Below are 57,671 nucleotides of genomic sequence, written 5' to 3'. Positions count from 1 at the left end.
CTCTGGTTAAAGGCAATGCTAATTTCTGCATCCTGAGCACGAACAAAACGTTGTTCGGCACCATTTGGAATATGGATATAACCCCAAATTTTATTTTCATTCAGTAGGTGTTCAACTTCAGCGACTTGCTGGGATACCGTTTCAATTTTAAGGGTATGATTGAGCGAGACATGTCGATAGATGCTTCGGCTGAGCGCACTTCGGTCTTGATCAATAATGGCAATGGGTAAATGAGTAGGCTTGCCCTGCGCAAACATGCTGCTGAATAAAATAATTACCAGAGCAGGTGCCAGTGTAACCAGGCACAGATCCCATTTTTCTCGGAGCAAATAGCGTAGTTCGCGCCATATACCCAGCCACATTAGGGTGTCTCTTTAAGTTTAAATAATACGCTCATACCGACTTTCAGTTCAGGCATGGTTTGTGTCGGTAGCAAATGCAGTTTAAAACTTCTCACATCATAGCCGCCGGTTTGGCGGGTGGTTTTAATGGTGGCAAACTCACCTTCAGCGCTAATACTTTTGATCTGAAAACTGGCTGTTTGATCCAAGGCTGGAATATAACCTTGAATGCTTTCTAATTTTTGAAATGGAGCATACTGGTCTTCGCGAATATTCAGGCTTACCCACATCTTCTCTTCAATCAGGCTGACCACGGGCACTGCAGTTGCGACCAGCTCAGATATTTTGCCATAAGTTTTAGACACCGTTCCATTGACGGGGGCCAGCAATTCGGTTTCTGCTTCTAGCGCATTGGCTTCGTTTAGAGCAGCCTGGGCAATGTCTACTTGTGCATCGGCTGAACTCTTTTGCTGCGGGGTGCTGCCACGCTTGGCACGTGCATATTGCTGATAGGCGGCCTCAGTCATTTCTAGCGCAGATTGACTGGCTGCATACAGTTCATCACGGCGCTGACGTGAAATCACACCTTCCTTAAATAGATTTTCCCCACGCTGATAAGATACTGTGGCGAGATTTTGCTGTGCTTTTAGCGATTGCCAGTTGGCATACAGACTCGCGACATTTTCTTCCTGCGAGCCACGTTCAGCTGTGGACTGTAAGGCCAAAGCCGATTGTAAGGCTGCTGTAGCTTGCTGTTTTTTGGCTGCAATTTCCGGGCTATTTAAGCGAACCAGAACATCGCCTTTTTTAACTCGCTGACCTTCTTCCACATAGATTTCTTCAATCCGGCTTGGCACTTTGGTGGCCACCTGAATCGTTTCAGCCTCGACACGACCTTGCAATTCAATCGGCGTCGGTTGATAGCTTTTCCATAATCCAAAAATAATCACGGCCAGCAGAATAGGAAGCAACGCCAGCAGTAGATATTTTTTCTTTTTGGAGATTTCAGGAGGCTGCTCATCGGTCGAGGTCGTCGCGTGATTTTCCTCTAACGTTGCTGATTGGGTCTGTGGAGCGGGAGAGCTTTCTGTTTCGGTAGATGAAACCGCTTCATTCACAGGATCATTGGGTTTTTGATCATCGTTCATGTTCGGCTCCATTAGCGAATATAGTGGGTATTGGTGTGTTGAATATAATTGGGAAATTCTGCAATCGAGCCATGGCTTTGTAACAGGGTGGCCAGTGACATCACATATTTATAGGCATTCAATGCAGTTTCGGCTCGTAGCCCGCTAAGCATGTTTTGGGCATCAATGACCTGTGTTGCTGTTCCGATATCCTCTTTAAAGGACAACTCTTGAATGCGTAAATTTTCCTGCGCAGCTTTTAGATTTTGTTCCAACAAAGCATGACTTTGCTGTGCACTCAAGGCTTCGCTATAAGATTTATAAATCAGGTTTTCAATCTCTTGCTGGGTGCGTGAGGTGAGCAGTTCTGTGGCATAGCGTTTGAGCTCGGCCGCCTGAATATTTTTGTTTTTATCAATCCCTGAAAACAGGTTATAGCGTGCGGCAACACCGACAATCCAGTTTTGATTCTGATCCAGACTATATTCACCAAAAGCAAAGACATTGGGTTTTTTTGCTGCTTGCTGAGCTTTGACATTGGCTTGTGCTAATTGGGTATCTAGCTGCATTTTTTGAATCAGCGCAGAGTTTTGACTAAAGGTTTTCAGTAGTTGATTTAAAGCCTGTGGCTCGGTCTGATTGACAAATAAAGGTGTCGACAGTTCAGTGATACTGCTTTGTTGCAGCAGATTATTCAGTTGAAATAGACTGGCATTTAAATTGGTTTGCATATTTTGCTGACTGCGCTCGGCATTATTACGCGCCACTTCAAACTGCATGCGCTGGCCTTTGCTAATAAAACCTTGCTGTTCCATTTTTAAGGCATTGCGATAATGCTGTTGCATGGCATTCAGATTAAATACTGCTGCTGCATGGAGTTGCTTTTGCAGTTGCACATTAAAATAACTTTGAATCAGTTCGAAACGCTGCGTGTCTTGTTGCTGTTGATTACTGAGCTGACTGCGACCGACCTGAAGATTGGCAATCTCCTTGGCGCTATGAGTCAAACCACCGGTATAAAGCGGCATCATCATGGACACGGTAGGACGAATCACTTGATCTTCGAGTACGACCTTGGAGGTATCGGGAATTAAGCCTACACCGTCATGAATCGGTTGTTGTAAACCTTCTTTTAAAGGATTGGCAATATTCTCAGCTAAATTAAACTCATCAATTTTATTATTTAAGCCATTGGTGAGAGATTGCTCCAAGTTGTTTTTAAGAGCACCCAAAGGAATATCTAATTCATTATGAAAGGCATAAGCACGCACATTCAGATCGACACGTGGTAATCCCAAACCTTTTACCGCTTCAGCTTCAAGTTTCGAGGCTTGTTCCAAGCTTTGATAGGCCTGACTGCTGTAAGAAGACTGCAATAACTGTTTTTCGGCGTCTTGAAAACTCAAAGTCTGGGCGTATAGACCCTGGCTATTCAACCATAGACCTGACAATAATCCACACCCCAAAAATAATTTACTTTTATAGTTCGTCATATTCATGCAAGCAGATGGCCAAAGTGAAGAATAAGTTGATTTGTGTACATTATAAATCAGTGGTTTGCAGCTCAGTAAGGGGCATGGTTGTAGTATTGTTTATTTTACATCTGTCTAGCATTAAGGACGCTTGCGCGTCCTGACTAACTTAGGGCGGTTCTTTTGAAATTTTCATCATTCATGCAAAAATCTAAACAATCTTTTAAAACCCCTACGGCTCTATAAATATGCTCCGGTTTATCCAGATAAATTTGTCCATTATTTAACACTTCTAGACCCGCTCTATTTAATTCAAGTTTATGTCTCTCATCAATGGGAACAATAAATTGAACAGTAGGACGTTTTCGGTTCACATCATAGCGGAATAACCATCTATTATTTTTACTTTGATACAGAATGGAATAATAGCTCTCCGTATCTTTTCCGGTGAGTTCATGGTCTGGAAAAAGTTCATGGATAATATTTTGTAAGCTTTGTTCATCTACCGTTGTAACAATTCTTTGATTCTGAGGATTTATAATGTCTTGTTGAAGATTTGAGGGAGTCGGTTCTTCTGAAACTTCATCAGTCCTTAATTCAGTTTGTTGCTCAATGGGTTGTGCTGTAATGATGGTGGGTGCAGATAAGCCTTTTAAAACCGTATCGCTAATTGCACGTTCGACTGCTTGTTTAACGAAGGGTTGAATTGATTCAAGGAATTTTGTATTGAGCTGTCTTGGAATATTGGCTTGCTGAGCAACATAACGTACAAAATCAATATCGACTTCATTAATTGATTTTTTGATTACCGCTTTAAACTGTTGGATATACTGATTCTCTTCGGCAAAAAATCGTAATTTTTCTACATGGAAATTATCATGTTTGAATTCTGCTAATTGAGTCAGTTCTTCGGCTTGATGTTTAGTGAAATCAACAACCAGAAAAGGTTTTTCATCCATAATATTTGGATTAATGAGGTCAGTGAAAAAACGCCATTCACGTCCATTGGTAATGACGCCAATGGTCACTCCCAGAGTAGAGTTAAAATATCGGGAGAGTTGTGGTGCGTGATTTGTTAAATTACTTGCATAAGATTTGGCTTCAATAAACATAACTGGTTGACCATTACAATATAGGGCGTAGTCAACGCGCTCTGTTGATTTGACACCAGGAAAATCAGCGGCAAACTCTGCCAGTACTTTCGTTGGATCATAAGGACTGAAGCCTAAAATATCCAGAAGTGGTAATATAAGTGCTTGTTTGGTGGTTTCTTCAGTTGAGCAATGCGCACCGACACGTTTAACATGCTCAATATGTAATTTGAGGCGATTAATAAAGTTATCCATTTTTTCCCTACTTCTAATTTTTCAGATTATTTTTTAATCATTGTGAGTTCATCATAATAGTTTTATTTTTAAACTCAAACATTTAATAAAAATAGGCATAATAAGTTTAATTAATCCTATAAATGGTCAACTTATCTTGTGAATCTACATTGATTTTTTGACTGTAATTACAGTTCGAGATTGAAATAATTTTGTGCAAGACCTTGCCAGATATGGTTAAATGCCATCATTTTATTGTGTCTCACATAGATAAGGAAAACTCATGCGCGCGTACAACTTCTGTGCTGGTCCTGCTGCATTACCGACTACCGTACTTGAAAAAGCTCAAGCTGAAATGCTTGACTGGCATGGCAAAGGTCTTTCGATCATGGAAATGAGCCACCGTAGTTCCGACTATGTGGCCGTGGCTGAAAAAGCGGAAGCAGACCTACGCAAACTCATGAATATTCCCGAGAACTACAAAGTATTGTTCTTGCAGGGTGGCGCATCCTTACAATTTTCGGCAATTCCATTGAACTTGCTGGGTAAAAATAACAAAGCGGACTATATCCATACCGGAATCTGGTCTGAAAAGGCCTTGAAAGAAGCGCAACGCTATGGCGATATCAATGTCGTAGAAGCAGGTATCAAAATTGATGCTAAACATGCCATCAGCGCGCAAAACGAATGGAAGCTGTCTGCCGATGCCGCCTATGTGCACTATGCAGACAACGAAACCATTGGTGGTCTGCAGTTTGCTTCTATTCCTGAAACAGATAAGCCCCTTGTTTGTGACTATTCATCAAGCATTTTATCTGCGCCACTTGATGTATCAAAATTTGGTGTGATCTATGCAGGTGCGCAAAAGAATATCGGCCCAGCGGGTTTAACCCTGGTGATTATTCGTGAAGATTTACTGGATCAAGCCAAAGCTGAAATTCCAAGTATCTTAAAATACTCAGATCAAGCCAAAAATGGTTCTATGGTAAATACGCCGTCGACTTATGCATGGTACTTGTCTGGTCTGGTATTTGAATGGTTGCTGGAAAATGGCGGTGTAGAAGCCATGCATAAAGTGAACCTGGAAAAAGCCAATCTGCTTTATGGTTATATCGATCAAAGCGATTTTTATGCCAATCCAATCTTCAAAGAAAATCGTTCAATCATGAATGTGCCATTTACTTTGGCCAATGCAGATCTTGAAAAACAATTCCTGAAAGAAGCAGAAGCCCAGCATTTATTGAATCTTGCGGGTCACCGTTCTGTCGGTGGTATGCGTGCCAGTATTTATAATGCAGTGCCATTAGAGGGCGTACAAGCCTTGGTGAATTTTATGGATGACTTTGCAAAACGCAATGGTTAATCCCTGAAATGTAAAAACCCAGCATAGGCTGGGTTTTTTTATGCATTCGGTTATGTCAGGGAATTTAAAAAATAAAAGTATGCAGGGTAAAGCCGCAGATCAGCATTCCCAACATGAAAAAAAGGCATGACATCATATCAATATTATAGCGAGAGCTAAGATGATGCTCGACCTGGTCTAATGTTTCTTCTTGCACGATTTTCATAGATATTTATTGTCCGATCTATTTATCGTTAATACTATTTGTTGTGAGTATTTTTATCATAAAAAATTGATTAAATAAAGTACATTCTTGATTAAAGTTCATAAATTTTCATTTTATTTAAATATCAGCTTTGGATTTGTCTGAACTTATTCGTATGCGAAATCAAAGTCTTATTTTTACAAGATTTTTAGGATTCGATTGCATGTATAAAATGAATTCATGTGAATTTAACAATGTGGATAACTCGATTTTTTAAATGATTTAAATAGGTTATTAAGCTAGAAAAAATGGGTAAAAAATAATCAAAAAAATAAAATTAAAAACAGAAAATACGGATTAAAAAAAGAAGATCCCCATCAAAAAGAAGATCTTCTTTGTTTATTTTAACTTAAGCTGATTTTCTATAAATATTGGCCTGAATCCACAGATTTCCACGAATATATTGACCAATCTGGAAATTTTTATGCTGCTCATTCCGCGTTGCAATCCGGATCAAGGTGGCTGGTTGACCTTCATCATGAATCAGTGTGACATCATACAGGGTATAGTCCTGATCCATAAACTGCATGGCAGTTTTACCGACAATATTGCCCTGAAACCAGGCTTCATCTTCCTGGCCCATGGTTTCACCATAAAGATAAGCCACCATTTTAGAGAAATCTACAGTAACAGGTGCTTTATCTTCTTCTGAGTGTGGCTGCCAGGCATCAATCTGTTCCTGCAAATTATCGGGTGCCACGCCCTGGTTGGCTGCCAGAATATCATTCAAGGCACGGTGATGCTTGATCGAAGCCGGATCATCCACCACCAGATGTTCATGGTCAGCCACTGCTTCAAGCTCATAGGCCCAAGCATTCAGATTCACCACATAGGACTGGTCTTTTTCATAATGCGGATGATTGACGCTATACAGACTATCGAAAGCATAAATAATATTGTTGGCACCCAGATTCAGACGTAATACCGCCTGAGTATTGGATTTGCAGGAAATAATTCGGTCGATGGTCGCTTTGACCTGATAAGGACTGTCAAAGCAGGGGAATGCAGTTTTTACTGCTTGCGGCTTATTATTTTCTATGGCGATCACTTGGCTCAATTGCACCGCAGCTTTGCTCGGCCCCTGAATCAGCCAGGTATTTTCATCCATATCACATTCTTGTGTGCAAATGCCCATCGGCATAATAGGCGCATCAAGAGCTTTGCCTAACCACTGTGGCACATCTGTACCTGGATTCTCGGTGAGTAATGTCCAGTGTTCGACGTGACTACCGAAATTCTGATCATCAATGGTGATGATCTCTGGGCTATTCTGATTTTTCATATGCACAATTGATCTTGGATGACTTATTTATAGTTAATCGAGGGTCATTACGATTTTTCAAGTCAATCGAATGAATTTTCAAATTAAATGCAGTCAATTTTTTTTCTAGACTGAATCACAGTTACGGCTCAAATCAAATAGATTCAAAAAAACATGAGCGACAGCAGCGATGAAAATGCAACGATTTAATCATCAACCTGATCCTCTCAATTTGCTAGAATACCCAGGATTTATACCTTAATGGGAAACCCTGTGTTGCCATTCAAACTTTGGGTCGATGCTGATGCATTACCCCGTATTTTAAGAGATGTGATTATCCGTGCGTCGGATCGCTATCAGTTGGAAGTGACTTTTGTGGCCAATCAGTCGGTGGGCATTACGCCTTCAGTCCGGATTAATTCAATTCAGGTGATGAGTGGCGCTGATGCTGCAGATAAAGAGATTATTCTGCGCATGAAAGAGCATGATATTGTCATGACCCAAGATATTCCCCTGGCGGCAGAAGTGATTGAAAAGGGCGGGATTGCCATTCATCCACGCGGTGAAGTGTATACCACGGCCAATGTCAAAGCACGTTTACATCTAAGAGACTTTATGGATAGTTTGCGTGGTGCCGGTGTGCAAACGGGTGGGCCACCTCCGATTTCAGAGCGGGATAAGCGTGAATTTTCAAGCGCACTGGATCAAACCATTCAAAAACAAAAACGTAAAACATCTGCACTTTAAGAGCAATCGCGCATGTCAACACACACCAATATGGTTGTGACCTATCTTTTATTGGTTTTTATCTGGGCCACTACACCGCTAGCCATTGTCTGGAGTGTGAGCGATCTGCATCCGCTCTGGGCACTGGCTCTGCGATTTTTTCTGGCATTGCCTTTTGCATTTATCTTGTTGTGGCTGTTTAAAACCCGTTTTCCTGTCGATTCTCTCTCGATGCACAGTTATCTGGCTGGAGCTTGCAGTTTTATTGGCTCGCAGATTTTTACCTATCTGGCCACGGATTATCTCAGCTCAGGCATTATTGCGCTGATGTTTGGTCTGGCACCTATTATTACCGGATTGATTGGCCGTTTCGTGTTTCAGCTCAAGCTCTATCCTTCACAGTGGTGCGGGATGGCGATTGCCCTGACTGGTTTGGCAGTGATTTGTCTCGGTGGTAAAGACCAGCACATTCAGCCAATCGGCATTGGTCTGATGTTACTGAGTGTGTTTATTTATTGTGTTTCGATGTTCTGGGTCAAAAAAGTCAATGCACCCTTACAACCGATGGCGCAAGCGGCAGGTTCCATTGCAGTTTCAGCAGTCATGGCGTGTGCCATGTTGCCATTTATGTGGCAATTTGTGCCAACCCAAATGCCTCAGGCAAAATCACTGATCGGGCTAGGATATGCCGTGGTGATGGCTTCGCTGATTGCCATGTTCTGTTATTTTAAACTGGTACAGAAAATCAGGGCGACCACCTTGTCTTTGACGACGGTATTGACTCCAATGCTTGCTTTATTCGTAGGTGTGCTTTTGAATGGTGAAAGCTTGTCGGGTGAGGCCTTAATCGGTGTCGGTATTTTGTTGACGGGTTTATTGTTGTATTTTTCCAGAGAAATTAAAGCGAGCTATGCAGCTCGCCTTCCATCCAGTATTCACAATGACTAAATCAGTGATTTAAGCAAAGTTGGCTTTGACACATTCACCCAGTTTGACACGGTCTTGTGGGTGCATGGTAATGAAATAAGCACCGGTCCGGAATTTGCTATTTTCTTCTTCACGACTGTAGGCCACTTGGGCGGTTGCCGCAATATGGAAGAAATTTTCCGGGTGGCTTAAAGTCACGTGCAGATAGGTGCCTTCAGTGATGGGGCGGTCACTAAAGAAACTAAAACCGGTTTCCGAAAAGTTCACCTGCTCTGGTACAGGTAACATGCTTTGTACAATTGCGTCATACAAAGAACCGGTAATAAGGTTTAATTTTTGGTTGAATAAGGATAAGATTCGAGCAATTTGTTGATCTTTTTCAGATAATTGTTCTAATTCGTAGTTAACCGCATGATCAAATTGATCTAGCTCTGCAAGTAGTAGAAAATAGCGGGGCAAGACAAAGTTAGAGTCATAAGGATCATTTAAGGCAACATCATCGGAAATAATCTGATAATTAATTCGTAAGGCAGCATCGATGCGAGACATAACGCGTCTTTCCGTGTATCCGTTTGGATGCTGTACATTTTCCATAATTTATTACCTCGGACTAGATGGTTATGTTTAAACCAATCTCGCTGTATATAGGGTTGAAATATACTCGCGCACGGCGTAGTAACCACTTCATTTCTTTTATTGCATTGGTCTCAATGATCGGTCTCACGCTCGGTGTAGCAGTCCTCATTACAGTTTTGTCTGTGATGAATGGGTTTGACCGAGAGTTGAAAAATCGTGTCTTGGGAATGATACCTCAAGCTACTGTTTCTTCAACGCAAATTCTAACAAATTGGCCCGAACTTGCAAAGCAGATTGAGCAGCATGAGCATGTCCAAGGGGTCGCACCATTTACCCAATTACAGGGCATGCTGACGGCACAGGGACAGGTTGCCGGGATTATGGTCAGCGGGATTGAACCCGAGTATGAGAAAAAAGTATCCATTATACAAAACCATATGGTCGAGGGCAGTATTGATAGCCTGAAAAAAGGTGAATTTGGTATTGTTCTGGGCAAGCAGATGACCGATGCCATGGGGGTCGGTTTAAACGATAATATTACTCTGGTATTGCCAGAGGCGACCCCTTCACCAGCAGGTGTGGTGCCTCGTTTCAAGCGCTTTAAAGTGGTGGGAATTTTCAGTATTGGTGCTGAAGTCGACTCGATGATGGGATATATCGCTTTAAATGATGCTTCAACTTTATTGCGCCTACCAGATGGTGCACAAGGCGTGCGTTTAAAACTGGATGATATTTTTGTCGCACCGCAAGTGTCTCAGGAAATCGTGCGGGATTTACCAGCCAACTTCTACGCATCTGACTGGACTTATACTCATGGTAATCTGTTCAGCGCGATCCAGATGGAAAAAGCCATGGTCAGCTTGTTATTATTCCTGATTGTGCTGGTTGCGGCATTTAATATCGTTTCATCACTGGTGATGGTGGTGACGGATAAAAAATCGGACATTGCGATTTTACGGACTTTGGGTGCTTCGCCTGCCACCATTACCAAAATCTTTATGGTGCAAGGCACGGTGATTGGGGTGATTGGGACATGTGCCGGCGCAATCCTCGGGATTATTGCAGCGACCAGTATCAGTAGCTTTATCGGCTGGTTAAACAATACTTTGGGTCTGAATATGTTTGATGCCTATTTTATCAATTATCTACCTTCTTATTTACGCTGGCAGGATGTCTTGGTGATTGTCGGCTTGTCATTGGCCTTAAGTTTTGTCGCGACGATTTACCCCGCTTTACGTGCAGCAAAAATTCAACCGGCAGAGGCTTTGCGTTATGAGTAATCTGATTTTAGATGCCCAGAATATTCACAAATCCTTTACCGATGGCAAAGCCACCGTCGATGTGATTCGAGGCTTGTCGCTGCAGGTCAAAGCAGGTGAGTTTGTCTCGATTGTCGGTTCGAGTGGTTCTGGTAAAAGTACCTTATTGCATGTTTTGGGTGGACTGGATCGACCAACATCAGGGCAAGTGATGGTCAATGGTCGCCGTTTCGATACCTTGTCCGAAGCAGAGCGTGGCTATGTGCGCAATGAGCATTTGGGTTTTGTGTATCAGTTTCATCATCTGTTGCCAGAATTTACGGCACTGGAAAATGTAGCCATGCCCCTGATGCTCCGCGATAATGTGAAGTTTAAAGAAGCCAAACAGCAGGCTGAATACTTGCTGGAGCGGGTTGGTCTTTCGCATCGTCTGACACATAAGCCAGGTGAATTATCTGGAGGTGAGCGCCAGCGTGTGGCCTTAGCGCGTGCAGTGGTGGGCAAACCTAAACTGATGATGGCGGATGAACCGACCGGAAATCTGGATCGTAAGACTGCAGCAAAGATTTTTGAACTGCTCACCGAATTGCAACGTGAATTCAATATGGCGATGCTGATTGTGACGCATGATGAACAACTGGCACATGCTGCAGACCGAATTTTACATATGCAGGATGGTCTGTGGGTCACACCCTAAATCAAGAGAATATTCGCATTTGATTGAAGCTCACTCCGGTGGGCTTTATTATTGGGTGAAATAATAACCATAAAGAATAAGATCCAATGTTGCAGTGGCTGTGTATCGGCTGGATTTTAGGTCTGGCCTGTATGGGGAAAAGTTTTCTGTCTGTTCAACTGAGCAGCACGGTCGTTCTAATCGCGGTATTACTGTGGTATCTGGGTTGCCGTAAATTAAAGCACATTTTCAACACACCATTCAGTAATTTGGTCATGACTGGTTCAAGCCTGTTGTTAGGATTATTTCTAGGCCATGGCTATGCCAATCTGCAACTGTCTGAACGCTTGTCGACGCGTGAACATGAAGTCTCCGAAAAACAGATCGTGGTGCATATCAAAGACCTGAATAAGCTTGGTGAGCAGAATATCCAGCAAGCTCTGCATGTGCTCAGTCCTGATGGCAGTACAGTTAAATGGATGGGCTTTTTGCCTGTCCAAGAACCCGTGACTCAATCCAGTTTGATAAATGCGCAGATAAAGCAGCACTCCCTTGAACTTGGACGATATTACTTAATTCAAGGCCAAATCCGACCTCATCATAGTTATGCCACCCCCGGATCTTTTGACGCTGAAAAGTGGGCATTACAGCAAAATATCCTGGCCGGTTTCCGAATCAAGAGCATTCAGGAGTTACAACCGCAACAACTTTATGCGCTTGGTCATGGCAAATATTTACGCCAGCAGCAAAATTTAAGTCCGCGAATTTTACTTTGGGTAGAGCGGCAGCGACTGGCATTAAGAGAATTCGTAGCCAGGCAACCCGTACAGCATAAAGGTTTGTTATTGGCCTTATTAAGCGGTGATGAAAGCCTGTTAGATCCAGCGACAGAGCGACAATTCCAGCGTTTTGGTATGAGCCATTTATTAGCCATTTCCGGGCCGCACGTTCTGATCTTTGCCTTGATGGTCTGTGGTACTTTGCAATATCTGATTTCAAGATTTATGCCGCATATTTATCTGAAATGGCCAAGGCAGTATTTTTTGAGCCTGCCTTTTTTACTGTGTGTCTTGCTGTACTGCGCCTTTGTGGGCTTTGAAATTCCAGCGCTACGCACTTTATTGATCTGCGTGATTGTGACCTTTACCTTGTTGCTCAGGCAAAGTGTGCAAGCTTTAAAATTACTGATTCTGAGTGCTGCCTTATTATTGCTCTTTGATCCTTTCAGTATTTTGTCGGCTGCATTCTGGCTGTCTTATGGGGCCTGCTTTGTTTTGCTGCGAATCTATCAGACCATTCAGCAGCAACCGCGTCAGACAGAACAAACCTTATTACAACGGCTATATTTTGCGTTGAAAGTGCTGCTGGAATCACAATGGAAAATCTTTCTGGCGCTATTTCCCTTGATGATGCTGTTTTTTAAGCAAATCGCCTGGATTACCCCATTCAGTAACCTGGTCGCGATTCCATGGATTGGGCTGCTGATTGTGCCTATAGATATTCTGGCGGCTTTGTTGTTTTTTATTTCAGAGCCACTTTCCAGTGTGGTATTTCAATTGAATAATGTTTTCATTCACATGCTGCTGGCATTTCTGGATCTGCTTGATCGGCTGTTTGCTCCACAACTGATTCCGGTGGCGATGAATGTCTGGATGATTGCGCTGTGTATTCTGGCCTTAATTATTGTATTTTTACCGCGTGGCCTATTGCCCAAAAGCTGGACGGTGCTTGCCTGTGTGCCGCTGTGCATTCCTCAGCTCAATCAGCATGCATTTCAGCTCTCTATTCTGGATGTGGGGCAGGGACAAGCAATTTTTCTTCGGGATGGAGCACGCAGTATGATGGTCGATATGGGCGGCTATTATGATGAAGAAAAATTCAGTATCGGTCGACAGGTGATTCTGCCATTTCTGTCTGTGCAAGGTGTGGGTAAGCTGGATCAACTGATTTTAACCCATCTGGATCAAGATCATAGTGGCGCTTATCACAGTATTAAACATCAATTGAAAATTAAAGAGGTATCGTCCAATCAGATTCCTGAAATAGCGCACTCCTCCCGTTTTCAGTTCTGTCATCAAGGTCAGCAGTGGCAATGGTCTGAAGATATTCAGTTTAAAATTTTGGCACCTCGGCAGCAGCAGTTAAATACAGCCCATTTCAATAAAAATGACCGGTCTTGTGTGGTATATCTGCAAGTTAAAAATGCCGGGCCTTATCAAAATTTTTTACTCATGGGCGATGCGGGTTGGGAGACTGAGTATCAGCTGCTCCAAGATTATCCTGAGCTTAAAGTTGATGTGCTGGTGCTTGGACATCATGGCAGTCAGCACAGCTCAGCCTATCAGTTTTTAGAAGCTTTACGGCCCAAACTGGCAATTGCTTCGGCAGGAAAATTTAACCGTTATGGTCATCCGAGCCAACTGACGCAGCAACGGCTCAAAGCACTCAATATTCCATTACTGACTACAGCCGAACAGGGCAGTTTGCACTTTCAGCAACAAGGTTCCAAACTGATACTTTCTGCCGAACGGCATCAATGGCAATGGTTATATCGTCAGTCTTTAAATTACTGATTCTAGAGCAGGCTGATCTTTAGGCAGAGCTTGCATTCTCAAGGCGTTCACTTTGGCCAAAGCCTGTTCATGCTCCAGTGTATAAAGATTACCCAAATCTTGATGCGCATTGAAGCGTTTATAGCTCCAGTGATAATGTTCAGGATGGCGGCGGATTAAATCTTCAATACTGTTGATAATAACTTGCGTACCCTGATTGGCATTGCCACTATAAATTTTCTCATCAACTGCCTCGATGAAGATATCAAAACCATCTTCGGTATTCCGCAGGGCATATAGAAACAGGGCGCGGGCTTTGGTCTTTTGAATCAGCTTGGCACTTAAATTACTGGTGGCCAAAGGCACCCCAAAATACGGTATATATTCACCACCGACATTTGGGGTATGGTCTGGCAAGATCACGGTGGTGCCACCTTGTTTTAAGGCCTTAAAAATCTGACGGACGCCAGATTCATCGGTCGGCACCAGATGTGCCTGTTCGCGGCTACGCGCAGCCCGTACAAACTGATCCGCTGCCTGATTTTTTACAGGTTTATACATAATGGTCATGGAAGTAAACTGGGCGACATAGGCATTCATGATTTCCCAGGTACCAAAATGTGGCACGATTAACACCAGGCCTTTATTTTGTGCCAGTGCATCATGCAGTAGATCTTCGCCAATGACGCGATGCACCCGTTTGATATTTTTCTGATTAGTTGAGCCCCAAATGGTAAAAAACTCGAAATATGACATTAATTCATTGCGAACCGCAGCACGGTTAATACGCTCACGTTCGTCATTGGACAGTTCAGAAAGGCTGATCTCGAGATTGAGGCGAATGATTTCCGAAGTTTTGGTGACTTTGAAACTGTTCACAATAAAGGCCAGAAGACGGGCCATCCATCGAGAAACCGGAAGCGGTTGGCGGCTAATGTATTTGAGTAAACCGTAAGCTGAATTCCGTGAGTCCTGTTTGGTCATTGATTTCGTCTAAGTACAATAAAAAGAGAACAAAATTTATTATAGGCGAAAACGTTTTGTTTAGACAGAATTACCCGATTCAGTGTATATAATGGGTTCAATATAAATCAATTTATTGGATTATTTATGTCCGATTGGCCACCAAAACCTGAAAATCAAATACAAAATACGCAACAGCCAGTTCAACCGACTGGTCCGGAATGGAAATTGCTGGAAAAAGCGGTTTTAGCTTCGGTTGAAGAGCAGCGCCGTGCGCGCCGTTGGGGAATTTTCTTTAAATTCCTGACTTTTGCTTATCTGCTTGTGGTGATTTTGGCACTCGGCAAGAGCTGTAGTTCAGTTTCCTCAGATGCCAGCGCTGGCGCAGGTGCTCATATTGCCGTCGTCGATATTATTGGTACGATTGCTGCCGACAAGCAGAGTGTCAACAGTAGCAATACGATTAAATCGCTGAAAAAAGCTTTTGAAAATAAACAAAGTAAAGCCGTAGTGCTGAATGTCAACTCGCCGGGTGGTTCACCGGTACAGTCCGATGAAATCTGGCAAGAAATTCAGTATTTGAAAAAGCAGTATCCCGAGAAAAAACTCTATGCAGTGATCGGTGATACCGGTGCTTCGGGTGCTTATTATATCGCTTCTGCTGCGGATGAGATTATTGTCAATCCATCGAGTTTAGTCGGTTCGATTGGTGTGATCATGCCAAATTATGGCGTGAGTAATTTGCTGCAAAAGCTTGGTGTTGAAGATCGCACCATGACTTCAGGTGACAATAAAGCCTTGCTGTCGATGACTCAACCAGTCGATCCTGCACAAAAAGCCCATGTACAAGGTGTCTTGGATAATGTGCATAGTCACTTTATTAATGCGGTAAAACAGGGGCGTGGTAATAAACTGAAATCAACCGATCCTACGATTTTCTCTGGTTTGTTCTGGACCGGTGATCAGGCGGTGAAATTAGGAATCGCAGATCGGATCGGAAGTTTAAACACCTTGAAGCGCGAACTTAAAACTGAAAGAGCCTTGAATTATACGATTGAATATAGTCCATTTGAGTCCGTATTGGGTCGCATGGGCTCATCGATTGGTGACGGAATTGCCACTTCAGTTGCGCAGAAACTTCAGTCAGAAAACAGTACGACATTGCAATGAAACCATTGATTCATTTCGCGCACGCCAATGGCGTGCCATCGAAAGTCTATCAAAAGCTGTTTGATGGACTGCAAGATGATTACGATATTATCTATGTGCCGCTCTTAGGGCCTGATAAACGTTATCCAGTGGATAATCATTGGAAAAGCCTGACTCAGCAAGTGATTGACAGTATTGTGCGTCAGTCAAAAGGTCGACCGGTGATTGGTTTGGGACATTCTCTAGGATCAGTATTAACTTTCCAGGCTACCTTACAGCGTCCCGAACTGTTTTTGCAGATGATCATGCTGGACCCGCCGATGATTATGGGTAAAGAGGCCTTTGCCTTGCATCTTGCGAAAACTTTGCGCTTAAAAGCTTTGGACAGAATGTCTCCGGCAGGTCTGTCCAAGCGCCGTCGTGATCATTGGGATTCACGTGAACAGGCAGCTGAATTACTGCGTCCTAAAGGTTTTTATCAAGACTTTGATGCCGATTGCTTCCAGGCCTATATTGAGCATGCCTTGCAAGATGATCCGATTCGGGGCGGAGTAGAACTCACCATCCCTAAAAAGGATGAAGTGGCCGTGTTTAGAACCAATCCCTCACTGTGGTGGTTGCCTCAGGCGAAACCGAAAGTTCCGGTACATTTGGTCGTGGCTGAGCAAGGTCCATTTCTGGCCCGCAAGTTCCCGCAGCAGGTCGAAAAGAAATTTGGTATTCCTTTTACCGTGGTAGAGGGAGGACATATGTTTCCATTGGAACAACCCGATCAGGTAGCGGACTTGGTAAAGCAATTGATTCAGCAACAATCTGTTTGAATCATTAAAAAGAGAATATAAAAAACGCATCCGAGGATGCGTTTTTTATATTTAAATGATGTTAAAACTTGCAGAATTGAACAGGTTCTTGCATTTTCTCGTTTCGATATAGCACACCGTCTTCAGTGTATTGAATCGCACCGCTGCAAATCCATTCTACGACTTGAGGATAGATTACATGTTCAAGGCTATGCACACGCATTGCCAAACTGTCTACCGTGTCGTGGTGAGAAACCTTGAGCACACCTTGAGCAAGCGCTTGGCCTGCGTCAAGTTCAGCCGTGACATAATGCACCGTACAGCCGTGCAGAACATCACCGGTATTGAGTACACGCTGATGGGTATGCATGCCTTTGTAATAAGGCAATAGAGAAGGGTGAATGTTCAACATTTTCCCCTCCCAGGCTTTTACAAATTTTTCACTTAAAATTCGCATAAAGCCGGCAAGTACCACCAGATCCGCATCCCAGTCCAGCAGTTGCTGATGCATCACATCATCAAACGCTTCTCGGTTTGGATATTGCCTGTGTTCAATAACTGCAGTTTGAATTCCTGCTTGTTGCGCACGCGTTAAAGCAAAGGCTTCAGGTTTATTGGAAATCACGCCGACAATTTGCCCTGAAAGATTGGCATCAATCAAGGCTTGTAGATTTGATCCGCTACCTGAAACAAGTACAGCAATTTTAATCATGCGAAATTATGCGAAGATCACACGAATTTTTTCGTCTGCACCTGCAACCGATTCAGCATTGTCTTGAATCTGCCCCATTGTCCATGCTTTCTCACCAAGACCGTTGAGTAATTCAACAGTTTTGTCAGCTTCATTTGCATCAACCACAAGCACCATGCCGACGCCACAGTTAAAGGTACGATACATTTCAAACTGCTCTACACCGCCTTCACGTTGTAGAAGTTTGAATAGCTCAGGCCATTCCCAAGAAGATTCATTCACAAGCGCTTGAGCACCATTTGGAAGGACGCGAGGTAAGTTACCTGGCAAACCGCCACCGGTGATGTGTGCCATTGCGTGTACATCGACATGTTTAAGCAATTCAAGAATCGATTTGACATAAATACGGGTTGGTTCCATTGCAACATCTGCAAGTGGGCGACCATCAATGATTTGAGTTAAATCAACATTTTTCACGTCTAGAATTTTACGAAGCAGTGAGTAACCGTTTGAGTGCGCACCTGAAGAAGCAACACCAACTAAAACGTCACCGGCTTTGACTTTAGAGCCATCAATAATTTTGCTTTGCTCAACGACACCGACACAGAAACCTGCAAGATCGTAATCTTCGCCTTCATACATGCCTGGCATTTCAGCAGTTTCACCGCCGACCAGTGCACAGCCAGCAAGCTCACAACCAGTACCGATACCAGTGACAACATTTGCAGCAACATCCACATTCAAATGACCAGTTGCATAATAGTCGAGGAAGAACAGTGGTTCAGCACCACACACGAGAAGGTCGTTAACACACATTGCCACCAGGTCTTGACCAATTGTGTCATGACGGTTCAAATTCAATGCTAAACGTAATTTTGTACCCACACCATCTGTGCCAGATACGAGAACAGGTTCTTCATAACCTTTAGGAATTTTACAAAGTGCACCAAAGCCACCTAGACCGCCCATAACTTCGGGACGTGAGGTACGCTTAGCGACAGATTTGATACGATCGACTAACGCGTCGCCCGCTTCAATGTCGACACCTGCATCTTTGTAGCTTAAACCAGTATTTGGGGTAGAAGTTGAGTTGCTCATAATGAAGTCTCCGCATTCGCGGTGGCGATTATAACCTGAATATATAAAACTCTTATGGTATTTCTGATCTAAAATGCTATCTTTATTGAAATATTTTAATTTTTAGAATGATTAATAGAGAAAAGGCGAAACTTTATGGTAGATCGCACATTGCGTCGCGTGTTTATCCTAGCTGGGATAGCTTTATTGTTATGGACTTTATACTTATTAAAACCCGTTGTAATTCCATTTGTTGCAGCACTTTTAGTGGCTTATCTATTTAGCCCGCTGGTGGATAAATTGCATGATGTGGGTCTGCCGCGTTGGCTTTCTATTAGTATTGTTTTTATCGGAATCGGAATTGTACTGACCTTGGCCATCTGGTATTTAGTGCCACTGATCTGGCAACAGTTGATGTATGCACGTGACAATATACCCGCGATCATTGGATGGATTAATTCGACCTTTTTACCATGGTTGTCCAATACCTTTAATGTCGTTGAAATGGAAATTGATACCAATCAGATTTCTGATGTGGTCATGAATTATGTACAAACCAATTATAGCGCAGACAGTATTCAGGCATTCTTGTTACGCCTTGCTCAATCCGGAATTAATTTTCTCCAGATTGGCGGTACGATTGTCTTAATTCCCATCATTGCCTTCTATTTCCTGCTGGATTGGGATCGTATGCTGGGGAGTTTGCGCCGCCTGATTCCACGTCCTTATGAAAAAAGTACACTAAAAATTGTGGGCGAATGTCATAGCGTGCTGGGTGCTTTTGTTAAAGGGCAGTTTCTGGTCATGATCTTGCTGGGAATTGTCTATGCGGTGGGCTTGCAACTGATTGGTCTTGAAGTTGGATTGATTATTGGTATGGTGGCAGGTCTGGCCAGTATTATTCCTTATCTGGGCTTTGCAGTCGGTATTATTGCAGCGGTGATTGCGACCTTATTGCAATTTGGGATTGACTGGTGGCAACTGGTATTGGTCGGCATTGTGTTTATGGTCGGACAGGCAGTTGAAGGTTATATTCTGCAACCATTCTTGCTGGGCGATAAAATTGGTCTTTCTCCTGTTGCCGTAGTATTTGCCGTATTGGCAGGTGCACAGCTGGCAGGCTTCCTGGGAATGCTGATTGCATTACCGGTGGCAGCCGTGATTGTGGTACTACTGCGGCATGTACGCGAGTACTATGAACACACAACATTTTATGGCGATCGGGCCATTGTGATGCAAGATGCCTCTACCGGTTCAATCAATATCGAAACAGCAGACTTAGATGTTGATATTGAAATGAAAAAGCCAGAGAAAAAACCGCTGCAAGCAGAGGAGAACTCAAGTAAAATTCATGATCCCCATGGTAAAGACTCATAAGGCCAAAAAATCATATGCGTCAATTGCAGTTAGATATAGAACCTCAGCTCGATGCCCGAATCAGTGATTTTTCAGGGCCGGGTTGGGGGCATGTGATTGATGCAGTGCGTCAACTACATGCAGGCTTAATCAGCCGTTTTTATGTCTATGGTGGGGCGGGTACAGGGAAAAGTCATTTATTGTCTGCTATCTGTGACTCTTATCTTGAAGTAGGGAAATCTGCGATTCAGGTATCTTTACTTGAGCTTCTAGATGCACCGACCGAGGCGATTACCTCGCTGGATCGTTTTGATCTGGTCGCACTCGATGATATTGAAGCGATTAGTGGTGTGCCGCATTGGCAGCGCGCAGTCTTTCATCTGATTAATTATAATAATGAAGGCGGCGGACAGTTGGTATTTTCTTCACGCTTTGCGCCGATTGAACTTAAGCTTGAGCTGCCAGATCTACAGTCACGCTTAACACAAGCGGTGAGTACCCGTGTGCCGAGTGGTAGTCTTTATGCTGATCGTTATGCGCTGGTTTCATCCGTACTGGATCGTCGGGGGATTCATTTAGATCCTCAAATTTTTGACTATTTACTGAGTCATGGGCCACATCAAACTTCGGTACTTCTTCAGAGATTAGAGCAAATTATTCAACTGCTTAAGGGAGAAAAACTGAAGGTCAGCAATGCCAATCTGCGACAGATTTATGCCTTGATTGACGAATATCGGTAAATCATAAAAATTCTTGAGTAATTACTCAGTCTATGCCACAGTAAGGCAAAATAATTCACAGTTGCAAGGATTCTGCAACTTTAGAAGAAAAAGAAAGAAATAAAAATTAAGGAGAAGGTTATGCTCAAGAAGAGCATAGGCATGGCTTTGCTGTGTATGGCAGGGCAGGCGTATAGTGCAGATATTATTGTAACCACGACAGAAGATATTGAAAAAGATGACAAGGAATGTTCACTTCGAGAAGCCGTTGAATATATTAACCGGGGCTTAGCCAAAGAAGGTTTTATGGGATGTGGTGGAGAAAATTCATCCAGTACCATTATTTTAAAAGAAAAAAATACTTATGTGCTCAATAAGCATATAGCAATCAAAAAATCTCTAAGCATTCGGCCTGTAGCTGATAGCGATGAAGAATTCAGTACAACTGAAAAAACACTGGGTCTGCATAATGCCCATATTCAAATGCAAGGAACTGACAATCTATTTCGCCTTAACAGCACAGATACACTAGTTCAGCTTAACTTAAAAGAACTAGACCTCGAAGGCTGTGGCAAAGTCAGTTGTGCTGAACAAGGTGGTCTGATTCATAATAAAGGCCAAGTGGTGGTTGAATATAGCCGTTTATTTAATGGTGCAGCCAATTTGGGTGGGGCAATTTATAATACGGGACAATTTGGTCAGAACTTTCTCAGTCGTGTTGAAATTAAAAATAGCCTGATTGAAAATAACAAAGCACAACGAGGTGGCATTTTATATAGCGAGTTGCCCGCTTTCCTTATCAGGCAAAGTGTCCTTAAAAATAACCAGACCTTAAATAACTCGGCGGCCAATATTTATAGCGCCGGGCAGTTTGCTGACACAGAGAATCTTCAAAATATTAGTGCCGAAGTATTAAGTAGTACCCTATTAAAAAATAAGGGGACACTCATTAATGTCATGGACGGGATGGGATTAAATAACCTAACGATCGTTGATAATGCTGATACTGCTTTGCGTATGAATGCCCCGGCTGGCAGGGCGTATGTGGCAAATAGTATTATTTTAAGAAATGGTGCACAGGACTGCCAAATTGAAACCGGCGATAAAACCCTGATTCAAAACAATCTGCTGACTGTGTCCTGCGGTACAGGGGATGCTGTTGCTCCAAATGAGCTCTGGAATGGTACACAAATCTTAGCCGAAGCTTCAAATAAGAGTGAAGGTGTTTGTCAAACCTTGAGTGAAAATAGCACAGCCATACTTTGTCCATACAGCGTTGCTAAAGGGCAATTTCTTGGTTATATGCGTCCACGTATTTTATTAAGTCATAATCAGGTCAGCGACTCATCTATTGTAAATAGAGGTACAGCGCTTAATCTTGCAGCCCCGACAGTGGCATGTGAAGCTGCTGACCAGCGTGGTATCAACCGTTTAATGGATAATCTGTTCTGTGACCGTGGTGCGATTGAAATCACTGTGCCAACCTCAGGGAGTCTGGTTGGACAAGACCTGTTAAAAGGTGAAATTGCCAAATTTTCAATTGAATCCTTTTTGGGTGATAGTGATTTAATTCCAAAAGAACAATGCAATGTCATAGTTGGTCAACAGCCGACAGGTGAGCCTTGGCAAGATGGATGTTTGAAAGTTGTGCAAACTAAAACAGAGTCCAAAGGTAAAACACGTATCGATATTCATGGCAATGTGGTGTATACCCCAGATTCGACTTGGCATGGGGCAGATATCTTCGAGCTGCAAGTGGTAACCACATCCACGCGATTTAATAAAAGTAAACCTTATCTGACCATTACCACTCAAATCATGCAGGAGCCAAAAAATGAAATGGAAGACAAATCAGTCAAAACTTCAGGTGGTGCATGGGGCTTTGGTGGGCTACTGATTTTAATTGGGTTAATGGGTTTGCGCCGTGAATTAAAAGATTAAGGAAAAATCATGAAAAATTATAAAAAAGGACTGCTTGCGGCCATGATTTTATCTGCCATGAGTTTGATGGCAGCCGAAGATAAAACCATCTATGTCACCACTTTGGTGGATGAAGACGGAGAGAACAGTAATGCCTGCTCTTTGCGAGAAGCGATTAAAACTGCAAAACTAGATAAATCCTATGGCGGATGTAACGTCGGCCGTACGCTTCGGCTGGATGGTTCAGCCCCAGACGTGATTCAGCTTGAAGCGGGTGAATACAAATTAGACAGCGAACTTGTCATTGAGTCCGCGCTCAAAATTTATGGAAAAACGCCCTTTAGTTATACCAGTCGTAGTCCGATTACGAATTTATACCCAACCCGTGATGCTTTAAAAACCACGATTTCAGGTCAGGGAAAAACCCGTCTCTTTAACAGTATGGCCAGTCAATCCAGTCTGGAAGTCTATCATCTCATCTTAAAAGATGGTTATGCGGCAAAAAATACACAGGATAAGGGCAATGGCGGTACCTTTTATGTCGCGGGCCCCTTAAGCATTAATAGCAGTGAAATCGTAAATTCTCGGGCAGATGCAGAAGGGGGGGCTATTTATACGGTGGCGATGAATACCGAAAGGAGTGTGATCATCCAGGATTCGCTGCTTCACCAAAATAAGGCAAGTTCATATGGTAGTGTGCTGGCTATGGATTGCCAGGGGAATTTAGGGACGACTCAAACCAATGTAAAAGTTAGTTCTAGTAGTATTGTTAAAAATGGGTCAGAAAATACGGCCAGCATTCTTGATTTTTGTGGTTATGCAACCGTAGAGTTGAATAATTCTACCATTGCCAAAAATACTGCGAGTCAGACAGGGCATATTTTGCGTATGACCAATCAAGCCAATCGCCCTCTCAGTGCCTTTTCCAGTTTAACTGCCTTAAGTAATACTATTGTTGAGAATGCAGCTCAATCTACTTTATTTTATGACAAAACAGGTTCTAAATATTTCTATTTTAATGTTTTAGCATTTAATCAGGGCTTATCTTGTGAATATGCCTTAAATCAGGGGAATCCGACTAAGGAGCAAAGCGTCGTATTTACTACTGTTAAAAATGCCATACAAACCACTGGACTATCACGTTGTGTATTGCCAGAGTTAGATGCGGATGAAACTTCAAACAATCTTGACGTTTCTAACAGCACGATAAACAACTTATTAACAGCTTATATTGAGCCTGCAATTGATAACCGTTTTCTAGGCATGTATTACCCACGTGATAATGGAACAGCTACAGATTTGGTAGATGTGGGGGTAAGTGGCTGTGCTGAACAGGATCAACGTGGCATTGATCGGGTGGTGGGATCTACTCTTACCTTAAATCCAGATGCAAAAAATAGCTGTGAAATCGGTTCAATCGAAATCCGACGTCTGACCGCAGCAGATATCACAGATCTGAAAAATAGCAGCTTGGTCGATTTGAATAATTTTTATCAGGACAATATAACTGACATCAAAAGTATTATTGCAAATAAGAATACGCCAGCAGAGGAAATACCTGGTTTAAAGGAAGAGTTAAAAGAATACGAAGATTTACTTAAATATACCAAGCAATATCAGCAATACCGTGCAATTTATGTCAATCCCTTTGTGCTGGTCATGCCTCAGGAAACCTTGATGGGCAATACGGTTCAAACCAAAGTCTTGAATGCACAAAATTATGATATTAGTGTTAAGTCTTTAGGAGTAGGTGAGTTAATTGGTACCGGTAGTTCGACCAGTGTGAAGGGTGATCCGAATGACCCCAATCTTAAGTGTGAATGGAAGCCTGATCTCAACCGGATCATGATGTATCGTACCGATGGGAAAATGACCAAGGCAACAGATATGGAATTCTGTAGCTATACTCTCAAAGATAAGGCCACGGGGATCAGCAGTGCTGGAATTTTAAAAGCAGCTTTTAACAATATTGCACCGATTGCCAAGAGTGATGAATATTGGATTAGCCCAGAGAATAATCTGACAGTGGCTGTGAATCCACTTGAAAATGATAGTGATGATGGTGATGGGCCTCTACCTTCAGGAAAGTCGGCTTTTTATCAGGATAAAGAGGGAAAAGAGATTCCAATTCGTATTGTGAAGATTCCTGCCGGAGTTTCTCTTAATGCAGAGCGACAAGGCCCTTGTCCTGATACTTATCAGCGCGAGACCTGCTATGGTGGAAAGCTGACATTTAGTGTGAGAAATAACTTAAGTCAGGCAGATTACAGCATGCAGTATACGATTTTTGATGCAGATGAAAAAATGTCTGAAACAGCAACGATCCTGCTACGAAATACGGTAAAAAATGCCAATACGTCATCAAGTAGTGGTGGTTCATTCGGAATTTGGGGACTATTCGGATTATTTGGGCTGGTCGCTTATCGCCGTCTAAGAAAATAAAACCTAATTGGAAAATTCAAAAGCCTCCATTTGGAAGAATGCTGATCAGTTAAAGAGTTTAGAAATAGACACTTTAACTTTTTAGTGGTTCACGATGGAGTCTTAAGGTTTTAAATCAAATATTTGTCATATCATTTGTGACTTTGGTTTTGCCCAAATGAGAAGCGGAGTTTCACAAGGAAGGCATCTTGCGGAGTAATACACCTCATGCATCCAACAGTTGCGGATGACTTTTCCACCTGGCAAATATGATCATGAATTTAAAAAAGAAAATGCCAGTCAATTGCTTAACTGACTGGCATTATCCATTTGGAGGCTTTTTATATGAGTCGCTTAATGCGAGCTAGAGGGTGGTTGAGTCGTTTGCTGGTATTTGAGAATGTACTCTTCCCGAATGGCGAGTCGTTCTTCAGGTTTGGCATTTTGCATGCGTAAGCCAAGTTCTCGACGTTCCTGACTGCTCATCATTTGCCAAGTCTCACGCATTCTTTGTTTTTCAACCTCAGGAAGCTGGGTAAACCAGTCCATACGCTGCTGTAAGCTGACGCTCTGCTGTTCTGGAATTTCCTTGAGGGACTGATAGCGTTTAATAAGTGCCAACTGTTCGGAATCAGAAAGACTATCCCAGGTATCGGAAACCTGAGTATTCGCATCTTTAGAAAAGATCCAAAAACGTTCAAATCCTGCAAAACTGGTTTGCAGAAAACTGAATGCACAAAAAGCAATTGCCAATCTTTTAGCTGCCATGTGGAACTTTGTCCTCACCTAGAACCATTAGCATTTCTAAATCTTCAAGCATTTGTGGGGACAGTTTCGGTACTGACACCATTTGGGTTTGCGGCTCATTGTGGCTAGAAATATTGGGTAATACCACAACACCTGCAATTGCTGCTGCCAAGGCAAAACCTGACATTTTTAAAAATGCAAAACGTGAATGTTTAGAATCCTGAATTTCTTCAAGAACATGGTGCATGACAACAGGTTTGTGTTTATGTTGTTGTGCCAGTCCATCGAGTTTGGAAGTTACTTGTTTTAAGAAATCATCTTGATTCATTCGGATGACCCTCCCAGATATGGATTTAAATGTGCCAAAGAGGCACGTAAGCCTTGAATAGCACGGTGATAATGAGTTTTTACACTGCCTTCTGAGCAGTCCATAATTTGTGCGGTGGTATGCGTATCAAATCCTTCCCAAGCTCTCAGCATAAATGCCTGCTGCTGACGTACAGGTAGTTTGGCAATGGCTTCCTGGATTTCTTCAGCTGTCACTGCCTGATCCAGAAAGTCCAAAGGCGTCGGTGTAGCTTCGTCCACGATATCCTCAAGTTCAATTTCGTCATCATCCAGACTGACTTTCTTAAAAAATGAAAACATCTGACCACGCCGTGCTTCTTTACGACGCCAATCCTGTAATTTGTTGTTCAGAATTGTATAAAATAGGGGATACCATTCTTCAGTACTTTTTTCCGCATAGGATTTATGTAAGGAAATGAAAGCTTCCTGAACCAGATCCATGGCAATACCATGATGACCTTGAGTTGCACTTTCCATCATCACCAAGGCGCGTCCAGTCACATCTTGCATAAAATTCTTCAGACGTGCTTCAGCCGTACTCTTCAGAATACTTACATCGTGTGATTGCAACTGTTTTGGTGCTAAATCCATAGAGATGGAAAATCCTGTCATTGGACACCCACCATGATTCCCAAGTTCATAATCATATAACGTTGGGAATTATGGTTTGGTTGACAATTAAGTTTATTATTTTTGTAGTGTAATCTATTTTATAAACGGACAGGGCCGAATTAAAACACTGTAACCTAAATCCCTAATTAGATACGTTGACGTACCATTTCAAAGAAACAGATCGATCCTGCAATCGCAACATTTAAGGATTCCTGACCACCCGGCTGCGGAATACTGACAGCTTCTGCGTGTTGCATTGCATAATCAGAAACGCCTTGACCTTCATTGCCCAAGATCCATACGCAAGGTTTACCTAAATCTTTTGAGTACAGACTTTCGGCACGATGTGAGCTGGTGACGTATACAGGAATTTGAAATTGCTCAAGAATTTGTTCAAGTGCAATATTTTCAAAAGTTTGCAGCGTGAAGTGCGCACCCATACCGGCACGTAATACTCGTGGTGACCAAAGTGAGGCAGAACCTTTGGTGCAGACAATCTGTTCAATACCGGCTGCTGCTGCAGAGCGAAGCAGGGTACCAACATTACCCGGATCCTGTACATTTTCCAGAATTAAAGTGTCGGCTTTAAAATCCAGTGCATAATTTGCTGTCGGTAAAGTGACCACAGCTAAACAGGCTAAAGACGTTCCTAAGGTGCTTAAATCTTTGTATAAAGATTCGCTTAGAACAAAGACCATCCCTGTGTATTTTGCGAGAATTTTCTCGAAATCAGGATGCGAAAGTGCATGTTCAGTGGTAAAAATCGAATCAATTTTACGGTTTTCATGCAGCCAGGCGAGAGACAGATGCGTGCCTTCCAGCACAGTTTGCCCCTGTTTTTTACGATAGGTGTTTTGTTCAATCAAACCACGTAAGTGTTTAATTTTTGGATTGTCTTTTGAATCAAGAAAAAAAGTTGGCATGGGAGATATAATCCACGGTAGCCGATTCAATATCGGCTACCGCTATAAAAAATTAGTTATGATAGCTGGTCACAAGATCAACTTCGTTTTTAGAACCGATAATCACTGGCACACGTTGATGTAGATCAGTTGGTTCGATCTCCAGAATACGGACACGGCCTGTGGTGGATGCGCCGCCAGCCTGCTCCATGAGCATACTCATTGGGTTGGCTTCATACATTAAACGCAGACGACCAGCTTTAGCCGGATCTTTAAAGTCGTATGGATACATGAAGATACCGCTACGACAAAGAATACGGTGAATATCGCCCACCATACAGGCAACCCAGCGCATATTGAAATCTTTTTCACGAGGACCGGTTTTGCCTGCTAATAATTCATCGATATAACGTTGTACTGGTGCTTCCCAGTGGCGTTGATTCGAGGCATTGATCGCATATTCTTTGGTATCTGCAGCGACTTGAATCGCTTCAGAAGTTAGCAGGAATTCTTGAGTTTCCGGGTCAAAGGTAAAGAACACTACGCCTGCACCGACAGTCAATGCCATCATGGTCGATGGACCATACAGTACATAACCTGCAGCCACTTGATCGACACCGGCTTGCATAAAGTCTTCGGCCTGAGTCACGGCATTTTTCGCAGGAAGAATCGAGAAAATGGTACCGACACACATATTGATGTCGATATTACTTGAACCATCGAGTGGATCGAACAAGACCAGAAATTGACCATTTTCTTGTGCAGGGGTGAATTCATCTAGTTCTTCTGAGGCCAAACCACCGACATTCGGGTGTTGCTGTAAAGCATCAATCAGATAATCATTGGAAATGACATCCAGTTTCTTTTGCTCTTCGCCTTGAACATTTTCATGCTGTGCACTTCCCAATACATCCGCTAAAGCACCTTTTTGCAGCAACAGATCGATGTCCTTGCAAGTGTTTGCAATCGTTTCAATAACTTGTGCAAGTTCAGGTGTGAGATTCCCGCTTTGTTGCTGTAAAAACTGGGATAGGGTGCGGTATGACATAAGGGAAAACTCCAAGACTTAAATCGGGAAAAAATGATCAAAACGATATGCGGCTATATTTTAGATGAGAACGTACTAAAAGAAAAATTAAACTGGATTATTTGTATCGATTTTGCCCTTGCAACTCCTGTGGAAAGTGCTATGTTGAAGGCAAGGGAAAATTGAGAATCGGAGCACAGATATGACAACATTAAAGTTTGATGCGACTCCAACGCCAAGTGAAGGCATTACTTTAGATGATATCTCTGAAGACAAGATGAAAGAAGCCTGGCGGGATTATGAAGCAAAACCAGAGTACAAACAATTCAATAAACACGACCTGATTGAATCGATGCAAGCAGTTGAACCAGGCCAGACCGTAGAATAAACAGATTTGTTCATTCAACCCAATAAAAAGCACTCAATCATGAGTGCTTTTTATTTGATACGCTAGCATTGAAAATTATTTCAACAATGGTGGTACCGCTTCATAATTAATTTCAACACGGCGGTTTTCTTTCCAGGCATTTTCATCATGACCTGGATTGATTGGCATTTCCTTACCATAGCTGACGGCTTCTAATTGAGCAGTATTTACACCAGTGGTCACCAGGAAGCTTTCAACAGCTTTGGCACGACGCTCACCAAGCGCCATGTTGTATTCACGGGTACCACGTTCATCGGTGTGACCGGTGAGTGCGACACGTGAGTTGGCATTGGCCATCAGGAATTGTGCATGTGCTTGTAGTGTACGAAGATCTTCATTGCTGAGTTCAGTACTGTCATAGTCAAAATGTACGACACGTTTTGCCAAGAAAGCCTTGTTTTCTGCAGTAACACCCTTTGCAGAGGCACCCGCCATGTTTTGTGCATTTAATGCAGCATCTTCACTCAGACCTTGCGTATCCACTGTGGTTGAGCTGGTTGTATCTAAACCACCGGTTTGAACTTCAGCGGCAGGTTTACGGCTCGCACAACCTGTCATGACGACAGCTGCTGCTAAAAGTGGTAAGGCAAATAATTTTACTTTGTTCATCTTCATCTCCATGAAGTTTGATTATGGGGTAAAAGGTTTATACAGATACCAATGTTATTTTGGTGCCCAAGCCGGTTCACGGACTTCGCCCGTTTCACTTGGCAAGTTCATACGGAAACGACCATCTAGTGACATGATCGACAGAAGTCCGCGCGCGCCTTCACGTGTGGCATACACCACCATCTGGCCATTTGGCGAGAAACTTGGTGATTCGTCTAGAGTTGTTGGCGTCAGAATATTATTTACACCAGAGTTCATGTCTTGAACGGCAACCCGATAGTTACTGCCGCTTGGACGATGAACCAATGCAAGTTTTTTGCCATCTGCGCTCAGCGTACCACGTGCATTAAATGCACCACGGAAGGTCAGACGTTTATTGCTACTTGAAGCGAGATCATGGCGATAAATCTGTGGAGATCCACCACGATCAGAAGTAAAGATAAAGGATTTTCCATCTGGAGCATAACGTGCTTCGGTATCGATCGCACTGTCATTGGTCATACGTTGTAATTGACGTGTTTCCAGATTCATCTGATAGATTTCCGGATTGCCATGCATGGATGCAGTAAACAGCATGCTCTTGCCATCTGGAGAGAAACTTGGTGCGCCATTTAAGCCACGGAAACTGGCCAGTTTTTCGCGTTGTCCTGTGGCCAGATCCTGTACATAAATTGCCGGACGTTTGGTTTCAAACGAGACATAAGCAATTTTTTTGGCATCCGGTGTCCAGGCTGGAGAAAGAATCGGATCACGCGAAGTCAAAATTGTTTTTGGCTGTTCGCCATCGGTATCAGCAATTTGCAAGGTATAACGTTGTTCTGGTGTTGCTGGATTACGCAGTACATAAGCAATACGTCCAGTAAAATCACCTGGAATGCCAGTTAATGCCTGATAGATGGCATCACTGATCATATGCGCTGCCTGACGGGTACGTGAGGCTGGAACAGTTAGTAATTCATTTAATAGATATTGTTTTTTTTCGATATCGTATAACTGATACTGGATTTCAAAAGAACCATCCGCTGTGGTTTTTGATGAACCGGTCACGACATAGGGAACGCCAGCGGATGCCCAAGCTTCTGCATTCGGGTTATTTAATGTGGCAGTCGCAGGCAGGTTTTTTGAAGCACTGGTAAATCTGCCTGAACGATTCAAGTCATTTTCAACAATAGGATAGATGCTCTGATCCTGACTGAATGGCACAATGGCGATTTTAGGTGCTGCCTCAGGTGCCTTGGTAATTTCCAGATGCAACTGGGCATAGGACTGAGTTGCCAAGACAGAACTTAAAGCGCCAATGATTGCGAGGCAGAGTAGGTGTTTGCGAGTCTTTTCCATCATTCGTTATTTACTCAAATCAACGGATTTATTGTATAGGTAGCTTGGGCTACATCATCGCATGGATTTAATAGAATAAAACCAGGATTTTATGACCAAACTGTTATGACACTGTGAAAAATGAATATTATTTAATCATATTAAAGTGAAGTTTAGCTGAAAAAATCAAAGCCATCACCTCAATAATGTGTGATGGCTTGGTTTTTATTGTGCGGTAAAGGTTGATGTAAAACTTCGTGCTTCTCGGCGTGCATCTGGATCTGAAGGCATCGGATAAGGCGCAGCAGCCCGCACCGCAGCTTCGACACTGGCTTTCATGTCTGCATCACTTGAGTTCACGATGACAGAAACCACACCGCCATTGTCATTCAAGGTCACACGAGCAGTAGCGCGCTGACCTGACGATCCCACTGGGGTATCCCAAGCACGTTTAATTTTATTTTCGAAATCACGTTTTGCAGTAGACGCAATCCGTTTTGATTCCGCTTTTTTCTGAGCAGCTTCTTCAGCGGCCTGTTTGGCTGCTGAAGCCTTGGCATCTGCCTCTGCTTTGGCTTTTGCATCGGCATCTGCCTTACGTTTTGCATCCGCGTCTGCTTTTGCCTTTGCAGCAGCATCGTTTTTGGCTTTTGCATCGGCATCCGCCTTACGTTTTGCATCCGCCTCAGCTTTTGCTTTAGCTGCCGCCTCTGCTTTGGCCTTTGCCGCAGCATCGTTTTTGGCTTTTGCATCGGCATCCGCCTTGCGTTTTGCATCCGCCTCTGCTTTGGCTTTTGCATCCGCATCAGCTTTACGTTTCGCCTCCGCATCTGCCTTACGTTTTGCATCCGCCTCAGCTTTGGCTTTTGCATCGGTATCAGCTTTACGTTTCGCATCTGCCTCTGCTTTGGCTTTCGCAGCGGCATCGGCTTTTTGTTTGGCGGCCAAATCCGCTTTTTTCTGAGCATCTAATTTGGCTTTCTGTGCAGCGTCCGCTTTACGCTGTGCATTTGCTTCAGCCTGACGAGCAGCTTCGGCATTTGCCTTGGATTTTTGTGCTGCCTCCGCTTTCGCTCTGGCTGCTGCCTGTTCGGCAGCTTCGGCACGTTTCGCTGCTTCAGCAGCTTGTTGTACAGCCTTGGCTTGCGCTACCTCTTTGAGTTCCTGCTGGGCTTTTTGTGTATCCACTTTCGGTGCAGGCGGAGCAGCAGGTGTGGCAGGCGCCGCTGTCGGAATGACTGGCGCAGGCTCAGGACTAGGTTCAGCTGTTTGAGTAATTTCTTCTGCGACATTTTCATGTGCAGTTTCCTCAAACGGCGTTTCTTCTCGGGTGACCGGTTTGAGGTCCTCAGGTTTGATCAGGACCGTTTTAATCTGCTTCGGCGGTTCAGGTGGTTTACTCATGCCAAGATAAAGTAAACCCACCAAAGCCACGGCATGGATTCCTAAGGTGAATCCAATCGCGATGGCTTTTTTCTGAAATGGTGGCTTTTTATAATCTTTCATACATTATTCTAATGGCTGGGTCAGTAAACCGACCTGAGATAAACCGGCATCCTGCAGGCTGGACATCAAGGCCATGACATCGCCATAAGGACGGGTATTGTGGCCATTGATCACGACATTCAGCACTTTATTGTCATTTTGTGCCTGTGTTTGCGCTTCAACAAGGGCAGCAGTCAATTCATCCAGCGTGACTGGGCCAGTGGCCTGATTTTTATGTTCTAAATAATATGAACCATCTTCTTTCAAGGTGACAATGGTCGGTGCATCTTTAGATTCAATCGGTAGCCCATTGGCCTGAGGTAGGTCGACCTTGATGCCACTGGTGATCATGGGTGCAGTGACCATAAAGATCACCAGAAGCACCAGCATCACATCAATATAAGGTACGACATTCATGTCACTTTTCAGTGGCTTTTTAATACGCTGAAAGCGTCCTGAACCTTGAATCGCCATTAGTCTTTGTCCTGAGTTATGCCCACGGACTGACGTTGTAGCAGTGCCACCATTTCTTCGGCAAACAGGGCACGATCAGAGTAAACGGTTTCACCTTTGGCCGTGAAATGGTTAAAGGCCAACACTGCTGGAATAGCTGCGAACAGGCCAATGGCAGTTGCAATCAGGGCTTCAGCAATACCAGGTGCAACCGTCGCCAGCGTCACCTGATCGACATCTGCCAGGCCAATAAAAGCGTTCATGATGCCCCAGACGGTACCGAACAGACCAACATAAGGTGCAACCGAACCAATACTGGCCAAAGCACCGAGTCCTTGCTCCAGATGACCTTGATCACGGCTCAGGCCGACACGCAGAATACGCTCTGTTCCTTCAATGGACTGGGCAGTCGGTGCATGGCGTTTTTTCAGTTTCAGGAACTCACCCAGACCCTGATAGAAAATATCTTCAAGGCCAGTGCGTTTAGAGTTGAGCTGGGCATTGTTATACAGGGTATTCAGTTCAGCGCCAGACCAGAAGATTTTCTGGAAATGTTCATCATCGGCCTGGGCTTTTTTATAACTCATATAGAGTCTGGCAATCAGATACCAGCTATATATTGAGGCTAACAGAAGAGAAAGCATCACCAGTTGTACGACAGGGCTTGCTTGTAAAATAAGATCTGAAACTTGAAGAGATGATTCTAACTGAGTCGCCATAGTTGTTACGTGTGCCAATAAATTTTTTAGTCTTGTTCCAATTCTTTTTGAATTAGTTCGCGTATTTCATCCGGGAGTCGACGTGGTCGCATCTCTGCACTGATACATGCCAACTCAACCTCACCCGATGCAAGCATGATTTCACCACGATAAATATTTTGTTGCAATACAAATGATGAAGCTTTACATGAAATCACACGTGCAGTAACAGTAATTAAATCATCCATCAGGATGGGGCGCATATATTTGACATTAATTTTGTGTACCACAAAATTATATTCTGCCTGTTGCCAGTAATGACTGACTCCGGCAGCACGCAGCCATTCGGTACGGGTACGTTCCATATAGCGAATGTGGTTAGCATGGTAGACAATACCACCTAGATCAGTATCTTCAATATATACGCGGATATTGAATTCAAAATGATTCGCCATAGTTTTGTTCCATGCAGATGTTCGAAATTTTTGCTTGTTTTTTGGAGAGAGGAAAATCCTTGAATTTGCCGGATTCCTGTCCAAAGTCAAGCAATTTAGCGGGACAAAGTTTAGCATTTTGAGTTTTGAGACCAATGGCACAAGATGTCAAATCTGGCTAGAAATAGTCAAGAGGAAGCGCAGAGCACCTGATAGCTCATTTATAAAACAGCAGAAGATGATGAAATGCGCGAGCTCATCAACTCGCGCATTTTTATAGCAGGCAATTAACCTTTATTGTTCTGTTTCCAGTTGGCCTGAACCTGTTCAGCCACTTTTGGATAATCTAGAATAAAGCGCACATGACTTTCGACACCGGTTTTTAAGGTCGCATCATCGACAATGAAGTTCGGATTATGGTTTGGCGCGGCTTTAGCCGGATCTTGATCGGCCGGCGTGGCGCCGACAAAGACAAACAGGGATGGCATGAGCTGGCCATAGTAAGCAAAGTCTTCACTCGCACTGGCATTATTATCCAAGACATGCAATTTATCTTCACCGTGGACTTTGGTCAGGGTCGGTTGCATCAGCTTGGTCAAAGTTTTGTCATTGGTGGTGACCGGGGCATAAGGCGCAATTTCGACTTTCACCTTGACATCGTTGGCTGCTGCATTGTGTTCTAGCATCTTCGGTAAGTCTTTTAAAATGCCTTGACGAACGTCTTCACTATTGGAGCGAATAGTCCCGACCATATTGACCTGATCTGGAATCACGTTACCGGTGGTACCACCCTGAATGCTACCAATACTGACCACGCCCATTCCTTTGGTCAGATCCGCTTTACGGCTGATCAAACTTTGCAGATTGGTGACCATCTGGGCAGAGGCATAAATTGGATCTTTTCCTGCCCAAGGCATCGAACCATGAACCTGACTTCCATTGACCTGGATACGTAAATGATCGGCACTGTTTAAAATGGCACCATCTTTGTAGAAGATATTGCCACTTGGCATACCGGCCATGACATGCATACCGAAAATGACTTCAGGTTTTGGATTTTTCAGGGCGCCGTCCGCAATCATTTTACGTGAACCAATCTGATCGCCTTGGGTAAAGTTATCAATATCTGCACCACCTTCTTCGGCTGGCTGGAACACAAATACCACCGTTCCTGCAATTTTATCTTTGTTGGCGGCCAGAACTTTGGCTGCACCCAGTAACATGGCGGTATGCGCATCATGACCACAGGCATGCATCACATAAGATTCTTTGCCCTGATAAATGGCTTTTTGTTTGCTGGCGAATGATACCGGTGCAGTTTCCTTAATTGGTAATGCATCCATATCTGCACGCAATGCCATGACCGGGCCGGGTTTACCACCTTTTAGTACACCGATCACACCCGTTTTGGCATAACCTTTTCGTACTTCAATCCCATAGGATTTTAATTCTTTTTGAACCAGTTCCGAGGTTTTAAATTCCATATTCCCCAGCTCAGGATATTGATGAATATGCTGGCGTAATTTTATGGTGTGCGCTTCAGCCGTTTGTACAGAATCATCAATCCAGTCGGCCAGACTGAGTTGGCTACAGAAAAGAAGAGGAAGACAAAGGGAAATCTGCTTATACATATTCATACTTGGGGGAGAACCTTAAGAAATTGAAATGGTTAAAGTGATTCTCTAGGATTGCATATTGATTTAAATTTGACCAAAACTCTCTAAGTATTGTGATAATACCTTTAAGGTATATTGCTTGTTAGACCTTGTTCTAAAAGAGCTTTATGAATGCTTTTACATTGTAAAATTATGTACCCTTATTTATTTTCTATATGTTAAAGGTATCAAAATTATCAATAAGACAAAATAAAAACAAATATCAAAAATAGATCAGGACAAGATTCCGCGACAATCATTAACGCAACCTTTGGGCGAAAATGATGAGTTCTAGATTACTCCAGGTTTAGATGAAGACCTTGATGAAGCCATGCGTAAGTCTACGCGTGAAGCAATCCGTTTTTTGGTCAATGAATACGGAATTTCAGAAGAAATTGCTTATACATACTTAAGTGTTGCAACGGATTTTGAAGTATCGCAAGTGGTAGATAAAACCAAAGGTATTCACGCGATGATTCGTAAAGCGGACTTTTAGGAGTTTAAGAAAAAAGAGAAGTAATTTTTTTATTTAGTTTTTTGTTTTGTGCTTTTGCCAACTGATTTAGACATGTCAGTTGGCTTTTTCTTTTGTAATGGTTTGAAAATTTTTAGAATATCAATAATAAAAATTTATTGAAATGAAATGGGGAAATTGTGGCAGAGCAGAATAATAATGCAGTGATGATTCAATTGCCATGGACAGTGCCACAGCAACCTTTTGATCAAACGGCAAGTGTTGTAGAGAATCCAAATAGAAAGATGGAGCTTGATCTCAATCATTCGACAGATACGACAGCAATTTCACCATTTACTTTATCTGTCATTATTGCGCTTATTTTAGGTAGTTTCGCAACTTGGCTTGCTTATTGGTATGGATGTAAGAGTTTTCAACTCACAGAACTATCTTTTAAAGTAGTAAGTGAAGATATTAAAGAAGCAGCAGAATCTCATAGAAATATGACTAAACAACTTATAGAAAGTCAAGAAAAGTTAAAAAGAGTTGAATTACAAGAAGAATTTTATAGAGGTTGGAAACTTAAGTTAATAGACGATCTTGCTGTATTGAAACCATTAGTGCATAAATACATTACATTGTTAGGCTCTGTAGCTTTAGTACTAAATGATGTGAAAGACTGGTTCAAAAATAATGAATACGAAGATATGCGTTCAGAATTAAAGAGTTTAGAAGATGATATATTCCCTTTAATAGCTCGTATTAGTACTCATTTAAAAATGTTAGTAGAGGAAGATCATGAATTAGTATCTGAATGGGACGAATTTGAGCGTTATCTCACTCAGCTACAAATCATGTGTATTACCGCGGTAATTGATAAAGAAGGTATTGCTGATAGTTTCAAAGCTCTAAACATTGTAGTAGATTCTCTTATTCAAAATTTGAAATCTATATTCAATAAAAAAGCAGCCTAAGCTGCTTTTTGAATCACTTTTCTTTTGGCTCAGGTGGTGTCAACCCAAACTGTAAATAGGCCATATTGGTGGTAATACGGCCACGTGCAGTACGCATGACATAACCTTGCTGAATCAAATATGGTTCAATCACATCTTCCAGCGTACCAGAATCTTCTGCCATGGCAGCAGCCAACGCTTCAACACCAGCAGGGCCACCATCAAAACGTTCTAATAACATCGATAGATAACGGCGGTCTAAAGTATCTAAACCATCTTTATCGACTTTGAGCATGTCCAAAGCACGTTGTGCCATATCCTGATTAATTTCACCAGTGCCTTTGACCTGAGCATAGTCACGTACACGACGCAATAAGCGGTTGGCAATACGTGGTGTGCCTCGTGAACGACGGGCAATTTCTTTTGCGCCATCACCAGTCATGGGTACATCCATCAAATTGGCTGAACGTTTGACAATGTGGGTCAAATCTTCAACTGAATAAAATTCTAAACGCTGTACGATGCCGAAACGGTCACGCAAAGGAGAGGTAAGCAGACCTGCACGTGTGGTTGCTGCAACCAGGGTAAAGGGTGGCAAATCCAGTTTGATTGATCGTGCAGCAGGCCCTTCGCCAATCATGATGTCGAGCTGGTAGTCTTCCATCGCTGGATAGAGAATTTCTTCAATCACGGGTGAAAGACGATGGATCTCATCAATGAACAGGACATCACCTTCTTCCAGATTGGTCAGCATGGCGGCCAAATCACCGGCACGTTCTAGCACCGGACCTGAAGTCGACTTAAGATTACCGCCCATTTCGCGGGCAATAATATTCGCCAGCGTGGTTTTACCCAGGCCGGGCGGGCCAAAAATCAATGTATGATCCAGCGCTTCTTCACGGCCACGGGCGGCACCAATAAAGATTTCCATTTGCTCTCGAACCACCGGCTGACCAATATAGTCATCGAGTGAGGTTGGACGGATGGCACGATCAAAATGATCTTCTGGTTTTTCAGAACCACTGATGAGACGGTCTTGCATATCTTTTGAGTTAATCTCTATGGTTTATTTGAGGTGAATAAAGTCATAGCCTCAAAATGCTTTAACAATTCGTATGCCATTGTGCAGGCATGCTCTTACTTTTGACAGGGCAAAAGTAACAAAACCCTTTGCAAAAATAATGGCACATCCTATGCCATATTTCTGCGGCAGCATCCATGCTGCCTTCTCATCTTCATTTTGCAGCGAATATTTAAATCAGTATTAACGATTCATCGACTTTAATGCAGCGCGGATAATGTCGCTGGCTTCAGTGTAATCTGCTTTAACCGCATTAATCAGTTTTTGTGCTTCAGCAGGTTTATAACCCAAAGACTGTAATGCAGCTTCTGCTTCAGCCACGGCTGAATTGCCCATAAACTGAATCTGTGGTGTAGTTGAATTGCTTGGCACAGCACCTGAAGCCATGGCTTTAAAGCGGTCACGTAATTCAATCATTAAACGTTCAGCGGTTTTTTTACCGACACCGGGAACTTTGACCAAGGTATTCACATCTTCATTTTCAACGGTATGAATCAGCATTTCCACACTTAAAGTTGAAAGAATACCCAAGGCCATTTTGGGGCCAACGCCGTTGACTTTTAACAGGGTGCGGAAAATGGTTTTTTCCTGAGCATTGATAAAGCCATACAGCAACTGTGCATCTTCACGCACGGCCAGATGGGTCCAGAGTGTGACTTGTTGTCCTTTTTGCAGCTGGCAGAAAGTCGTCAGCGGCGTATCAATTTCATAACCGACGCCATTTACATTTAACAGTACGGTGGGTGCTTCTAAAGCCAGTACTTCACCAATCAGACATCCAATCATCTTTTATCATCACTAAATTCAGTTTTGCTGCATAGTAGTCAGCATTTTCCGGAAAGGCAAAATCTGCCGCTGTAAAATAGATGATTTTATTACAATCATCCTCCCATACAGCAGAATATTTTATAACAATCCGGCTTTATTGCCTTGTAATTCCTGCGACAGGTTATAAGCCTGATGATCAGAAAATTTCGAAACAATATCCAGCACCTGCATGATATTGTCATAATGGCTGGCGCTAAAATTCGCCCCTGAACGTTGCAGAATCGACATCAAGCGCTGTTCTTTAAAACTCAGGTTTTTATGCGGCGTTGTTAAGGGAATAAAGGCATCCAGAATATTTTGCAAACATTGATGCGCGATAATTTCCAGTCCTGCTTTTTGCGGATGCTCAAAAATTTTATCCCGTGCCAGTTCTTTGGCGCGATTAATCCCGATTTCAATGTCCGCAGTACAATATTGCAATAAAGTACCTTGTAACTGACCCGATAAAATCTGGTCATGATGACGGGCAAAAGCCGTTGTCACTTCATCGACCAGACGTTTCATGACCCGACCACGCAAGGCGGCAATTTTTTGCTGCCAGGTGGTATTGCTCATGGCGATTTCAGAAGGAATACCATAATCACCGAGCAGATTTAAAAAGACCGGCTCAACTTCGTCATAACTGAGCATATTCAGGCTAATACCATCTTCAAGGTCAATCAGGGCATAACAGATATCATCAGCCGCTTCGAGCAGATAGGTCAGTGGATGACGGCAGTAATGATATTCAGCTAACTGAATCAGTCCGAGTTGTTCTACAATCTGCTTTAAAATCTCTTTCTCGGCCTGATAGCAGCCAAACTTGGCCCGATTGCTGGCAGGTAAATCGACTTGAGATGCCATGGTTTTTGACAGCCACGGATATTTTAAATAAGCCCCTAACGTGGCATAAGTCAAACGCATGCCGCCATCATTGGGGTGGTAATCGATTTTGGTCAACAGGCGTAGACCTTGGGCATTGCCTTCAAACTGACGTACATCGGCTTCTTGTTCAGGACTGAGATCTTTTAAAAAATCGGTATGCGATGCATCGTCGAACCATTCTCGAATGGCATATTCACCGGCATGGCCAAAAGGGGGATTACCAATATCATGTGCCAGACAGGCAGCCTGAATAATGGCACCGACATCGGCCGGGGAAATCCAGGGCGGTAACTGATCTTTTATTTTCTCTGCGGCCAGCATCCCGAGTGAACGCCCAATACAGGACACTTCAAGTGAATGTGTGAGTCGTGTATGAATACCATCGTGCTGGGTTAAAGGGTGAACCTGAGTTTTACGGTTCAGCTGGCGGAAACTTTGTGAAAAAATAATACGGTCATAATCTTTGTGGAACGGGCTACGTGCCAGTTCAGTACTTTGCTTTTTACTACCAATCCGAACTGTCGAAAGCAGCTCTAACCAACGCATTTGAGTCATTTATCATTATTCAATTCTTTGCTAAGTGCATCATGCCAAAAAAGTAGCAACAGCACTAGAGTGCTGCGACATGAATTGTCGGAACAAACAAAACCCTGTGGAAATTTCAGCTGAACAATCGCTATAAAAAAACAGGTCATATTGACCTGTTTTTATCTCATGATAGAAGTGGACTAAAGCAAATCTTCACCACTGATCTTGGCTTCCTGGATGTCTTTATAGACCCCCATGCAAATGACGAACAAAATCATCGTCGCCACCAATGGCCAAAAAAGTACATATAGGGTCATAAATTGACTACTCATCTGAAATCTCCTTATTTACTTTTCTCAGATACCTGGTGAAATTCAATCACCATCTTATTGATTTGTTTAAAATCAAATCGTTCTTTGCTATTCATTAAAGTCAGTACGGTACAGACAATGGCGCTGCTGCCGTAGGCGGTCAGGGAACTCAATAGCGTGCCATAATCACGCAGGAAGCCGATGGTCCATGGAAGGAAGCCGATACTGGCCAGAATACCGACCACCAGGCCGACTTTCTTGCCAAAGAAGCCAAAGCTCATCAGACCCAGTACCACACCAATACCGATGGTGGCCATAAGCTCAAAACTGAGTGCGATCAGACCCTGAATTGGCAGCCATTCAAATCGAACCACCAGAAAGCTTAAAAATGCGATACCGACAGACCAGTTAAAGGCACGGGCATTGACCTTGTCCCAGTACAGGCTGGCAATCACCGGGAATACGATGGCACCCCAGAGTGCACCGACGAAAATCAGCATCGCTAGAATGTCGAATTTAAGCGTGGCAATTAAAATACCGAGCATGGTGGCGACAATCATGGTCATCCGGCCAATAAACAGCATTTTCTTCGGATCAGGACGATTTTTAGCAATCTGTTTGCCATAAATATCGGTCATTACGATGGCAGACAGGGCAGATAAATCCGAATCCGCCGTTGACGAAAGCGCGCCAATCACCATGACAAAGAGTAAGGCCACCATAAATGGAGACAGATACGTTGCTGCCATTTGTGGAATCAGGTTGTTCAGGTTGCCATCAATCGGCTGAATCCCGGCAAATAGTGCCAATAATCCGAGCATTCCCAAACCGACGACAATCGCGGCATAACCGATGGTTGCAGTAATGAAGCTGGGTTTGATCAAGTCTTTACGCACTGCAAACAGGCGTTGGGCGATGGTCTGGTTACCAATTGCATAAGCCAGTACTGCCACAAAAAATGGCGCGCCCTGTTCTAAAAATGCGGTTTTCGAAAAGAAATCCAGTTGTTCCGGTTGCAGATTATGCATGCCGGTCTGGAACAGTGAAGGGCCGCCCAGGGTGAAAAATAGCGTCGGAATAATGATCACTGCCGCCACAATCATGGCGACCAGCTGACCAAAATCGGTAAATACCGAGGAGCGGAAACCTGACCATAAAGTATAGGACAGGACGCCAATTCCGGTAATCAAGACCCCATGGATAAAGCTGAGGGGAGACAGAATTTCAACCAGCGCACCTGCTGCGGTAAAGTTTACCATCAGACTGATCACGCTCCCGACAATGTTGGAGCCTGCCAGAATCATCTGGCTCTGGTTACCATGCCGTGCATGCATGATTTCTGCCAAAGTGTGTGCATTGGGTGCCAGGTCGCGGAAACGTTTGCCGAATGGGTAGATAAATAAAATCATCAGTGCACCCCACAAACCATAGTGTAAGGCACCGGAAACACCGTATTTATATCCGGACGAAGCTGCTGCATAAAATGAAGCGGCCCAGATCCAGGTGGCGGTCATACTGGCCGCAGACATTCCAAATCCGATGGAGCCATTCGAGACCATATATCCATCGACATTTTCATTTTTTTGCTTAATGCGTAACGACAATAGAAAGGTGATGCCATAGAAAAGCACCATCAATAGTACAGTTGCTGTACTAGTGAATTGAAACATACATACTCCTTAAGCGGGTCACCTTTTGTTTTTGAAAATTAAATCATTGGCAACAGATTAAGGCTCTAGATTAGACAGAGCAGTGAAGCTACAGAAAATAAAAAAACCAGCGTCTGAATATCAATTGGATATTCATATCTGCAGCAGAAAAGAGGATGATTCATGCGTCCTGAATGTGGACATTTCCTCAGCAATTGGCGTAGAGGTTAACATAAAATCATCAAATTTACTGATGAAGTCATTAATTATGTAGATTCTTTGCTGATATAAGGCTATTTTTGATTTCAACATCTTATCAAATATAGATTTGTTGTTTCTATATTTTTATAGGAATTACAGGTATTTATTGCATGGTTTTTTATTAGAATAAAGATGGATGTCAGTCAGAAAATGAAAAAGTAACAAAATTTTAATATTGCTTATTTTCTTCATTATGAGTAGTGATTTTTTTAATAATAGCCTAAAAAACTTTCATTAATTCATGTCTGATGATGCTTATATATTCTGAATTTTTGCATAAGAATAGAGACCGAGAATCAGTTTGAATTTAAGCTGTATATTTTCAATTGATTAGCTTGAAAATAACCTATTTCATAGAGGTAAAATAAGAAATATTTGAATCAATATTTTTGGTTAATATATCGGTGAAAACAGACTTAATATCCTGGAAATCCATTTACTAAAGTAGATCTATTGATTTTAATTCTCACTCTTTATTAGAAACTATGGTGGGGTCTTATATGTGAGATTTAGGTATCTTTGAATAGAGTTCATATATTAAGATGAGTGATCGGAATAATCTGGGCTACCGGATATTATTGAAAGTTGATTGAAGCAGGCGATATAGTTTGCTCATACAGACAGGCTCGAAAAGGGAGAACAGCGGGGCAGAGTCTTAAATCCTGCAATGGAGCCCGGAATGGGGATAGCTGGATACAAAATTATTTCAGTAGTGCAACTCGCCGACAGAGAGATGAGCTAAAAAATGAACTCGACTGTTTCAGTCTATCCCGAGAAGCTTTAGTCTATCCTTAATAAGTTTTTTATAACGGCTCAAGAATAAGTTCTGTACGCATTTTAAGTGGTCTTGCTGTTGAAAAATAATACAATTTTCTTAAGTGAAATTATTGTTAATCGGTTTTGATTTTTCTTTAACAAATTGTGTTAATCTACGCGACTACATTCAATTTTCCTGCCTGAAAATAAACACAATATTTTAAAAATACAGAATATTTCAGCCGTAGTTTTCGTATTTGCCATCTAGCCGATTTCCTTATTTCACAGTAGAATATGCGCTCTCTCAAGTCACATTGTGGCATGGTTGTTCAGACCATCCCGTGGAGCCAAAATCAGCATGTTTATCGTTGCCGGTGCACCCGCACATTCTTCTTTTAAGAAAACTCAACTATTATCGCGTTTGACGTCAATTAGTTCTGTTCAATCAATTGAAAGTCAATGGGTCTACCTCTTTGACCAAGCGCTCAGCGAGCAACAACAGCAATCAGCTTTACAGCTTCTCAACGATGGGCAATCTTTTGAATTGCACCAGGCTGCAAGTGATGAAATCCAAATTTTAGTGACACCGCGTGTCGGCACCATCTCGCCTTGGTCTTCTAAAGCTACAGACATTTTCAAAAACTGTAATACGCCGGTGCATCGTCTTGAGCGCGGCGTTTTATTTACGTTGAAGGGTCTAAAACACGTATCAAATGAAGTTCAACAGATTTTGCATGACCGTATGACTGAAAGCGTATTCAATGCGATTGAAGAGGCTGCGGTACTGTTTGTTGAAACAGCACCAAAACCACTGAACTCGATTGATATTCTAGGTGAAGGTAAAGAGGCACTGGTTAAGGCCAACAACGAATTTGGTTTTGCATTGTCGATGGAAGAAATTGATTACCTGACTGAAGCGTTTATCAAGCTGGGTCGTAATCCAAATGACATCGAACTGATGATGTTTGCACAGGCAAACTCTGAGCATTGCCGTCATAAAATCTTCGGTTCTGAATGGACGATTGATGGTGAAGTTCAGCCATTGTCATTGTTCCAGATGATCAAGAATACTTATAAAGAATCACCTACAGATGTATTGTCGGCTTATAAAGACAATGCTTCGGTGATTGTCGGTTCGGATACCCAGCGTTTTTATCCAACCAAAGAAGACAATGGCCAGCAGGTTTATAAATATAAGAGTCAAGCCGCGCATATCTTGATGAAAGTGGAAACTCACAACCATCCGACAGCGATTGCACCATTTGCTGGTGCTGCGACAGGTTCGGGCGGTGAAATCCGTGATGAAGGTGCGACCGGTCGTGGTGGTAAGCCTAAAGCAGGTTTAACCGGCTTTACAGTATCTAACCTGAACATTCCGGGCTTTGAACAGCCTTGGGAAGAAAACTATGGCAAGCCATCGCGTATGGCATCGCCGCTACAAATCATGATTGAAGGCCCATTGGGTGGCGCTGCGTTTAACAACGAATTTGGTCGTCCTGCCTTAAATGGTTACTTCCGTACCTTTGAACAAAACATCAATGGCGATGTTAAAGGTTTCCATAAGCCAATCATGATTGCCGGTGGTTATGGCAACATCCGTCCAGATCACGTTGAAAAAGATCCAATCTTGCCCGGTGATTTATTGATCGTGCTCGGTGGCCCTGCCATGCTGATCGGTCTCGGCGGTGGTGCAGCATCTTCTGTAGACAGCGGTAAACTCGGCGAAAACCTGGATTTCGCTTCGGTACAACGTGAAAACCCGGAAATGGAACGCCGTTGTCAGGAAGTGATTGATACTTGCTGGCGCATGGAAGACCAGAACCCGATTGTGTCTGTACATGATGTGGGTGCAGGTGGTGTATCGAATGCCATGCCTGAACTGGTGAATGACCATGAACTCGGTGCGGTGCTGGATCTGCGTAAGATTCCATCGCTTGAGCCGGGCATGTCGCCTATGGAGATCTGGTCAAATGAAGCGCAAGAGCGTTATGTACTGGCGATTCGTCCATCTTCTTTAGAATTATTTGAATCGATCTGTGCGCGTGAACGTTGTCCGTTTGCGGTACTCGGTGAAGCAACTGAAGCGCGTCACTTAACCGTTGAAGATCCGTTATTTGGCAACAAGCCAGTGGATATGCCAATGCAGGTAATGCTTGGTGGTACACCGCGTATGAGCCGTTCATATGAAACCATTGAACGCAAAGGCGATGATTTCGACGCGGCTAAAGTCACAGATCTGAAAGATGCGATTTATCGTGTTTTGAAAAACCCGACAGTGGCTTCTAAATCATTCCTGATCAGTATTGGTGACCGTTCGATTACTGGTATGGTGGCACGTGATCAAATGGTCGGTCGCTGGCAGGTTCCGGTGGCGGATGCTGCGGTAACAACGACAAGCCTAGTAGGCTACACCGGTGAAGCGATGGCGATGGGTGAACGTCCACCAGTCGCATTGCTCAATCCTGCTGCATCGGCACGTTTATCAGTGGCTGAATCAATCTCGAACATCATGTCTGCAAAGATTGAAAAAATCAGCGACATTAAATTGTCTGCAAACTGGATGGCTGCTGCAGGTCAACCGGGCGAAGATCAAGCGCTATTCGAAGGTGTAAAAGCCATCGGTATGGAAATGTGTCCAGCACTGGGTATCGCAATTCCAGTCGGTAAAGACTCATTGTCAATGCGTACCACCTGGAATGACGAAGGCGAAGACAAGTCTGTCACTTCTCCAATGTCAGGCGTGATTACTGCATTTGCACCTGTGACCGATGTTCGTAAAACATTGACCCCTGAATTGAAAAATGAAGAGTCGGTACTGGTTCGTATTGACTTGTCTAAAGGTCAGTTCCGTCTAGGTGGTTCGATTCTGTCTCAGGTGTATAAAGCAATCGGTTCTGTGACGCCTGATGTCGACAGCTTCGATGACTTCAAAGCATTTTTCGCTTTGGTTCAAGACTGGAACAACCGTGGTCTGATCAAGGCATATCATGACATCGGTGATGGTGGTTTATTGGCGACTGTTGCAGAAATGATGTTCGCATCACGTTTGGGTGTAGCACTAGAAGATCAATCAATTGCAAGCTTATTCGCTGAAGAAATTGGTGCAGTCCTTCAAATTGCCAAAGCAGACTGGGAAGCGCTACAAGCTGAAGTTGCAGCATCTACCCTGAAAGATGCCATTCAGGTGGTGGGTACGGTAAATAACACGGATCAGTTATCTGTAAACGGTTTAGTACTTGAACGTGCTGATCTGCAAGTGGCTTGGACGGAAGTATCCCACCAAATCCAGCGCCTACGTGACAACGTACAAACTGCGGATCAGGAATTTGCTCTTATCACTGACAAATCTCATGCAGGTATCATTGCGAAACCGACATTTGATTTGAATGAAGCGATTGAAGCGCCGTACATTAATTCACGTCGTCCGAACATGGCGATTCTGCGTGAGCAGGGTGTCAATGGTCATATCGAAATGGCAGCAGCATTTGATAAAGTCGGCTTCAATACCGTTGACGTACATATGAGTGACTTGCTGGCAGGTCGTATCAGCCTGGATGATTTTGAAGGCTTAGTGACTTGTGGTGGCTTCTCTTACGGTGACGTGATGGGCGCTGGTGGCGGCTGGGCAAAATCAGTATTGTTCAATACTAAACTGCGTGACCAGTTTGAGAAATTCTTTAACCGTCAGGAAACCTTCTCGCTGGGTATCTGTAACGGCTGTCAAATGTTGTCTCAGTTGGCTCCGCTGATTCCGGGTGCTGATGCTTGGCCACGTTTCCACCGCAATACTTCTGAAGTGTTTGAAGCACGTGCGGTGAATGTTCGTGTGGAAAAATCAAACTCTGTATTGCTTCAGGGCATGGAAGGTTCGATTCTGCCGATCGCTGTAGCACATGGTGAAGGTCGTGCGGTTGCAACTGCGGAAAACTTTGCTGCGCTCAACGCATCGAATCAGGTGGTTCTGCGTTATGTAGATAGCTTGGGGAATGCAACACAACATTATCCATTGAACCCGAACGGCTCACCGGAAGGTATTACCGGTGTAACCTCTCAAGACGGTCGTGCAACAATTATGATGCCGCACCCTGAACGTAACTTCCGTGCGATTCAGCATTCTTGGAAACCAGAAGACTGGGATCAAGATGGTGCTTGGTTACGTATGTTCCGTAATGCACGTAAGTTCATTGGTTAATCGGTTTTAGATTAAAAAAGGGTTGCGTCAGCAGCCCTTTTTTTATGTATGTTTCGGAGTTAACATCGTTTAAATAATTCAAATAAGTAACCAGTTTAAATCATGAAAATATTTACATATTTTATCTTTGCATTATTGTGTTTTAGTGCAGATTATAACTTTGCAGATGGTGCATATTTAAAAATAGAAATAACGGCAATAACCATTTTAGGACTCGTTTCCTATAGTCTGGTTTATTTGACTCTCTTCGAAAAAATGTCGGATGAGCTGTATAGTCCACATTTAAAAATCATCTTGTGTTTAGCTTTGCATTTGATCGCTGTTGCGATCTTTTATATGAAATATCGTAAACACTACAGATCTACTAAATCATGAAAATATATTGAGATTCAGGATAGATGTTGAGCTTTTTGACAATGATGATGCATATAAAATAAAGAGGTACTCATGCCAAGAATATTTATCAGATTCTCAAGGTGCATTTTACTTATTTCACTATTCACATTGGCGGGGTGTGATACATACATGTGGCGAGCTAATATCAAGCATTTAGATGAAATAAAACAAAGTGGTTATTTGCCGAAACTCAATCGTGATCGCGATATCGAAGGCCCTGATGTGAATCAAAACGGAATTCGTGATGATATTGATCTCTATATTGAAAAGAATTTTATAAATATGGAACAAAGACAGGCGGTAAAACAATTGGCTATGGTTCTGCAAGAGAGCTTATTACTCGATACTTCTCAGCAATACCCGCTACGAAAAATTGCATTTGAAAAATCGCGCGCGATAGGCTGCATTTACGAGCGTTTTTCTCAAGATACTTTGTACAAACCATCCAATGTCGTTCAGCATGTCATTGCAGTCACCACAAACACAAAACAGCGCTTTAAGGCGTATTTAGATTTTAGTAAAGCGATGGATGGTAAAAGTATCACACTTCCAAATGAGAACTTATGTAATGAATAATTCAGGCTTACAGCAAAGTCACTTCTCATGTGGAAATATCAGAAAATTACTAATCATTAATTTTCTTAATTTTCAATAAATAACATTTAAAAATATTAACTTAATTATACTTTATGGAAAAATAATTTAAAAATATCTATAATTACTTAATTCGTATCCACCTTGGGGTGGATTTTTGCTTTTTAAGCATTCTGATTTTTTAATTTAACTTCTCCCACTGAACTTGGTTTAGATTTTGCTTTCATATTGTATATAAAGTGCTATGGTATGTTTTATGCACAACTTTATTGCACTATAAAAGAAAGATGGAATAGATCAGTTCAGTATCAATTCTCAAGTATGAGGTGATGACATGGCTAAAACACTTAGAATAATGGATAAGGCGGCAATGCGTCAGAAAGGTTGGATGTTGTTTGCTATTGTCGTAGGACTACAAATATTGTTTGTTGTGGGCAGTTATTTACTTCAAGGCTCTTAATTATCTGATTTAAAAAACCACCGTTGAGGTGGTTTTTTCATAAATTGTTAGACTTACTCTTTTATAAGAATATTCGTTACTTTGAAGGATGAGGGATATATTCCGTAAGGTAACCAAAATCCTTCGTCAGACTGATAGAATGTCTATATCCCACAGGCTGACAGGTGACATCCATGTCGATGGTCAATTAAATATGATTGATGGAATAGTTAGATTATAAGTTGAACCTGCTTCAATACCGCCTTTAACGTATTTTCATAATCAAAAGATGCATTGGTACTGTCCTGATAACGCCAAGCCACATAACCATCTGGACGAACCAGCACCGCACCTGATTCATGAACTTCAGACTTGGCATTCCAAGTACCATAGACATCACGATACTCACGTGAACCAATCTGAATTACATCTAAATAAGGTAAATCTAGAGCCTCGGCAGCCAATCTCCAGCCTTTGCCTGATAAACCTGTCAGTAAGGTAAAACGGCCTTTACCGCTAATATCCAAAGTGGATTGCTTTTGGCCTTTGCTATTGATTAGCCAGGTATGTGGAACTTTGGCACCCGGACGAGTCGTGGCTTGCAGATAAAGCTGTTCATCTTTGTCAAAGATCTCGGGCTCAGCTTCATTCATTACCGCATTTGAGCTATAGCGCTGATTCAGTTCAACACCTTGGGCATTAAATTCAAAATGCTTAATTTCAAGTGCTTCAAATAACTTTTTACGAATTTTGGCACCTTGCTCATCTTCAGCAAAAATACGTTCCAGCATTTGTTTTTGCGTAGTGATGCCTTGGTCAAAACCAAAGACTTCTTTTAAATGCTTATAGTCAAAACGGGACTGGTTGGCACGTGCGACAATCTGCTTGCCTACAGGCGCACGTTCAGACGTATATGAATCGAGGAGGGAAGGTGCGGCCCAACCTTTGATTGCATAGGTGAGTTTCCAGCCAAGGTTAAACGCATCCTGCATACAGGTATTTGAACCTAAACCGCTTGAAGGCGGGTGACGGTGTACAGCATCACCACCACAGAACACGCGGCCTTTAGAGTATTCAGTTGCCCAAGTCTGGTTTACATACCAGTAGGACAGTTTTTGGATTTCGACATCTTCCACTTCAGCGCCAACAAATGTATTCAGACGCGATCGAACCTGTTCTTCAGTCACTTGTGGCTCGCCTTTGGAAATGTCAAAGCCCCAGCCCATAATCCATTCATTCCAAGGCGTAATGGCACGTAGCAAGCCCATACCGAGATCACCAAAGCTGGCTTCAGGATTGACGATCCATTGCAGAATCGCAGGGCGGTGCTGAACATATTTGCTTAGATCGGCTTTAAAAGTCACATAGACTGTACCCGCACGCGCCATCACACCTTCGAGTGGTAGCTCAAGTTGCTCAACCACTTTTGAGCGTGCGCCATCCATACCAATCAGATATTTGGCTCTTAAACTAAATTCTGTGTTGGTAATCCGGTTCAGGAAAGTAGCGGTGACACCATTTTCATCCTGAACATGCGATAAATATTCAGTATTGAAGTTATAGATTGCACCGCGCTCACCGGCATTCTTGACCAGTAAGGCTTCCATTTTCGGCTGAATCAAATCCACCAATGGACATGGACTGCCTTTGATATAGTCGCCATGACGTTCATCACCTGTGCCCCAAGCGCTTAAACGGGCAATTTCTTCACCGACCAGACTGGTGGTAATCAGGCTTTCGCCCATGTGTTCCCACGGTGTCGCAATTTCTTTGACTTGTTCTTCAATGCCTAAATCACGTAATACTTCCATAGCACGCTGATTGGTAATATGTGCACGTGGACTATTGGCCAGCCAGTTAAACTGTGTGAAGAGTTGAACTTTAATTCCATAGTTTGCCAGTGCTAAACCTAAGGTCGATCCTGCAGGTCCTGTGCCAATTACCAATACGTCAGTATCGTAATGCTGTGTCATACATGACTCCATGTGTCTGTCTGAAGAACAAGATTTGAATATATTTACAATCCAGTGTAGTGAAATTCAGGCAATACAATAGGAGTATTCATATAAACTATAGGTCTATTGAGATTCTTACTACTTTCTCGTTTGGCAGCTTAAAATGCCTGAGAATATGCGGCTGAGTTTATGGAACTTCGACATTTACGTGCTTTTTTAACAGTAGCTCAGGAACAGAGTTTTACCAAAGCAGCAGATAAGCTGTTCACGGCGCAGCCTTCTTTAAGTCAGCAGATTAAGGATCTGGAGCAGGAAGTCGGTGTAATGCTGTTTGATCGTTCATCCCGGCAAATCAAACTGACCGATGAAGGGCAAGCTTTTTTGATTCATGCTGAACAGGCGCTTGAAAGTGCCAAACTGGCAGTTGCCGCGGCGCGTCAGGTGGCGCAGCAGAAAAATAACCAGATCCATATTGGCTTTTTAAATGTTGCAGAACTGAAAGTGATGCCAAATATTCTGGCCAAACTGAAGCAGAATATTCCTGATTTAAAAATTCATCTGCATAGTCTGACCTGTATGGAGCAGATTCAACGCCTGAAAAATGCCGAGCTGGATTTGAGCTTTACCCGCTATTGTCTGCAACATCCCGATTTTGACAATATTCATTTAATGAATGAACAGATTTATCTGGTGGCAGCCGAGTATTTACATCCCACAGATCGGCCATTGAAGTTACAAGAACTGAAAAATCATCAGTTGATTATGTGTGAGCAAAATGCCTCGCCAGTCTTTTATGCGCAGTTGAATCACCTGATGTCTTTTGAACAATTGCAGCATGACCAAATGCTGTGGGTTACCAATGTGTTGCAACATATTAACCTGATCAATATGGGCATGGGTTTTAGCTTCGTCCCGGAATATCTGCTGCGTTTTTTAAATGAGCATGTGAAAATCGTGCAAACAGATCAAGTCCTGCCACAATTAGGACTTTATGCAACATTTAACAAGAATCCTCATAATTCTGCATTGAATATTATTACCCAGGCACTGGACAATAGATCTTAAATAAGCCATTGAAAATGTTGAAGGGAAACATGCTAAAACTCATTTATTATGTACCAGATGAACATCTTGAAGTGACTAAGGAAGCCTTATTTAAAGCGGGTGCAGGCGGCATCGGAGATTATACCCACTGTGCCTGGCAGGTATTGGGAACAGGGCAGTTTAAAGCGCAGCAAGGTGCAGATCCTTATATTGGTGAAGTCGGGGAATTAGAGCAGGTTGAAGAGTGGCGAGTAGAAATGCTGGTTGCTGATGAAAAGGCGGTCGAGGTCGCCAAAGCTCTGAAAGCAAGCCATCCTTATGAAGAGCCTGCTTTTGAGTTTATTCAGCTCCTGGATATTAAAGTCTAAACGTGCAACCTTATTGCTGCTAGAAGTAATGGTGCGCATCGTGTTTTAGCGTACCATCAGCTTATCTGTTTAAAATGATTAACCTCCTTTTATGAGTATAAAATCAGTCATCATCATAAAAATAAAACAGGAAAATAATAATGCAGTGGTCAAAACAGCTCGGCAATATCCTCAAGAATACGCTCAGTAAAACTATCAAACATGGTGCGGGAATCCTGCATAGCCACATTCCCTATTCTCATGACAATCCCTATCTGGATGGCATATTTGCGCCACAACGACAGGAGCATTTTGCTACTCAATTGATGGTAGATGGGCAAATTCCTGTAGAACTAGAAGGTGCGCTGATGCGGATTGGCCCGAATCCGATCACGGTAAAGAACCCACGAAATTATCACTGGTTCACCGGTGACGGCATGATTCACGCGCTGAAACTCAAAGCTGGTGAAGCACATTGCTATAAAAGTGCTTATGTCGGATCGGCCAGTGTGCAGAAAAAATTGCATAGACCACAGATTTCAGGGAAAACGCGTGGAATCGCGGATGCGGTCAATACCAATATCATCCACTTTGCCGGGAAAATCTGGGCACTGGTCGAAGCGGGGGCTTATCCGATCGAAGTAAATCGTGAACTGGAATCAAAACGGCATCAACTTTTTGAAAATGATCAGGATCTACCGTTTACGGCTCATCCGCATATCGACCCGGAAACAGGAGATATTCATGCGGTTTGTTATGATGCCTTGAATCATCATCAGGTTTTTTATTTACATATTGATGCTCAAGGCAAATTGCAACATCATGTCGAAATTCCAGTCAAACATGGCCCGATGGTGCATGACTGTGCCATTACTCAATCTCAGGTGCTGATTCTGGATTTGAATGTCAACTTTTCTATGCGTAGTGCCTTAAAAGGCTCATTACTGCCCTATCAATGGAATCCTAAACATCAGGCTCGTATAGGTATGCTGCCTTTTGGTAGCAGTGCGGCAGACATCCGCTGGTATGAGATTGATCCCTGTTTTATTTTCCATACGGTCAATGCTTATGACCTGAACACAGGTGATGTAGTGATGGATGCAGTGGTACATTCCCAGGCACTGGTCAGTTCCATTCAGGGACCAATAGAAGATCAGGAGATTCGGCTGGAAAGATTGATCTTCGAGCAGCAAACAGGAAAAGTCACTCGAACTGTATTATCCAATATCAAGCAGGAATTTCCGCGGATCAATGAAGCCTATACAGGGCGACCTTATCGCTATGCCTATAGTGTTTCCTTTGCCGGCTTTGATGATCCTTATCATGTTAGCAGTAATACACTCTTGTACCATGATCTGGAAACCGGCAGTACAGCAAGCTATTCCTTTGGAGCAAACTGGGTTACAGGTGAGGCGGTTTTTGTCGCCCGAGAAGGTGCTCAAACAGAAAATGATGGCTGGCTGATGTCTTATCTACACGCCTTAGATGGCAGTCCATCGAAAGTGGTGATTTTAGATGCGCAATATATTCAGAAGGGGCCTATTGCCACGATTCATTTACCGGTTCGTGTACCCGTCGGATTTCATTGTAACTGGATGGATGACCGGAAATTGAGAACTTACTATTCTTAGATTTTGATGATGCATAAGCACTTTGGGTGCTGGCACAGTCTCATATCGCGTGAAGATTTAAATCTTTATTTAATAGGTTGATGTTACTTTGAAGGATAAGAAGGGTATGTCTAAATTAACCGAGATCCCAGGTTAGGCAGAAAATTCATTTCTGAATCTCTGCCTAAGAGTGGTATTCATATCGCCAAGAATATCAACTCAAGGATTTATTCTTTTATTGCTGCTGTTAAACTTTCTGGATAAACAACTCACGATCAAAACGGTATTGCGGGAAGAACACGCCGTCTTTGGCGCGTTCACCTGCACCAATCACCATGACTGGATATTGCTGATCATTTAAGCCCAAGAGATCGCGTACCATCGGTTCATCAAAGCCTTCCATCATGCAGCTGTCAAAACCATAAGCACGTAAGGCCAAGACCAGATTTTCGCAAGCCAGTGCCGTTGTTTTGGTTGCCCAAAGTTTGGCATCACTTGGACTAAAGGCAGAAACAGGCATCTGTTTATCTAAAGTGCGGGCAACTTTGAAAGCCACTTTTTTAAAGTTGCCAAAGACATTTAAATAACCGGTTTTATAGTTATATGGAATGTATTTATAGTATTTTTTGATGGCAGCTGGTGCTTCCGGATATGGAAATTCATTGACATTCCGTTTGGCCATTTCATCAATACGGTCGGTACGTGCCACACAGATAATCAGCTCAGAAGCCGTTTTTGCTGCCAGTTGGCTCATGCAGGCTTTGACCAGTCGCTTTTTCTTCGCCGGGTTTTGTACCACATAAAATGTCCAGGGCTGCAAGTTTGACGAATTGGGAGCCAGCAACGCCAGATCCAGACAAGCATCAAGTACATCTTCTGGAATTGGTTTTTTGGTAAATTTACGCACTGAACGACGACTTTCGATCACTTTACGGAAATTATCGACATCAATATCCTGTGGAGCAGGTTCATAATAACGTTTTTTATCAGGATTGGCGCTATCAATGGTTTCAGGAGACTGGGCAATAATGGATGAATTTTCAGTAGACATATTCTTTATTCTTACAGGTAAAGGAATCAATGAGGCAGTCTAAACCAGCTCATTGAGATCCTAAGTTTGAAAATTAGTTGAATTGTGTGAAATCAGGTTTACGTTTTTGCATAAAAGCTTGTACGGCTTCCAGCATTTCCGGAGAGCCAACGCGCTGCATGAAAATTTCTGCTTCATGGTCGATGCAGGCCACAATTTCATCCAGATTATGTTTCATCAAGGCTTTGGTTTGCTTCAAAGACGCCAAAGGTAATGCTGCTAAAGTCTGCGCCTGTTTTTGTGCAGCCGCATAGGCATCTTCTTCAATACTATTCACCAGACCGGCACCGAGTGCTTTTTCGCTATTGAATTTTTGTGCAGTCAGCAATAATTCAGCCGCTTTATGATAGCCCGCCTGCTGAATCAGCAATTTGCTTGAAGCGCCTTCAGGCGATAGGCCCAGACTGACAAATGGAATCTGGAACAGGGCAGTATTGTCACTATAGACCAAGTCACAATGCAATAAGATGGTTACCCCAATCCCGATTGCAACGCCACGTACCGCTGCAATTAAAGGCTTGGAAAACTTGGCAGCCGCTTTGAGTAAAATAAAGGGCGGGCCTTCAGCCGCAGGGGCCTGACCTTTTTTCGCAGCAGATTTCATGAAATCCTGCATATCATTGCCCGCGCTAAAGTCCGTGTCCTGACCGCGTAACACCACCACACGCACCTGATTGTCCTGATCTGCTTCATCGAGCGCTTGAGCAATCCATAAATACAGCTCGCTGTATAAGGCATTTTTCGCTTCCGGGCGATTGATGGCTAAAGTGAGTACGCCATGTTCTAAATTCGCATGCAAATGCTCATGAGGTTGTTGAATACAGCTCAGTGTCATCGTACTATCCTTGCTTTAAAACTTAATTTGATTTTATGAGATTGATTATGTCGCATATTTATTGGGGCGGCACAACTCATGAGTCATAAAAATGATCTGTTATGAACTATACATTTGATTATCTGGTTTTCATTGGCCGTTTTCAGCCTTTTCATCTGGCGCATATGCAAACCATTCAGATTGCTTTGGAACACAGTCAAAATGTGATTTTGGCCCTTGGTTCTGCGCAGAATGAACGCAATATCAAAAATCCATTTCTGGCTTCGGAACGTGAAGCCATGATCCTTGCAAATTTTAGTCCGGAAGATCAGGCGCGGATTCAATTTGTAGAAGTCATTGATGTTTATAATGATGAAAAATGGCAAAAACTGGTGAAATCGCTGATAAATCAGGCCATAGAACCGAATGCCAAAGTCGGACTGATTGGACATTTTAAAGATGATTCTTCATATTATTTAAAATTTTTCCCGGAATGGGAAATGGTCGAACTGGAAAGCCTAGAAGGTGCTTTATCCGCTACGCCGATGCGTGAAGCTTATTATCGCGGTGAAATTCAACGGGATAAATTTCCACAAGGCACGATTGAGTTTCTAGAGCAATTCCAGCATACCGAAACCTATCAGCAACTCAGTCAAAAATTTGTCCAGAAGGATAAAAGCAATCTGGCCTGACTCGATCAGATGGCTAGAGGCTGATTCATGGTGGTCTGAGCATGCTGTTTTAAACATTCACCCAGAATCGCCAGAGCAGGAGACTGCTGTTTCCAGTGATGCCAATACAAGGGGACTTCAATTCGCATTTCACCGGAAAGTTCAATCAATTGTCCTGATTCCAGCAAATGCCGGGTTTGATAATCCGGCAACCAGCCATAACCCAAGCCCATGACAATGGCATCAAAAAATGCATGCGTCGATGGAATAAAAAAGTGAGGATATTGTGCCGGACTCAGGCCAAATTCTTGCTGGATATACTGGGTATGCAACTGGTCTTTTTCATTAAACAGAATCGCCGGTGCGTGGCGTAAGGCATCACGATGTATTCCTTGTTGAAACCAGTTCCGGGCAAATTCAGGCGTGGCAACCAGACGGTAGTGCATTGGTCCAATCCGCTCGGCCAGACAGCCTTTCATGGCTTTGGCTTCAGTGCTCAAACAGGCATTGACCAGTCCGGCTTCCAGTAAATGATGGGTTTGTGATTGGTCATCCAGTTGAAAATGCAGCACAATTTTATGCTGGATCAGTTGGGCTTGTAAGGTCGGCAATAACCAGGTCGCAAGTGAATCGGCATTGGTGGCAACATTCAGACAGTAAAAACCTTCCTGTTGTACCTGTCCGCCCAAATCCTGCATCAAATTCTGTTCTAGCAAACGCTGATGCTGTAAATAATGCAATAAAGTTTGTCCAGATTGAGTCACGCGACAAGGCCGGTCTCTCACCAGCAGCAAGTGTCCCAATTGTTTTTCCAGACTCTGAACACGAAGGGTCACTGCTGAGGCAGTAATATTGAGTTGTTCTGCCGCCAGATCAAAACTTCCAGTTTTTGCAACCGCGTAAAAAGCATCACATTGTTTCGCATTCAGCATCGCTACAATCTAAGAAAAATTTAGTTAAATTGATATTAACTTAGTTTTAATGAATAGCTTCCTTTTTGTTGAATAATTCATGTATTCAAAAAAGGGGAATGTGATGTTCAGTTATAGGTGGTGTTTCAAAAAGTATGCTGACATTAAATGAAGCCATTATTGATGTAAAAAAAGGTTAAGTCGAAAGCTTTAAAATGGTTTTCAATCTTTTTTGAAAAATTACAACTCCTTCTAAAACCGCGC

51 protein-coding genes and 2 pseudogenes (1 of these 53 running past the window's edge) are annotated in these 57,671 nt (G+C 42.9%); 22 read left to right on the top strand and 31 right to left on the bottom strand.

Features of this window, described 5'->3' with window-relative positions; genetic code table 11:
• From FTU44_RS08255 to FTU44_RS08240, 4 genes are all read right to left on the bottom strand, one after another.
• A protein-coding gene (locus tag FTU44_RS08255; RefSeq protein WP_159138221.1) for an ABC transporter permease crosses the window boundary here: on the bottom strand, positions 1 to 362 show its 5' end (the start). The gene continues 766 nt to the left of window position 1, outside the view; only the first 362 of its 1,128 coding nucleotides appear in the window; its start codon is at positions 360 to 362; its stop codon lies beyond the left edge, outside the window.
• On the bottom strand, positions 362 to 1,489 hold the full coding sequence (locus tag FTU44_RS08250; protein WP_005170000.1) for an HlyD family secretion protein: 1,128 nt from the start codon (positions 1,487 to 1,489) through the stop codon (positions 362 to 364). The genes FTU44_RS08255 and FTU44_RS08250 overlap by 1 nt, the downstream gene beginning before the upstream one ends.
• A gap of 11 nt (positions 1,490 to 1,500) precedes the next feature.
• Positions 1,501 to 2,967 carry a TolC family protein gene (locus FTU44_RS08245; RefSeq protein WP_100357845.1) on the bottom strand — a complete coding sequence of 489 codons (1,467 nt, stop codon included), beginning with the start codon at positions 2,965 to 2,967 and terminating at the stop codon, positions 1,501 to 1,503.
• Between the two features lie 137 nt (positions 2,968 to 3,104).
• The gene (locus FTU44_RS08240; protein ID WP_005170006.1) at positions 3,105 to 4,286 is read right to left on the bottom strand and encodes a type I restriction endonuclease; all 1,182 of its coding nucleotides are present in this window, start codon (positions 4,284 to 4,286) and stop codon (positions 3,105 to 3,107) included.
• A gap of 262 nt (positions 4,287 to 4,548) precedes the next feature.
• On the opposite strand from FTU44_RS08240, the gene serC reads away from it, so the two are divergent.
• The gene (serC, locus tag FTU44_RS08235; RefSeq protein WP_005170010.1) at positions 4,549 to 5,628 is read left to right on the top strand and encodes a 3-phosphoserine/phosphohydroxythreonine transaminase; all 1,080 of its coding nucleotides are present in this window, start codon (positions 4,549 to 4,551) and stop codon (positions 5,626 to 5,628) included.
• A gap of 593 nt (positions 5,629 to 6,221) precedes the next feature.
• Here the strand turns inward: serC and FTU44_RS08230 are convergent.
• Entirely contained in the window at positions 6,222 to 7,154 is a 933-nt protein-coding gene (locus tag FTU44_RS08230) for a hypothetical protein (protein ID WP_005097639.1), read from the bottom strand.
• A 240-nt stretch (positions 7,155 to 7,394) separates the two neighbouring features.
• Between FTU44_RS08230 and FTU44_RS08225 the strand changes: the two genes are divergently transcribed.
• Positions 7,395 to 7,880 (top strand): YaiI/YqxD family protein, encoded by a 486-nt coding sequence (locus FTU44_RS08225; protein ID WP_005097638.1) that lies wholly within the window; start codon positions 7,395 to 7,397, stop codon positions 7,878 to 7,880.
• 12 nt (positions 7,881 to 7,892) lie between these two features.
• Positions 7,893 to 8,807 carry a DMT family transporter gene (locus FTU44_RS08220; RefSeq protein ID WP_180050092.1) on the top strand — a complete coding sequence of 305 codons (915 nt, stop codon included), beginning with the start codon at positions 7,893 to 7,895 and terminating at the stop codon, positions 8,805 to 8,807.
• Positions 8,808 to 8,816: 9 nt separating this feature from the next.
• Here FTU44_RS08220 and FTU44_RS08215 read toward each other — a convergent pair whose 3' ends face one another.
• Complete coding sequence (locus FTU44_RS08215; protein WP_005097634.1) at positions 8,817 to 9,380, bottom strand: PilZ domain-containing protein; 564 nt, start codon at positions 9,378 to 9,380, stop codon at positions 8,817 to 8,819.
• A 26-nt stretch (positions 9,381 to 9,406) separates the two neighbouring features.
• Here FTU44_RS08215 and FTU44_RS08210 point away from each other — a divergent pair, with 26 nt between their 5' ends.
• From FTU44_RS08210 to FTU44_RS08200, 3 genes are all read left to right on the top strand, one after another.
• Positions 9,407 to 10,642, top strand: coding sequence for a lipoprotein-releasing ABC transporter permease subunit (locus FTU44_RS08210; RefSeq protein WP_005097633.1), 1,236 nt, complete (start codon positions 9,407 to 9,409; stop codon positions 10,640 to 10,642).
• The gene (gene lolD / locus FTU44_RS08205; protein WP_005097632.1) at positions 10,635 to 11,318 is read left to right on the top strand and encodes a lipoprotein-releasing ABC transporter ATP-binding protein LolD; all 684 of its coding nucleotides are present in this window, start codon (positions 10,635 to 10,637) and stop codon (positions 11,316 to 11,318) included. The genes FTU44_RS08210 and lolD overlap by 8 nt, the downstream gene beginning before the upstream one ends.
• Positions 11,319 to 11,404: 86 nt before the next feature.
• Complete coding sequence (locus tag FTU44_RS08200; RefSeq protein ID WP_180050090.1) at positions 11,405 to 13,870, top strand: DNA internalization-related competence protein ComEC/Rec2; 2,466 nt, start codon at positions 11,405 to 11,407, stop codon at positions 13,868 to 13,870.
• On the opposite strand, the gene FTU44_RS08195 is transcribed toward FTU44_RS08200, so the two are convergent.
• Complete coding sequence (locus FTU44_RS08195; RefSeq protein WP_074383365.1) at positions 13,859 to 14,833, bottom strand: lysophospholipid acyltransferase family protein; 975 nt, start codon at positions 14,831 to 14,833, stop codon at positions 13,859 to 13,861. The genes FTU44_RS08200 and FTU44_RS08195 overlap by 12 nt on opposite strands.
• 126 nt (positions 14,834 to 14,959) lie before the next feature.
• Here FTU44_RS08195 and sppA point away from each other — a divergent pair, with 126 nt between their 5' ends.
• Positions 14,960 to 15,982: a signal peptide peptidase SppA gene (gene sppA / locus FTU44_RS08190; protein ID WP_005170028.1), complete on the top strand. Its 1,023-nt coding sequence runs from the start codon at positions 14,960 to 14,962 to the stop codon at positions 15,980 to 15,982.
• Positions 15,979 to 16,782 carry an alpha/beta fold hydrolase gene (locus FTU44_RS08185; protein ID WP_159138216.1) on the top strand — a complete coding sequence of 268 codons (804 nt, stop codon included), beginning with the start codon at positions 15,979 to 15,981 and terminating at the stop codon, positions 16,780 to 16,782. Before sppA ends, FTU44_RS08185 begins: the two co-directional genes overlap by 4 nt.
• Before the next feature lie 61 nt (positions 16,783 to 16,843).
• On the opposite strand, the gene purN is transcribed toward FTU44_RS08185, so the two are convergent.
• Positions 16,844 to 17,473, bottom strand: coding sequence for a phosphoribosylglycinamide formyltransferase (purN, locus tag FTU44_RS08180; RefSeq protein WP_074383364.1), 630 nt, complete (start codon positions 17,471 to 17,473; stop codon positions 16,844 to 16,846).
• A 6-nt stretch (positions 17,474 to 17,479) separates the two neighbouring features.
• Entirely contained in the window at positions 17,480 to 18,550 is a 1,071-nt protein-coding gene (gene purM / locus FTU44_RS08175) for a phosphoribosylformylglycinamidine cyclo-ligase (RefSeq protein WP_180050087.1), read from the bottom strand.
• Positions 18,551 to 18,685: 135 nt separating this feature from the next.
• Between purM and cxpE the strand changes: the two genes are divergently transcribed.
• From cxpE to FTU44_RS08155, 4 genes are all read left to right on the top strand, one after another.
• Positions 18,686 to 19,906, top strand: a complete 1,221-nt coding sequence (cxpE, locus tag FTU44_RS08170) for a chloramphenicol efflux transporter CxpE (protein WP_074383363.1) — start codon at positions 18,686 to 18,688, stop codon at positions 19,904 to 19,906.
• A 14-nt stretch (positions 19,907 to 19,920) separates the two neighbouring features.
• Positions 19,921 to 20,625, top strand: coding sequence for a DnaA regulatory inactivator Hda (gene hda / locus FTU44_RS08165; RefSeq protein ID WP_005097624.1), 705 nt, complete (start codon positions 19,921 to 19,923; stop codon positions 20,623 to 20,625).
• A gap of 120 nt (positions 20,626 to 20,745) precedes the next feature.
• Positions 20,746 to 22,545 carry a rhombotarget A gene (gene rbtA / locus FTU44_RS08160; RefSeq protein WP_180050085.1) on the top strand — a complete coding sequence of 600 codons (1,800 nt, stop codon included), beginning with the start codon at positions 20,746 to 20,748 and terminating at the stop codon, positions 22,543 to 22,545.
• 9 nt (positions 22,546 to 22,554) lie between these two features.
• Positions 22,555 to 24,966 carry a CSLREA domain-containing protein gene (locus FTU44_RS08155; protein WP_180050083.1) on the top strand — a complete coding sequence of 804 codons (2,412 nt, stop codon included), beginning with the start codon at positions 22,555 to 22,557 and terminating at the stop codon, positions 24,964 to 24,966.
• 333 nt (positions 24,967 to 25,299) lie between these two features.
• Here FTU44_RS08155 and FTU44_RS08150 read toward each other — a convergent pair whose 3' ends face one another.
• The 5 genes from FTU44_RS08150 to FTU44_RS08130 all read right to left on the bottom strand — a co-directional run bounded on the left by FTU44_RS08150 (position 25,300) and on the right by FTU44_RS08130 (position 28,602).
• Complete coding sequence (locus FTU44_RS08150; RefSeq protein ID WP_005097618.1) at positions 25,300 to 25,713, bottom strand: DUF3106 domain-containing protein; 414 nt, start codon at positions 25,711 to 25,713, stop codon at positions 25,300 to 25,302.
• Positions 25,703 to 26,020 carry a hypothetical protein gene (locus FTU44_RS08145; RefSeq protein ID WP_005097616.1) on the bottom strand — a complete coding sequence of 106 codons (318 nt, stop codon included), beginning with the start codon at positions 26,018 to 26,020 and terminating at the stop codon, positions 25,703 to 25,705. Before FTU44_RS08145 ends, FTU44_RS08150 begins: the two co-directional genes overlap by 11 nt.
• Positions 26,017 to 26,631, bottom strand: coding sequence for an RNA polymerase sigma factor (locus FTU44_RS08140; protein ID WP_100329059.1), 615 nt, complete (start codon positions 26,629 to 26,631; stop codon positions 26,017 to 26,019). The genes FTU44_RS08145 and FTU44_RS08140 overlap by 4 nt, the downstream gene beginning before the upstream one ends.
• Positions 26,632 to 26,798: 167 nt before the next feature.
• Positions 26,799 to 27,575, bottom strand: coding sequence for an RNA methyltransferase (locus FTU44_RS08135; RefSeq protein WP_005097613.1), 777 nt, complete (start codon positions 27,573 to 27,575; stop codon positions 26,799 to 26,801).
• A 52-nt stretch (positions 27,576 to 27,627) separates the two neighbouring features.
• Complete coding sequence (locus FTU44_RS08130; protein ID WP_180050081.1) at positions 27,628 to 28,602, bottom strand: class 1 fructose-bisphosphatase; 975 nt, start codon at positions 28,600 to 28,602, stop codon at positions 27,628 to 27,630.
• Between the two features lie 181 nt (positions 28,603 to 28,783).
• Here FTU44_RS08130 and FTU44_RS08125 point away from each other — a divergent pair, with 181 nt between their 5' ends.
• A complete protein-coding gene (locus FTU44_RS08125; RefSeq protein WP_005097610.1) occupies positions 28,784 to 28,969 on the top strand; it encodes an NF038105 family protein in 186 nt (61 codons plus the stop codon).
• Between the two features lie 75 nt (positions 28,970 to 29,044).
• Here the strand turns inward: FTU44_RS08125 and pal are convergent, their stop codons facing one another.
• The 7 genes from pal to FTU44_RS08090 all read right to left on the bottom strand — a co-directional run bounded on the left by pal (position 29,045) and on the right by FTU44_RS08090 (position 35,635).
• Positions 29,045 to 29,617 (bottom strand): peptidoglycan-associated lipoprotein Pal, encoded by a 573-nt coding sequence (gene pal / locus FTU44_RS08120; RefSeq protein WP_100357460.1) that lies wholly within the window; start codon positions 29,615 to 29,617, stop codon positions 29,045 to 29,047.
• A 54-nt stretch (positions 29,618 to 29,671) separates the two neighbouring features.
• Positions 29,672 to 30,955, bottom strand: a complete 1,284-nt coding sequence (tolB, locus tag FTU44_RS08115) for a Tol-Pal system beta propeller repeat protein TolB (protein WP_171502630.1) — start codon at positions 30,953 to 30,955, stop codon at positions 29,672 to 29,674.
• A gap of 204 nt (positions 30,956 to 31,159) precedes the next feature.
• Positions 31,160 to 32,440: a cell envelope integrity protein TolA gene (gene tolA, locus FTU44_RS08110; RefSeq protein ID WP_180050079.1), complete on the bottom strand. Its 1,281-nt coding sequence runs from the start codon at positions 32,438 to 32,440 to the stop codon at positions 31,160 to 31,162.
• 3 nt (positions 32,441 to 32,443) lie between these two features.
• A complete protein-coding gene (gene tolR / locus FTU44_RS08105) occupies positions 32,444 to 32,893 on the bottom strand; it encodes a protein TolR (protein ID WP_005170046.1) in 450 nt (149 codons plus the stop codon).
• Positions 32,893 to 33,591, bottom strand: a complete 699-nt coding sequence (gene tolQ / locus FTU44_RS08100) for a protein TolQ (protein ID WP_004279111.1) — start codon at positions 33,589 to 33,591, stop codon at positions 32,893 to 32,895. Before tolQ ends, tolR begins: the two co-directional genes overlap by 1 nt.
• A gap of 26 nt (positions 33,592 to 33,617) precedes the next feature.
• Positions 33,618 to 34,025 carry a tol-pal system-associated acyl-CoA thioesterase gene (gene ybgC, locus FTU44_RS08095; RefSeq protein WP_004731733.1) on the bottom strand — a complete coding sequence of 136 codons (408 nt, stop codon included), beginning with the start codon at positions 34,023 to 34,025 and terminating at the stop codon, positions 33,618 to 33,620.
• Positions 34,026 to 34,291: 266 nt separating this feature from the next.
• Complete coding sequence (locus FTU44_RS08090) at positions 34,292 to 35,635, bottom strand: amidohydrolase (RefSeq protein WP_180050158.1); 1,344 nt, start codon at positions 35,633 to 35,635, stop codon at positions 34,292 to 34,294.
• Positions 35,636 to 35,885: 250 nt separating this feature from the next.
• Between FTU44_RS08090 and FTU44_RS08085 the strand changes: the two are divergent.
• Together FTU44_RS08085 and FTU44_RS08080 are read left to right on the top strand one after the other, a co-directional pair.
• Positions 35,886 to 36,155, top strand: a pseudogene (locus FTU44_RS08085) (acetamidase); the annotation flags it as partial.
• A 158-nt stretch (positions 36,156 to 36,313) separates the two neighbouring features.
• Positions 36,314 to 37,087 (top strand): hypothetical protein, encoded by a 774-nt coding sequence (locus FTU44_RS08080; RefSeq protein ID WP_074383355.1) that lies wholly within the window; start codon positions 36,314 to 36,316, stop codon positions 37,085 to 37,087.
• Positions 37,088 to 37,100: 13 nt separating this feature from the next.
• On the opposite strand, the gene ruvB is transcribed toward FTU44_RS08080, so the two are convergent.
• The 5 genes from ruvB to FTU44_RS08060 all read right to left on the bottom strand — a co-directional run bounded on the left by ruvB (position 37,101) and on the right by FTU44_RS08060 (position 42,348).
• Positions 37,101 to 38,108 carry a Holliday junction branch migration DNA helicase RuvB gene (ruvB, locus tag FTU44_RS08075; RefSeq protein WP_180050077.1) on the bottom strand — a complete coding sequence of 336 codons (1,008 nt, stop codon included), beginning with the start codon at positions 38,106 to 38,108 and terminating at the stop codon, positions 37,101 to 37,103.
• A gap of 222 nt (positions 38,109 to 38,330) precedes the next feature.
• On the bottom strand, positions 38,331 to 38,933 hold the full coding sequence (gene ruvA / locus FTU44_RS08070; RefSeq protein ID WP_180050075.1) for a Holliday junction branch migration protein RuvA: 603 nt from the start codon (positions 38,931 to 38,933) through the stop codon (positions 38,331 to 38,333).
• 120 nt (positions 38,934 to 39,053) lie between these two features.
• The gene (locus FTU44_RS08065) at positions 39,054 to 40,394 is read right to left on the bottom strand and encodes a deoxyguanosinetriphosphate triphosphohydrolase (protein WP_180050072.1); all 1,341 of its coding nucleotides are present in this window, start codon (positions 40,392 to 40,394) and stop codon (positions 39,054 to 39,056) included.
• A gap of 173 nt (positions 40,395 to 40,567) precedes the next feature.
• On the bottom strand, positions 40,568 to 40,699 hold the full coding sequence (locus FTU44_RS15085; protein WP_005097597.1) for a putative transporter small subunit: 132 nt from the start codon (positions 40,697 to 40,699) through the stop codon (positions 40,568 to 40,570).
• Positions 40,700 to 40,710: 11 nt separating this feature from the next.
• Positions 40,711 to 42,348 carry a hypothetical protein gene (locus FTU44_RS08060; protein ID WP_005170049.1) on the bottom strand — a complete coding sequence of 546 codons (1,638 nt, stop codon included), beginning with the start codon at positions 42,346 to 42,348 and terminating at the stop codon, positions 40,711 to 40,713.
• Between the two features lie 1,354 nt (positions 42,349 to 43,702).
• On the opposite strand from FTU44_RS08060, the gene purL reads away from it, so the two are divergent.
• The 3 genes from purL to FTU44_RS15200 all read left to right on the top strand — a co-directional run bounded on the left by purL (position 43,703) and on the right by FTU44_RS15200 (position 48,986).
• On the top strand, positions 43,703 to 47,536 hold the full coding sequence (purL, locus tag FTU44_RS08055) for a phosphoribosylformylglycinamidine synthase (RefSeq protein WP_100329055.1): 3,834 nt from the start codon (positions 43,703 to 43,705) through the stop codon (positions 47,534 to 47,536).
• 525 nt (positions 47,537 to 48,061) lie between these two features.
• Positions 48,062 to 48,508, top strand: coding sequence for a hypothetical protein (locus tag FTU44_RS08050; protein ID WP_180050069.1), 447 nt, complete (start codon positions 48,062 to 48,064; stop codon positions 48,506 to 48,508).
• Between the two features lie 352 nt (positions 48,509 to 48,860).
• Positions 48,861 to 48,986 (top strand): KGW motif small protein, encoded by a 126-nt coding sequence (locus FTU44_RS15200; protein ID WP_252146096.1) that lies wholly within the window; start codon positions 48,861 to 48,863, stop codon positions 48,984 to 48,986.
• A 209-nt stretch (positions 48,987 to 49,195) separates the two neighbouring features.
• On the opposite strand, the gene FTU44_RS08045 is transcribed toward FTU44_RS15200, so the two are convergent.
• Positions 49,196 to 50,938: an FAD-dependent monooxygenase gene (locus FTU44_RS08045; protein ID WP_159516072.1), complete on the bottom strand. Its 1,743-nt coding sequence runs from the start codon at positions 50,936 to 50,938 to the stop codon at positions 49,196 to 49,198.
• 171 nt (positions 50,939 to 51,109) lie between these two features.
• Here FTU44_RS08045 and FTU44_RS08040 point away from each other — a divergent pair, with 171 nt between their 5' ends.
• From FTU44_RS08040 to FTU44_RS08030, 3 genes are all read left to right on the top strand, one after another.
• Positions 51,110 to 51,985, top strand: a complete 876-nt coding sequence (locus FTU44_RS08040) for a LysR substrate-binding domain-containing protein (RefSeq protein WP_180050066.1) — start codon at positions 51,110 to 51,112, stop codon at positions 51,983 to 51,985.
• Positions 51,986 to 52,014: 29 nt separating this feature from the next.
• A complete protein-coding gene (locus tag FTU44_RS08035; protein WP_005097590.1) occupies positions 52,015 to 52,332 on the top strand; it encodes a hypothetical protein in 318 nt (105 codons plus the stop codon).
• 140 nt (positions 52,333 to 52,472) lie between these two features.
• The gene (locus FTU44_RS08030; protein ID WP_180050063.1) at positions 52,473 to 53,942 is read left to right on the top strand and encodes a carotenoid oxygenase family protein; all 1,470 of its coding nucleotides are present in this window, start codon (positions 52,473 to 52,475) and stop codon (positions 53,940 to 53,942) included.
• 226 nt (positions 53,943 to 54,168) lie between these two features.
• Here FTU44_RS08030 and FTU44_RS08025 read toward each other — a convergent pair whose 3' ends face one another.
• Together FTU44_RS08025 and FTU44_RS08020 are read right to left on the bottom strand one after the other, a co-directional pair.
• Positions 54,169 to 54,972 (bottom strand): nitroreductase family protein, encoded by an 804-nt coding sequence (locus FTU44_RS08025; protein WP_180050060.1) that lies wholly within the window; start codon positions 54,970 to 54,972, stop codon positions 54,169 to 54,171.
• 73 nt (positions 54,973 to 55,045) lie between these two features.
• Positions 55,046 to 55,846, bottom strand: a complete 801-nt coding sequence (locus FTU44_RS08020) for an enoyl-CoA hydratase-related protein (protein ID WP_005097587.1) — start codon at positions 55,844 to 55,846, stop codon at positions 55,046 to 55,048.
• A 101-nt stretch (positions 55,847 to 55,947) separates the two neighbouring features.
• On the opposite strand from FTU44_RS08020, the gene FTU44_RS08015 reads away from it, so the two are divergent.
• The gene (locus FTU44_RS08015; RefSeq protein ID WP_005097586.1) at positions 55,948 to 56,517 is read left to right on the top strand and encodes a nicotinate-nicotinamide nucleotide adenylyltransferase; all 570 of its coding nucleotides are present in this window, start codon (positions 55,948 to 55,950) and stop codon (positions 56,515 to 56,517) included.
• A 5-nt stretch (positions 56,518 to 56,522) separates the two neighbouring features.
• Here FTU44_RS08015 and FTU44_RS08010 read toward each other — a convergent pair whose 3' ends face one another.
• Together FTU44_RS08010 and FTU44_RS08005 are read right to left on the bottom strand one after the other, a co-directional pair.
• Entirely contained in the window at positions 56,523 to 57,428 is a 906-nt protein-coding gene (locus FTU44_RS08010) for a LysR family transcriptional regulator ArgP (RefSeq protein WP_074383346.1), read from the bottom strand.
• Positions 57,429 to 57,571: 143 nt separating this feature from the next.
• A pseudogene (locus FTU44_RS08005) lies at positions 57,572 to 57,671 on the bottom strand (IS1 family transposase); the annotation flags it as partial.

Origin of the sequence: Acinetobacter sp. YH12105 (assembly GCF_013419095.1) — a bacterium.
Lineage (GTDB): Bacteria > Pseudomonadota > Gammaproteobacteria > Pseudomonadales > Moraxellaceae > Acinetobacter > Acinetobacter pseudolwoffii.
The sequence above is the reverse complement of the archived record's forward strand: the minus strand, read 5'-3'. Positions and strand labels throughout refer to the sequence as shown.

Coding starts and splice junctions, on each gene's coding strand:
- FTU44_RS08065 (WP_180050072.1), bottom strand. CDS start 40,394: ATGACTCAAATGCGTTGGTTAGAGCTGCTTTCGACAGTTCGGATTGGT.
- ruvB (WP_180050077.1), bottom strand. CDS start 38,108: ATGCAAGACCGTCTCATCAGTGGTTCTGAAAAACCAGAAGATCATTTT.
- FTU44_RS08035 (WP_005097590.1), top strand. CDS start 52,015: ATGCTAAAACTCATTTATTATGTACCAGATGAACATCTTGAAGTGACT.
- tolB (WP_171502630.1), bottom strand. CDS start 30,955: ATGGAAAAGACTCGCAAACACCTACTCTGCCTCGCAATCATTGGCGCT.
- purL (WP_100329055.1), top strand. CDS start 43,703: ATGTTTATCGTTGCCGGTGCACCCGCACATTCTTCTTTTAAGAAAACT.
- FTU44_RS08245 (WP_100357845.1), bottom strand. CDS start 2,967: ATGAATATGACGAACTATAAAAGTAAATTATTTTTGGGGTGTGGATTA.
- FTU44_RS08050 (WP_180050069.1), top strand. CDS start 48,062: ATGTGGCGAGCTAATATCAAGCATTTAGATGAAATAAAACAAAGTGGT.
- purN (WP_074383364.1), bottom strand. CDS start 17,473: ATGATTAAAATTGCTGTACTTGTTTCAGGTAGCGGATCAAATCTACAA.
- FTU44_RS08135 (WP_005097613.1), bottom strand. CDS start 27,575: ATGCCAACTTTTTTTCTTGATTCAAAAGACAATCCAAAAATTAAACAC.
- FTU44_RS08060 (WP_005170049.1), bottom strand. CDS start 42,348: ATGTTTCAATTCACTAGTACAGCAACTGTACTATTGATGGTGCTTTTC.
- rbtA (WP_180050085.1), top strand. CDS start 20,746: ATGCTCAAGAAGAGCATAGGCATGGCTTTGCTGTGTATGGCAGGGCAG.
- FTU44_RS08240 (WP_005170006.1), bottom strand. CDS start 4,286: ATGGATAACTTTATTAATCGCCTCAAATTACATATTGAGCATGTTAAA.
- ruvA (WP_180050075.1), bottom strand. CDS start 38,933: ATGATTGGATGTCTGATTGGTGAAGTACTGGCTTTAGAAGCACCCACC.
- tolA (WP_180050079.1), bottom strand. CDS start 32,440: ATGAAAGATTATAAAAAGCCACCATTTCAGAAAAAAGCCATCGCGATT.
- FTU44_RS08145 (WP_005097616.1), bottom strand. CDS start 26,020: ATGAATCAAGATGATTTCTTAAAACAAGTAACTTCCAAACTCGATGGA.
- hda (WP_005097624.1), top strand. CDS start 19,921: ATGCGTCAATTGCAGTTAGATATAGAACCTCAGCTCGATGCCCGAATC.
- FTU44_RS08125 (WP_005097610.1), top strand. CDS start 28,784: ATGACAACATTAAAGTTTGATGCGACTCCAACGCCAAGTGAAGGCATT.
- ybgC (WP_004731733.1), bottom strand. CDS start 34,025: ATGGCGAATCATTTTGAATTCAATATCCGCGTATATATTGAAGATACT.
- FTU44_RS08045 (WP_159516072.1), bottom strand. CDS start 50,938: ATGACACAGCATTACGATACTGACGTATTGGTAATTGGCACAGGACCT.
- lolD (WP_005097632.1), top strand. CDS start 10,635: ATGAGTAATCTGATTTTAGATGCCCAGAATATTCACAAATCCTTTACC.
- FTU44_RS15200 (WP_252146096.1), top strand. CDS start 48,861: ATGGCTAAAACACTTAGAATAATGGATAAGGCGGCAATGCGTCAGAAA.
- FTU44_RS08250 (WP_005170000.1), bottom strand. CDS start 1,489: ATGAACGATGATCAAAAACCCAATGATCCTGTGAATGAAGCGGTTTCA.
- FTU44_RS08090 (WP_180050158.1), bottom strand. CDS start 35,635: ATGTATAAGCAGATTTCCCTTTGTCTTCCTCTTCTTTTCTGTAGCCAA.
- FTU44_RS08185 (WP_159138216.1), top strand. CDS start 15,979: ATGAAACCATTGATTCATTTCGCGCACGCCAATGGCGTGCCATCGAAA.
- FTU44_RS08010 (WP_074383346.1), bottom strand. CDS start 57,428: ATGCTGAATGCGAAACAATGTGATGCTTTTTACGCGGTTGCAAAAACT.
- FTU44_RS08030 (WP_180050063.1), top strand. CDS start 52,473: ATGCAGTGGTCAAAACAGCTCGGCAATATCCTCAAGAATACGCTCAGT.
- tolR (WP_005170046.1), bottom strand. CDS start 32,893: ATGGCGATTCAAGGTTCAGGACGCTTTCAGCGTATTAAAAAGCCACTG.
- pal (WP_100357460.1), bottom strand. CDS start 29,617: ATGAACAAAGTAAAATTATTTGCCTTACCACTTTTAGCAGCAGCTGTC.
- FTU44_RS08215 (WP_005097634.1), bottom strand. CDS start 9,380: ATGGAAAATGTACAGCATCCAAACGGATACACGGAAAGACGCGTTATG.
- FTU44_RS08230 (WP_005097639.1), bottom strand. CDS start 7,154: ATGAAAAATCAGAATAGCCCAGAGATCATCACCATTGATGATCAGAAT.
- FTU44_RS08040 (WP_180050066.1), top strand. CDS start 51,110: ATGGAACTTCGACATTTACGTGCTTTTTTAACAGTAGCTCAGGAACAG.
- tolQ (WP_004279111.1), bottom strand. CDS start 33,591: ATGGCGACTCAGTTAGAATCATCTCTTCAAGTTTCAGATCTTATTTTA.
- FTU44_RS08225 (WP_005097638.1), top strand. CDS start 7,395: ATGGGAAACCCTGTGTTGCCATTCAAACTTTGGGTCGATGCTGATGCA.
- serC (WP_005170010.1), top strand. CDS start 4,549: ATGCGCGCGTACAACTTCTGTGCTGGTCCTGCTGCATTACCGACTACC.
- FTU44_RS08025 (WP_180050060.1), bottom strand. CDS start 54,972: ATGTCTACTGAAAATTCATCCATTATTGCCCAGTCTCCTGAAACCATT.
- FTU44_RS08210 (WP_005097633.1), top strand. CDS start 9,407: ATGTTTAAACCAATCTCGCTGTATATAGGGTTGAAATATACTCGCGCA.
- FTU44_RS08150 (WP_005097618.1), bottom strand. CDS start 25,713: ATGGCAGCTAAAAGATTGGCAATTGCTTTTTGTGCATTCAGTTTTCTG.
- FTU44_RS08130 (WP_180050081.1), bottom strand. CDS start 28,602: ATGTCATACCGCACCCTATCCCAGTTTTTACAGCAACAAAGCGGGAAT.
- FTU44_RS08195 (WP_074383365.1), bottom strand. CDS start 14,833: ATGACCAAACAGGACTCACGGAATTCAGCTTACGGTTTACTCAAATAC.
- FTU44_RS08140 (WP_100329059.1), bottom strand. CDS start 26,631: ATGGATTTAGCACCAAAACAGTTGCAATCACACGATGTAAGTATTCTG.
- cxpE (WP_074383363.1), top strand. CDS start 18,686: ATGGTAGATCGCACATTGCGTCGCGTGTTTATCCTAGCTGGGATAGCT.
- FTU44_RS08015 (WP_005097586.1), top strand. CDS start 55,948: ATGAACTATACATTTGATTATCTGGTTTTCATTGGCCGTTTTCAGCCT.
- FTU44_RS08220 (WP_180050092.1), top strand. CDS start 7,893: ATGTCAACACACACCAATATGGTTGTGACCTATCTTTTATTGGTTTTT.
- sppA (WP_005170028.1), top strand. CDS start 14,960: ATGTCCGATTGGCCACCAAAACCTGAAAATCAAATACAAAATACGCAA.
- FTU44_RS08200 (WP_180050090.1), top strand. CDS start 11,405: ATGTTGCAGTGGCTGTGTATCGGCTGGATTTTAGGTCTGGCCTGTATG.
- FTU44_RS15085 (WP_005097597.1), bottom strand. CDS start 40,699: ATGAGTAGTCAATTTATGACCCTATATGTACTTTTTTGGCCATTGGTG.
- purM (WP_180050087.1), bottom strand. CDS start 18,550: ATGAGCAACTCAACTTCTACCCCAAATACTGGTTTAAGCTACAAAGAT.
- FTU44_RS08155 (WP_180050083.1), top strand. CDS start 22,555: ATGAAAAATTATAAAAAAGGACTGCTTGCGGCCATGATTTTATCTGCC.
- FTU44_RS08020 (WP_005097587.1), bottom strand. CDS start 55,846: ATGACACTGAGCTGTATTCAACAACCTCATGAGCATTTGCATGCGAAT.